Raw genomic sequence first — 43,915 nt, forward strand, 5'->3', positions numbered from 1 at the left:
CCGGGGCCGCCGCGGCGCGGGCCGCACGGCGCCGGCGCGCGGCGGTGACCGCGGACGTCACGACGAGCAGCAGGAGCAGCAGGGCGGCGGCGCCCACCGCGAGCTCCGCGGGGCTGTAGGCCAGGCCGAGCGGCCCGGCGCCGGCCGCACCGCCGTCCGCGCTCGCGGCCGCGACCAGGGCGTCGGCGGCCTCGGCGTCGGCGGGGTCGCGCGTGACGATCACCTCGACCTCCGGCTCCCGCCCGGACGACGCGCCGGTCAGCCTGAGCACGTGGGTGCCGAGCCGCAGGTCGGACGGCAGCTCGAGCAGGCCCGCCACCTCCCCGTGGTTGCCCGCGCCGAGGGGGCCGACGGCGAGCAGCCCGTCGTCGAGGGTCGCGACCACCTGCTCCCCCGGCTCGAAGCCCTGACCGGCGAAGCTGAGCACGCGGCCTGCGACGGCCGTCGCCCTGTCGACGCCCACGGTGGCCTTGCCGGGCAGCTCGGCGGTCGCGCCCTCACCCGGAGCGCCGGAGCCCGCCGTGTCGTCGCCCGCTCCCGCGTCGCCCGCGCCACCCGTGGCCCCCGGGGCGGCCTCGGCCGCGGCGCCGTCCCCGCCGCCGGAGCCGCCCGACGTCCCGTCGCCCGGGCCGCCGCCCGTCCCGGCGTCGTCGGTGCCGGTGCCCGCGGCCGCGCCGTCGAACGACACGGGCGTGAACGACTCGTTGGCGGCGTTCGCGACCCCGTGCGCCCCGATGGTGATGACGCCGCACCGCACCTGGGTGCAGTCCACGTCCACGGCGCTGCCGGAGCGGTCGACGGTGCTGAAGCGCGCCCCGGGCACGACGAGCCTCGCGGACCAGGTGCCGTCGGCCGCGATGGTGCCGCCGTTCGCCTCAGCCGCGGTGCTCGACCCGGGGAACGCCACGAACCGCTGGTAGCCCGCGTTGTCCGCGGCCTCCGAGTCGGGCACGTACCGCAACGTCTCGCCGGTCGCCCCGCCGGCGCTGGGCCGCCACGACCCGCCGGACGGGTCGGACACCCAGCCGAACAGCACGTAGACGCCGCCGAAGGCGTTCTTCACCGACTGGAACCCGCTGCCGCGCAGCGTCAGCGTCGTGGGGCCGTCGGCGGCCGCGCGCGCGGCGCCGTCCAGGCCCGCGACGGACACGCGCGCCGCGGCCTGCGCCGCCGGGGCGGTCGCGACGAGCGTGCCGACGCCGAGCGCCGTGCCGAGCAGCGCGGCGAGCAGCAGCGCGAGGGTCGTCGTGGTGCGGCCTGCGGGACGGGTCGGGTTCATGCGGGGTCCTCGGCGAGCGTGGGGAGCGTCGGGTCGTGCTCGGGCGCGGCGCCGTGCCGGGGCAGCACGAGCAGGGCCCCGGTCACGGGGTGGGGCAGCACGTCGACGGGGTGGTCGTAGACGTCGGTGAGCAGGGCCGTGGTGAGCACGTCGGCGGGTGCGCCGTGCGCGGCGACACGGCCGCCCGCGAGCACCAGCACGCGGTCGGCCCACGCGGCGGCGAGCGCCAGGTCGTGCAGCACGACGACGACCGCGCCGCCGGCCCGGGCGTGCTCGCGGGCCCGGCCGAGCACGCGCTCCTGGTACCGGACGTCGAGGGCGGCGGTGGGCTCGTCGAGCAGCAGCAGCCGCGGCTCCTGGGTGAGCACGCGGGCGTACGACGCGCGCGACTTCTCGCCCCCGGACAGCGTCGGGTAGCGGCGCGCCGCGAGGTGCGTGGCGTCGGCGTCGTCGAGGGCGTCCGCCACGACGAGGTCGTCGCGGTCCTCCGCGTCGGTGCCGCGCCAGGGTGCGCGGCCCATGCGCACGACGTCGACGACGCGGAACGGGAAGCTGACCTGGTTCTCCTGCAGCAGCACGCCGCGGTGGCGGGCGAGCTCCGCCGGGCGCACGGCCGCCACCGGGGCGCCGTCGAGCGTCACGGCGCCCTCGTCGGGCCGCCGGTCCCCGGCGAGCACGGACAGCAGCGTCGACTTGCCCGCGCCGTTCGGGCCGACGACGACGAGCACCTCGCCGACGGGCACGTCCACGTCGACGGCGTCGAGCAGCGTCGCCCCCTCGACGCGCACCGTGGCGGCGCGGACCTGGAGCAGCGCGCCGGTGCCGTGCCCCGTCATGCCCAGCCCCCCGCCTGGCGGCGAGTGCGCCGCACGAGCCAGAGGAAGAAGGGCCCGCCGACGAGCGCGGTGAGCATGCCGATCGGCAGGTCCGCGTAGGGCACGGCGGTGCGCGCGACGAGGTCCGCGGCGAGCAGCAGCACCGCGCCGCCCAGCGCGCTGGCGGGCACGAGGACGCGGTGCCCCGGGCCGACCGCCATGCGCACCAGGTGCGGCACGACCAGCCCGACGAACGAGATGATCCCGCAGAACGCGACGGCGGCGGCGGTGAGCAGCGCGACCACGACGACGGCGACGACGCGCAGCCGCTCGACGTCGACCCCGAGGTGCCGGGCCGAGCGCTCGCCGAGGGCGAGCAGGTCGAGCCGGCGCGCCATCGCGCCCGCGGCGACGAGCCCGACGACCACCAGCGGCGCGACGATCGCGACGTACGCCCAGCGGGTGCCGTTGAGGGACCCGAGCTGCCAGAAGATGATCTGCTCGCGCTCCTGGGTGTCGCCCAGGAAGGTGAACAGGGCCAGCACCGCCCCGCACACGGCGTTGATCGCCACACCCGTGAGGACCAGCGTCACGACCTCCGTGCGTCCGCCGGACCGGGCGAGCGCGTAGACCGCGAAGGTCGCGACGAGGCCGCCGAGGAACGCCGCGCCGGCCGTGGTCCACGGCCCGGCGACGCTCACGCCGAGCACGATGGTCGCCGACGCCGCGACGGCCGCGCCGGACGAGACGCCGACGACACCGGGCTCGGCGAGCGGGTTGCCGAACACGCCCTGCATGAGCGCGCCCGCGGCGGCGAGGGCCGCGCCCACCAGGATCGCCATGACCACGCGCGGGAAGCGGATGGTCCACAGGGCGGCGTACCCGTTCGGGTGCGACGGCTCCGGCCCGAGGTCGAGCCCCAGGCCCCGCGCGAGGCCGCCCAGCACCTCGGCCGGCGGGATGTGCAGGTGCCCCGAGCCCGCCGCGACGACGGCGAGCGCCAGCAGCGCCGCCGTCAGGCCGCCGAAGAGCCAGGCCACGCGGGCGGGGACCGCCGGGGGCAGCGGCGACGGGTCGGCGTCGGGGACGGCCGCGCGCGTGGCGCGCGGTGCGGTGGCGGTCACCCCTCGCTCCCGGAGGACGAGCTCCCGGACGGCAGGCTCCCGGGGGCGTACAGCGCGCGGGCGAGCGCGTCGAGCACGGCGGCCGTCTCCGGGCCGAAGGCGAGGATCTGCGAGTCGTCCATGGCGACGATGCGGCGGTTCTCCCCCGCGGGCGTCTGCGCGAGGGCGGGCAGACGCTCCAGCAGCCCGTCGACCCCGCCTGCGGACTCGAGGCCCTTGGACATCATGAGGAGCACGTCGGGCTGCGCGGCGACGATGCCCTCGTCGTTGACGGGCCGCATGCCCTCCCAGCCGATCTCGGACGCGACGTCGACGGCGCCGACCGACTCGACCAGCGAGTCCGCGCCGGAGCCCTCGCCGAACAGGTAGTAGACGCCGGCCTGGCCGCGCACGTAGAGGAAGGCGACGCGCAACCGGTCGGACTTCTCCTGCGGCGCGAGCTCCGCGACCTGCGCGACGACGTCGTCGACCTCGGCCTGGGTGCGCTCGGCCAGCTCGACCCCCTCGCCGGGGACCCCGAGCGCCTCCGCCACCGACCGCACGAGGTCGCCCGACGTCTCCACGCTGCGGTGCGGGTCGAGCACGACGACGGGGATGCCGGCGTCGCGCATCTGCATCAGCACGTCCCACGGCCCGAGGGTCGTGTCGGTGAGGATCACGGTGGGCGCCAGCTCCAGGACCGCCTCGCCGGTCAGCTCGTGGCCGTTGGCCGTGACGAGCGGGAGGTCGGCGATCTCGGGGAAGGTCGAGGAGGTGTCACGCCCCACGACCCGGTCGCCCAGGCCAAGCTCGAAGACGGTGCGCGACAGCGTGCCGTACAGGTCGAGCGCCAGGATCCGGCTCGTGTCGGTGACGGTGACCTCGGTCCCCTGGGCGTCGGTCACGGTCACCGGGAGCTGCGGCTGCGGGTCGTCCGCGACGGGGGCGACGGGCGTCTCGGCGGTGCGCGCGACGGTCTCCCCGGTCCACTCCCGAGGGTCGTCGAGCACGTCCAGCTCGGTCAGCGGCGTCGTGTCCACGGCAGCCGCGCCCTGCTCGACGACGCCGCCCGGGGCGAGCGCGGTGCAGCCGGTGAGGACCAGCGCGACCAGCGGCGCGACCAGCAGCGCGAGCGGGGCGGCGAGGGCACGGCGGGCGCGCCGGACCGGGCGGGAGGACATGCGGGTTCTCTCCTTGGTGGGACGGCCGCCGGGACGGGGCCGGGCCGGACGCGACCTCGCGCCGGAGTCCTGCTGAGGCATGCCTAACTTAGGCGAGGCTGACCTTAGTTGTCACGCCCGGGACAGACGTCGGCCCGGGTGATCCGCGTCACCCGGGCCGGGGCGGTCAGGGGCGGGTCAGGGGTGCGCGACGCCCAGCTCGACGAACATCGCACGGTTGAGCCGGAACGCCTCCTGCGCCTCGGAGACGGCGAGGTCCACCTCGGTGTCGTCGAGCTCGAGCCCGTCGAGGCGCTCGCGGTACAGGTCCTTGAACGGCTTGGCCTTGCGGATCTCGGGGAAGTCGTAGAACTCCAGGCCCGCGGCGCCCATGCCGTAGTGCCGCTGCATCATCCGCTGGATGACCTGGCCGCCCGAGAGGTCGCCGAGATAGCGCGTGTAGGCGTGCGCCGCGTAGCAGGCGACGTCGCCCCCGACCGCGTGCAGCCGCGCGACGTAGCGCTCGGTCGCGGGCAGCACGCGCACGACGTCGCGCCACCCGGCGCCGTACAGGTGCGCGAGGTCGCGCTCGATGGCGGGCACGCGGGTGAGCTCGTCGAAGACCAGGGCGCGGCCGCGCTCGTCCGCCCGCATCCGCTCGCTCGCCTGCTCCAGGGCCGTGTAGACGGCAAGCTGCTGCGCGGCGAGGTCGGCGTACGCGTCGACGTCGAGCCGCCCCGAGAGGAGCCGCTCGACGAACCCCTCGGACTCCGCCTGCGAGTGCTCGGCACGCGTCCCCTCGCGCAGCCGGGTCGAGAGCGGGGCGATCTCCGCGAGCACCGTCATGGGACCTCCAGGGTCGTGGTCGGCCGGCGTCCGGCACCTGAGGTCATGACGGGTTGTCACGACCTGGCGTCACCATAACAGTCGGAGTAAGGGTTGCCTACCCTGATCTTGCGCCGCGGGCGTGCGGGCTGTCGGTGCCACCCGGCAGGCTGGGCCGATGACGACGAGCGAGCTCCCCCCGGACGCCAAGGCCGTGCTGCACCGCTACCTGCGCGAGGCGCGTCAGGCGCTCGTGTGGAAGGTGGAGGGACTGTCGGAACGGGAGGCGCGGATGCCCCGCACCCCCACCGGCACCAACCTCCTCGGGCTGGTCAAGCACGCGGCCACGGTGGAGATCGGCTACTTCGGAGACGTCTTCGGCCGTCCGTGGCCGCGGCCCGAGGACGCGCCGTGGCTGGCCGCGGCCGACTCCCCCGACGCCGACGCGGAGGCCCTCCAGGCGGAGTTCTTCGCCACCGCCGACGAGCCCGCCGACCGGATCCTCGGCCTGTACCGGCAGGTGTGGGACTTCGCCGACGCCACCATCGACGCCCTGCCGCTGGACGCACCCGGGCGCGTCTGGTGGTGGCGCGAGGGGAACCGCGACGTCACGCTGCACCAGATCCTCGTGCACGTGTCCACGGAGCTGAGCCGGCACGCCGGGCACGCCGACATCCTGCGGGAGGAGGCCGACGGCGCCGTCGGGATGCGGGCCGACAACGACAACCTCGCCGACGGGTTCGACTACACCGCGTTCACCACCCGGCTGCGCGGCATCGCCGAGCGGTTCCCCGAGGAGGCACGATGACCGACCACGACGTCCCGACGATCCGACAGGTCGTGCTCGACACCACCGACGCGCGGCGGCTCGCGGAGTTCTACCGCGAGCTGTTCGGCCTCGCGTACCGGGCCGGCGACGAGGCGCCGCCGCCCGGCGCGCCCGACCCGCGCGGCGAGGACTGGCTCGTGCTGCGCCACCCCGGCGGCGTCCCCCTCGCGTTCCAGCAGGTGCCGTCGCTGCCGCCGAGCACGTGGCCCGACGACGGCGTGCCGCAGCAGCTGCACCTCGACGCGACCGTGCCCGACGTCGCCGCGCTGGACCGCCAGCACGAGCGCGCCCTCGCGCTCGGCGCGCGGCTGCTGCACGACCGGTCCGACGACCCGGAGGAGCCGCTGCGGGTCTACGCCGATCCCGCCGGCCACCCGTTCTGCCTGTTCGTGGGCTGACGGCACCTCGCCGCTGACGGGGGACAATGGGCCGGTGCAGTGCCCTCACTTCGACGCCGGCCGCTGCCACTCGTGCACCCTCCTCGCGACGCCGTACCCCACGCAGGTGGACGAGAAGGTGGCGCACGTGCGGGCGCTGCTCGCCGACGACCGCGTCGACTGGCTCCCCGCCGTCACGGGCCCGGAGTCCGGGTTCCGCAACAAGGCGAAGATGGTGGTCAGCGGCACGGTCGAGGAGCCGGTGCTCGGCATCCTCGGGTCGGCGGCGGGTCCGTTCGCCGGGCAGGGCATCGACCTCACCGACTGCGGCCTGTACCCGCCCGCGCTGCAGGAGTCGTTCCCCGTCCTGGCCGCGCTGATCACGCGGGCGCGGCTGCAGCCCTACGACGCGACGTCGCCGTCGCGCGGGGCACGCCGCCGCGAGACGCCGCGCGAGTCCGCGTGGCGGGGCGAGCTCAAGCACGTGCTCGTGACCCTCTCCCCGGACGGCGAGCTCATGGTGCGCCTCGTGCTGCGCAGCCAGGAGCCGGTCGCGCGCCTCCGCAAGCACCTGCCCTGGCTGCTCGAGGAGCTGCCCCAGGTCGCCGTGGTGAGCGTCAACGTGCAGCCCGCGCACGCCGCCGTCCTCGAGGGCGACCTGGAGGTCGTGCTCACCGAGCGGCAGGCGCTGCCGATGCGCGTCGGCGCCGACGGCATCACCCTGCACCTGCGCCCGCAGAGCTTCTTCCAGACCAACACCGCGGTCGCCACGGCCCTGTACGCGCAGGCCCGGGCGTGGGTGGACGAGGTGGCCCCCGCGTCCCTGTGGGACCTGTACTGCGGCGTCGGCGGCTTCGCGCTGCACTGCGCCGCCCCCGGGCGGGCCGTCACCGGCATCGAGATCTCCGCGGAGGCCGTCGCGAGCGCGGGCGCGACCCGCGACGGGCTCGCGGCGCTGCCCGCGGACGCCGTCGTCGCCGGGCGCGACGCCGCGTGGTGGGCCGACGCCGTGGCCGACGTCCGCTTCGCCGCCGGCGACGCCACCGAGTCCGTGCTCGGGTCCGTGCCCGGGTCCCCGCGCGACGGCGCCGCCCCCGAGCTGGTGGTCGTCAACCCGCCGCGGCGCGGCATCGGCGCCGACCTGTCCCGCCGGCTCGAGGAGTCCGCCGTCGGGCACGTGCTCTACTCCAGCTGCAACGCCGTGACCCTCGCCGAGGACCTCGCGCGCATGCCGTCGCTGCGGCCGACCCGCGCCCGCCTGCTCGACATGTTCCCGCAGACCAGCCACTACGAGGTGCTGGTGCTGCTCGAACGGACGACCCTCACCGCCTGAGCCCAGGGGTTTCCTGAACACGCGCTGAGGCCTACGCTCGCGCCAACCGCACCCCGCAGCGTCGCGTGGTGCGTCGTGGGCCCTACCCGGGCCCCGCCGAGTCACCCATCTGGAGGTCGACCGTGAGAGTTCGCAAGTTCCCCGCGGTCGTCGCGACCACAGCCCTCGCCGGGCTCGTCCTCGCGGCGTCCCTCACCCCCACCGCGACGGCGGCACCCGCCGTCGCCACCGGCCGGCACGGCACCCACGTGCCGGGCCCCGACCTGTCGAAGAAGGTCACCGGCGAGCGCGTCTTCCGTCACCTCGAGGCGTTCCAGGAGATCGCGGACGACAACGACGGCAACCGTGCCGCCGGCAGCCCCGGCTACGAGGCGTCCGCGCGGTACGTCGAGAAGACCCTGCGCAAGGCCGGGTACCAGCCGGAGCGGCAGTACTTCGAGTTCGACACCTTCGACGTGCTCGACCTGTCCGTCACCGTGCCCGGCGTCGACCTCACCCCGGTCGCGATGACGTACTCGACGTCCACGCCCGACGACGGCGTCACCGCGGCCGCGGTGCGTCCCGCGATCGCGGACGGCTGCCCCGCCAGCGACGACCCCGAGGCGCCCCACGACGACTCGTGGGCCGGCGTCGACGCGACGGGCAAGATCGCCGTCGTCCAGCGCGGGTCGTGCACCTTCGGTGCCAAGGCGCTCGCCGCCGGCGAGGCCGGCGCCGCCGGGCTCATCATCTACAACAACACCGACGGCGCCCTCAACGGGACGCTGGGCGAGACGAACGACGGCTACGCCCCCACGGTCGGTGTCACCCAGGCGGAGGGCGCGGCCATCGTCGCGGCCCTGGAGGCCGACCCCGCGCTGCAGGTCTCGTTCGACCTGCAGGCCGAGAGCGGCACCGACGAGACGTTCAACGTCATCGCCGAGACGAAGCGCGGCCGGCACGACAACGTCGTGATGCTGGGCGCCCACCTCGACGGCGTGCCGGAGGGCCCGGGCATCAACGACAACGGCACCGGCTCCGCGGCGATCCTGGAGACCGCCGTCCAGCTCAACAAGAAGAGCGCCAAGCTCAACAACGCCGTGCGGTTCGCGTGGTGGGGCGCCGAGGAGCTGGGGCTCGTGGGCTCCGCGCACTACGTGGACGACCTCGTGACGAACGACCCCGAGGCCCTCGACGACATCGCGACCTACCTCAACTTCGACATGGTCGGCTCGCCGAACTACACGATCGGCGTGTACGACGCGAACGAGTCGACGTTCCCCGCCCCCGTCACGGTGCCCGAGGGCTCCGTCGCGACCGAAGCCGTCTTCACGGACTACTTCGACGGCATCGACCAGGCGTGGGTGGACTCGGAGTTCTCCGGCCGCTCCGACTACGACGCGTTCATCAGCAACGGCATCCCGGCCTCCGGCCTGTTCACCGGCGCGGACGCGATCAAGACGGAGGAGGAGGCCGCCATCTTCGGCGGCGTCGCCGGCGAGGCCCTCGACCAGAACTACCACTCCGCGGGCGACGACCTGTCGAACGTGAACCTCGAGGCGCTGGACATCATGTCCCGCGCGATCGGGCACGCCGCGCAGCAGCTGGCGTGGAGCACCGAGGCCGTCAACGGCGTCGAGCCCGGTCGGCCGGGTCACGGGCACGGCAACGGCAACGGCCACGGGAACGGCCACGGCCACGGCCACGGCCACGGGAACGGCGGGGGTCACCACCGCGGGGCGCACGGCTTCGCCACGCGCTGACCTCGCTGAACAGCACTGAGCAGCGCTGACCAGCGCTGACCAGCGCTGACCAGCGCTGAACCACGGTCGAGCCTGTCGGGACCCCGGTCCCGGCAGGCTCGACCCCTGTGCCGGGCTCAGCCTGCGGAAGGGCTGGGGGACGGCGTCGCGCTGGGCGCCGCCGCGTCGTCGTCGGCGCCGTCGGAGATCCGCTCGAGCGACACCACGGGCTCGACGTCCTCCGGGGCCTCGACGTCGATCTCGATGGTGTACGACCGCGGCTCGCCCCATCGACGCTGAGGAACTCCGACCTCGTCCCCGCGGAGCACCATGACGTGATCGTCGTCGGCACGCACGTCGACGACGGTCGCCGACGACGGCGCGACGACGCGGTACCACCGTTGCCCGTGCCAGCTCGCCCTGACCGACCTGGTCACGGTGGTGACCACGAGCTCGGGGTCGGGCTCCTCCGGGATCGTCGGTTCCTCCGACGGCGACGACGTCGGGGTCGGGGTGGGCGACGGGCTGGGCGAGGGGGGCGGCGGGCTGGAGGAGCCGGGCGGCGTCGGGGACGACGTCGGCCCGGTCTCCGGGTCGCCGGGCTGCGGCGACGACGGCGTCGTACCGGGCTGCGTGGCCGGCGGCGGGGTAGTCGGAGCGGTGCCGGGCGCCGTCGGGTCCGACGTCGGGGCGTCGGTCGCGGGCGGCGCCGGGGCGTCCTCGGACGGCGTCGGCTCGGCCGGGGTGGTCGCGCTCGGCTCGGGCTCAGGAGGAGCGTCGGGTGACGCCGCGTCGCCGGGGGCGGGCGCCGGGGCCACCGCCGACGACGTCGGGCCGGGCGCGGGCGGCGCGGCGACGGGCCCCCCGCCCCCACCGCTCACGGCCACCGCGACGGCCGCGACCGCGACCCCCGCCACCGTGCCCGCACCGATCATCCCGGCCTTGCCGAGCTGGCCCAGCCGCAGCCAGAGCGTCCGGACCCACTCCCACGCCGCGAGCAGCGCGGCCCCGACCGGCCCGGACCACGCGATCGCGCCCAGGCCCGTCGTGCCGGCGCCGAGCGCGCCGACGACCACGGGCGCGGCGGCGCCGGCGGCCATGCCCCCGAGCAGCAGCGGGCCGGCGTCGCGCACGGCCCAGCCGGCCTCGCGCACGTCGATGAAGGCGCGCATGCAGCCCTGGCAGCCGAAGAGGTGCGCCTCGAGCACGGTGCGGCGCGGCGGCGACAGCCGGTGGAGCACGTAGGAGTGCAGCGACTGACGGGTGTCGAGGCAGCCGGGCGGGCACGAACGGGCGTGGGCGGCGGCGAACGCGGCGCCGAGCCGCTCCTCGGCCTGCCGCAGACGGCGCAGCACCGCGCGGGCGTGCATGCCCAGCTCGGTGGCGATCGCCGGGAGCTCGCGGCCCAGGACGTGCCGGTCCCACAGCAGCCGCTGGTCGTCGTGGGGCAGCGTCGCGAGCACCGTGCGGAGCACCGCCGGGTCGGCCGTGCCGGCGGCCCCCGGAGCGTCGTCGCGCCCGTGCGCGGCGGCCGCGGCACGCATCTTCCGGATCGCGTCGTCGACCGCGCCCCGGCGCGCGGGCGCGTCGCCGTCGTGGATCGCGGTCACGCGACGCCCCCGTCCTGCCGATGCTCGTCTGCGCCCGTCGTCACGGGCCGTTCACGGCGCGCGGCACGGGCACGCCGGGGGCCATGATCGCAGCGGCCCACGGGGCAAAGGCAAATCCCGGGGCCCGGGGCGGTGTGCCGCGACGGCACCCGTCGAGACGCCGGACGGCTCCCCGGCCCGGTCCCGGACCGGCGCGGCGGGCCGCTCGCGGGGCCTGTCCACGGGCTGCTCCGTGGGCTATGACGTGGGCTATTCCGTGGGCTCGGTCGGCGGCGTCTCGCCCGGGTCCGGGTCGGTCGGGTCCGGGTCGGTCGGGTCCGGGTCGGTCGGGTCCGTCGGTTCGTCGGTCGGTGTCGCGGTGGCGGTCGGCGTGGGCGTCGACGTGGTGGCGGGCGAAGGCGTCGGTGACGACGGCGCCGGGGGCCGCGTCGACGGCGACGACGGCGTCGTCGTCGAGCCGGACGACGAGCCTGACGACGAGGTCGACGACGAGGTCGACGACGAGGTCGGCTCGTCGTCGCGCCCGGGCGACGACGTGGGCGACGTCGACGGGTCGGACGTCTCGGCGTCGTCCGACGACTCGGTCGGCGAGGGCTCGCCCGACGGTGTCCCTGACGGGTCCTCGGACGGCGTCGGCCCCGCGCTCGGGCCCTCGTCCCCGCGCGGCGCCGACGAGGGCGAGGCCACGGGCGACGTGGCACCGGCAGGCACCGACCCGACGGTGGTCGCCTCCGGCGACGAGCCGGGGTCGGAGGCGGCCGGTGCCGCGTCGCCGCTGCCGAGCGCGATCGCGACGGCCGCCACGGCGACGCACGCGACGGTGCCCGCGACGATCAGCCAGCTCTGCCGGCGCGCAGGCCGCGGGGCGGAGGCGGACGGGGTGCCGGACGCGGTGTCGGACGCGGTGCCGGACGCGGTGCCGGACGCGGTGCCGGACGCGGTGCCGGACGGCACCTCGGAGGCCGTCGCGACCGCGGGCGGGCGCCAACCGCCCGCGAGCAGCCGAGGCCCGGCGTCCCGCAGCGCCCAGGCGGGCTCGCGCACGTCGACGAACGCGCGCAGGCAGGCGGCGCAGTCGAGGAGATGGTCCTCGACCCCCGTCTCCCGGCCGGCCGGGGAGCGCCCCTGGTCGAGGTCGAGCAGCGCCGGCCGCGTGCCGGCGCAGCCCGGCGGGCAGCCCTGCGCGTGCGCGGCGACGAGCGCCACGGCGAGGGCCTGCTCGGCCTGCGGCACGAGCCGGGCCGCCGCGCGAGGGTGGGTGCCGAGCGCGGCGGCGACGGCGGACGGCTCCTGCCGCTGCACGTGCGTGGCCCACAGCAGCCGCTGGTCGTCGGGCGGGAGCGTCAGGAGGGCGGTGCGCAGCACCTCGGGGTCCGCGGTCCCGGCCGCGCCGGGCGCTCCCCCACGACCCGCGGCCGCGGCGGCGACCCGCATCCGGCGGATCGCGTCGTCGACATAGCCCGCGCGCGCCGGCGCGTCGTCACCGCCCGTCTCGGTCACGGTGCCCCCGTCTCTGGGTCTCCAGCGGCGCGCCGACGGCACGCTCGCGGGGCTCATGATGGCAGCGCGCACCAGGGTTTCGGCAAGTCCCCGTCCAGCCACGTCTCAGGGGGCGGGACGGCGGACGACGAGAGGCCGGCCCCGGCCGTGGCCTCCCCCGGGGAGCGGGAGGTCACGGCCGGAGCCGGAGTCGGGTGGGCGACGGTCAGGACCGCGCGGTCGCGAGCGCCTCGACGTGCCCGCGCCCGGCGAGCCCCATGAGCCGGTCCAGCGCGCGGCGGGCGTCGGCGCGGTCGTCCTCCTGGGCGGCGAGCACCAGGGAGTACAGGTCCTTCGGGTCCTGCGGCTCGGCGACGAGGTCCAGGTGCTGGAGCAGGGCGGCGGGGACGTCGTCGCGCACGAACCGCAGCGCGGCCCAGTCCTCGACGGCGAACCCGACGGAGTCGAAGACCGTCACGGTGGTGTCGTCCGCGGTGCGCCGGTCTCCCGCGTGCCGCGCGAACGCCTCGCCCGGCCCCGCGGTGGCGGGGGCGCCACGGCGCCCGTCGCGCCGCCCGGCCACGACCTCCCACAGCTCGGTGACGACGAGGTCCGGCGTCTGCTGGATCTCGCCCTCGATACGGGTCTGCGGCTCGTACTCGACGAACACCTCGGCGTCCCGCAGGATCGCGGGGTCGAGCTCGGTCTTGCCGGGGCAGTCGCCGCCGATCGCGTTGACGTGCACGCCCGGGTGGGCGAGGCGCGTGACCATGTCGTGGGTGAGCACCGTCGCGTTCGTCTTGTCCGCCGTGCAGGTGGTGATGACGTCGGCGCCGGCGACGGCGTCCTCGCCGCTGGACGCCTCGTGCACCTCGAAGCCGAGGGCGCGCGCGTGCCGGGCGAGCTTGGCCTGCGCACCCGGGTCGGTGTCCCAGACGCGCAGGTGCGTGACGCCGAGCGCGGCCCGCATGCCGAGCGCCTGGAACTCCGACTGCGAGCCCGCGCCGATCAGCGCGAGCGTGCGCGAGCCGGCGCGCGCCAGGTAGCGGGCGGCGAGGGCCGACGTCGCCGCCGTCCGCAGCGCCGTGAGCAGCGTCATCTCGGCCAGGAACGTGGGATAGCCGTTGCGCACGTCGGCGAGGACGCCGAACGCCGTGACCGTCTGGAAGCCGCGCGCCGGGTTGCGGGGGTGGCCGTTGACGAACTTGAAGCCGTACGTGGCGTCGTCGGACGTCGGCATGAGCTCGATGACGCCGTCGCGCGAGTGCGACGCGATCCGCGGCCGCTTGTCGAGGTCGGGCCAGCGGGCGAAGTCGACCTCCAGGGCGTCCACGAGGCGCCCGATGACGGCCTCCGGGCCGCGGTGCGCCACCCAGCGCGCCATGGACGCGACGTCGAGGAACGGGACCGTCGTCATGCGTGGGCCTCCTTGCTGGTCGGGACGTCGGTCGTGCCGGTCGTGGGCGCGGGGCGGAGCTCGAGCGTGCAGCACTTCACGGAGCCGCCGCCCTTGAGCAGCTCGGACAGGTCGATGCCGACGGGCTCGAAGCCGCGCTCGCGCAGCCGGGCGTGCATCCCGGTGGCGCGGTCGCTGAGGAACACGTGCCGCCCGTCGGAGACGGCGTTGAGGCCGAGCACCGCGGCGTCCTCGGGGGTGGCGAGGATCGCGTCGGGGTAGCGCTCCGCGAGCACGGCCTGCGACGCGGGGCTGAAGGCCTCCGGCAGGTACGCGACGACCGGCGACGGGCCGCCGTCGAGCACCGTGAGCGCCGTGTCCAGGTGGTAGTAGCGCGGGTCCACGAGCTCGAGGGTCACGACCTCGATGCCGAGCAGCGCGGCGACCTCGGCGTGCGCGGCGCGGGAGGTGCGGAAGCCGGTGCCCGCCAGCATCACGTCGCCGGCGAGCAGCAGGTCGCCCTCGCCCTCGTTCTGCTCGGCCGCCTGACCGAGGCTGACGACGCCGTCGCCCGCGGCGGCGAACCACCGCTCGTAGGCGACGCCCTCGGGCCGCCGCTCCGGGTAGGTGAACCGCGCCGCCAGGGCGCGGCCGCCGAGCACGACGCCGCCGTTCGCGGCGTACACCATGTCGGGCAGGCCGGGCACCGGGTCGATCACCTCGACACGGTGGCCGTGGGCCTCGTAGGTGGCGCGCAGGCGCTCCCACTGAGCGAGGGCGCGGCCGGTGTCGACCGGCACTCCCAGGTCCATCCACGGGTTGATCTCGTAGACCACGTCGAAGTAGGTGGGCGGGCACATGAGGAAGCGGCGCGGGGTGGCCGTGCGCTCCGGCGTGCGCTCGAGCCTCGCGGGCTGGGGAACCGTGGCCGACGTCGTCGTCGGCGTGGTGAGAGCCGTCATGACCGGGACGCTAGGGCCGCCGACGTTGCGCCGGACCCGCGATCCGTTGCGCGTCCCGGGACCCGAACCGACGGATCGTGCGCGACGGTGGAAGAAATCGGGCATGGTGGCGGCATGGAGACGCGCGTGGAGACGGTATGGACGTCCTGAACCGCAGGATCGTCGGGCACCTGCTGCGCGACGGCCGCGCGACCTACGCCGACATCGGCGCCGACGTGGGGCTGTCCGCGCCGGCGGTGAAGCGGCGGGTGGACGTCATGCTCGCGCGCGGCGAGATCACCGGGTTCACGGTGCGGGTCGCGCCGGAGGAGCTCGGCTGGGGCGTCGAGGCGTACGTGGAGCTGTTCTGCCGGGGCAACGTCTCCCCCGCCACCCTGCGCCGCGACCTGGCGACCATCCCCGAGATCGTGCGGGTCGACACCGTGACCGGCGAGGCCGACGCGATGGTGCAGATCATGGCCGGGAACATGGCCGACGTGGAGCGCACCGTGGAGGCCATCCGCGCCAGCGCCCGCGTGGACAAGACGCGCACGTCCCTGGTCATGACGCGCGTCATCGACCGGCCCGCGCGCTCCTCCTCGGCGGAGGGGGCGTGACGTGCGCGCCCGTCGCGCCGTCGCGCTCGCCGCGGGCCTCGCCGTCGGCCTCGCCGTCGTGGCGACGGCCTGCACCTCCCCGGGTGACGACGTCGCGCCGCTGCCGAGCGGCGTCGCGCAGGGCCTGAGCGCCGAGCTGCGGCAGGACCGCACGCAGTACGCCGACCACCGGGCCAAGGTGCACGTCGTCAACGGTTCCGAAAGCACGGTGACGCTGCTCGGCGGCTCCCTCGACGCGCCCGGCTACGGCCCGAGCAGCGCGGACGGTGCGGTCCGTGCGCGCACCCTCGCGCCCGGCGCCGGCCGCGACCTGCGGCTGCGGCTCGGAGAGGTCGACTGCGACGCCGAGCCGCCTGCGGCCCTGTCGGGCGCGGACGCGCAGACGACGCCGGTCGCGACGGCGACCGTCCGCGTTGCGGCGGGCGGGTCGTCGCCCGGCGTGGACGGCGCGGGCGCGGGGACCGCCGTCGAGGTGGAGGTCACCGACCCGCTGGCCCGCCTCGCCGCCGTGCACGCGGAGGTGTGCGCCGAGCGCCTCGTCGCCACGGGCGTCACCCTGCGCGTCACCGACGTGCGCACGGCGACCGTGCCGACGCCCGACGGCGACGCGCCCGGCGGCCGCATCACCCTCGCCGTCGAGCCCGTGGCGGGCGGCCCCGAGGTGCGGCTGGTGGAGATCTCCGGCACCACGCTGCTCTCCCCCGCCGCGGGCACCGCCTGGACGGGCGACGACCTGGTCGGCCAGGCGGACGGCCAGGTCGTGCTCGACGTCGTGCCCGCGCGCTGCGACCCGCACGTCGTGGCCGAGGACAAGCGCGGCACGTTCCTGCCCGTGCACGCCGAGGTCGACGGCGCGCCGCAGCCGGTGATCTACGTGCCGATGACCGACCAGCAGCGCGCCGCCACCTACGACCTGGTGCACGACGCCTGCGGCTGGGGCTGACCGCGGCGTCGCGCACCCCGAGCGGGTGAAATCCGCGCACGGGCTCCCCTTATTGAGGGTGCATCAGTAAGGTCCCTCCAGACCCGTCGACGACGACGGGCCGCGGCCACGAGCCGTGCGGACGCCTGCGTCGCCGACGACGCGGACCGGAGTGAGGCCCCGATGAACCCGACCACCCCCGTGCCACGACGATCACGCGGACCGGCCGTCTCGGCCGCCGCGGCCGTCACCGCCCTCGCGATCGCAGCACTCCTCGCGCTCGTGGTGCTCGTCCTGCTGAACGGCAAGGTCGCCGACGGCGCCACCCGCCTGGACGCGGGTGCCGTCCAGGTGCACGACGGAGCCGGCCGGTTGTCCGACGGCAGCACGCAGCTCGCCGACGGCGCCGGCGAGCTGTCCGACGGGGCCGGCGAGCTGTCCGACGGCACCGCCCGACTCGTCGACGGCACCGGCGACCTCACGGCGGGCACCACGCGCCTCGCCGACGGCACCGCCGAGCTGCGCGAGGGCCTCGTGACCAAGCTGCAGCCCGGCACCGTCGAGGCGTTCGCCGGGATCCAGAAGCTGCACGACGGCACCGTGCTGCTCACGGCCGGTGGCTCCGAGCTCAGCGACGGCGCGGCGAAGGTCGCCGCGGGCAGCGTCCGGGCCTCCGACGGCGCGTCCGAGCTCTCCGGCAAGCTCCCCCAGCTGGTCGATGGCGCAGCCCAGGTCGCCGCCGGAAACGCCAAGGCGGCGGACGGCGCGTCCGAGCTCTCCGGCAAGCTCCCCCAACTCGTCGACGGCGCAGCCCAGGTCGCCGCCGGAAACGCCAAGGCGGCGGACGGCGCGTCCGAGCTCTCCGGCAAGCTCCCCCAGCTGGTCGACGGCGCAGCCCAGGTCGCCGCCGGAAACGCCAAGGCGGCGGACGGCGCGAACGCTCTCGCAGGCGGGTCGGAACTGATCGCCGCGGGAAGCACGAGGCTTGCCACCGGCTCGAGCGCCCTCGCCTCGGGCGCCTCCAACCTCTCGTCCGGTGTCGGCCAGCTGTCCGCGGGAATCGACAAGCTCGTGACGTCGGGCGGCGAGCTCGGCACGGGGGCCAAGAGCGTGGCGAGCGGCGCCTCCCAGGTTTTCGAGGGCACGACCGCCCTCGTCGGGCCCACGGGGGCACTGAAGGACGGGGCTCGGCAGGCCGCAGACGGCGCCTCATCACTCGCCGGAGGGTCCGAGGCCCTGGCCCAGGGAGTCGCCAAGGCCGCCGACGCGAGTCGTTCGCTCGCCACGGGGCTCAAGTCCGTCGACGCGGGTGCCGGACAGGTCGCTGGCGGCAGCTCGGACCTTGCGAGCGCGCTCGCCGACCTCGCCGCCTCGACCGAGGACCCCGAGCTCACCGCGAAGTTGACGGCCCTGACGGAGAAAGCCAAGGGCCTGTCGGCCGGCGCCGCCCAGGTCGCAGGTGGTGTCCGCGGCGCGCGCGACGGTGCGGCGCAGCTCGCCGGTGGGTTCGACGGAGAAAAGGGCCTCGTCGCAGGGTCGACGGCCGTGCAGACCGGCGCAGCCTCCGTGGCGAACGGCACGGAGTCGATCGCGTCCGGCGCTGGACAGCTCGCCGACGCCGCCGTCCGTCTCAACGCCGGCGCGAAGCAGGTGGACGCAGGGGCTGCGCGGGTCCGGGACGGGATCGGCGATCTCCTTGCAGGCGGTTCGGAGCTCCAGGCAGGCGCCGCCTCGGCTCGTGAGGGCGCGACGGCGCTCGCCCAGGGATCGTCGGATCTCGACTCAGGCGCGACGACGTTGGCGGGCAAGACCGCCGAGCTGAGCGACGGTGCAGCTGAGCTCGCCGGCAAGCTCCCCACGCTCGCCGACGGAGCCGCCGAGGTCGCCGCCGGCACGGTCAGCGCCGACAACGGCGCAGCCGCGCTCGCCAGCGGGCTCCCCACGCTCGCCGACGGAGCCGCCGAGGTCGCTGCCGGCACCGTCCGCGCGAATGACGGTGCGGCCGAGCTGGCCGGCAAGCTGCCGGATCTGGTGGACGGCTCGGCACGGGTCTCCTCCGGAGCAGCTCGCCTGACGACCAAGCTCGGCGACGCGCAGAGCGGGGCGGGCGAGCTCGAGACGGGTCTCGGCAAGCTGGCGGACGGCGCGGACGACGCGGCGGTCGGCATCCGCAAGATCGACACCGGCGCGCAGGACCTCGACAAGGGTGCGGGGACGCTGGCGGACGGCTCGGCCGACCTCGCGGACGGGGCGGGGCGCCTCGCCACGGGCGCGACGCAACTCTCGGAGGGCAGCACCGAACTCGCGGACGGGGCGGCCACACTCGCCGCGGGGACGACCGAGCTCGCGGACGGCACCGGCACGATGAGGTCCGAGATGGAGTCCAGCCCCGCCGGGGGCGCCGCGCTCGGCGGCGGGATCCTGCTCGCCCTCGGCCTGCTGGCGGCCGTGGCCGCCACGGCGCTGCACGTCCGGCGTCGCTCCTGACGTCCGCACGCCGGCGCAAGGACGGCCCGGCCCGACGCTCAGGGGAGCGTCGGGCCGGGCCGTCGTCGCGTCAGCGCTGGTCGGTCACCATGCGCCGAAGATGACCTCCCACAGGCTCTTCACCCGGATGGTGGTGGTCGTCGTGGCCGCCTCGGTGGCGTCGTCGCCGGAGTAGCGCAGCTCCACCTCGACGGTGCCGGGCTTGAACGGTCCGACCCACAGGCGGGCGTCGCCCTTCTTGTTCAGCGTGTCGACGTCGACCTTCTTGCCCTGGATCGTGGCCGTCACCTTGCCGGTGGGCGTGCCGTCCGGCGTCTCGACCGACACGTCGAGGCGCGCGGGCTGGAGCCACGCGACGACCGTCTTCGGCGCGTCGACCGTGAGGGTCGGGGTGGCCTTCGCGGGCTCCGTCACCTCGATCGGCACCGTCACCTCGGTGCCGGTCGCGGCGCCCCTGAGGGTGAGGGCGGTGGCACCGGCCGGGGCGTCCGCCGGGAGCTGGACGGCGACGGAGGCGGTGCCGATCGTGTCGTCCGGCGTCGTGCCGGCCGCGGTGGTGACGGCGGCGGTGCCGAGCTCGGTGTCGCCGAGGGACACCGTGAGCTCGGGGTCGGTCACGTCGCCGGGGGCGGACATCGACCAGGACGAGACGTCGAAGGCGACGGTCGCGCCGGGCTCGTACGCCTCGGGGGCGTCGGCCGGGAACGAGACGCCGACGGCGCGCTGGCTCGGGTCCACGGCCAGGGGCTCGTCGGCGGCGTGCGTCGCCATGTAGTCGACGAACGCGGCGAGGTCGGCCTTGCCGGTGTCGCGGGCGTTCGCGCCGTCCGCAAAAGCGCGGAAGTTGTCGCCGCCCGACGCGAGGAACGAGTTCACGGTGACCGAGTACGACGTGGCGGGGTCGACCGCCTCGCCGTCCAGCCAGATGCCGGTGACGCGGTCGCCCTCCTCACGGTTCGCGTCGAACGTGTAGGTGAAGCCCTCCGAGACGCCGAGCCGCAGGAACGGCCGCGACGGCACGTTGCCGTCGGCGTCGCGCTGCCACTGCTGCTCGAGGACGGTCTTGAGCTGCTCGCCCGTGAGGTCCATGTTGACGAGCGTGTTGGCGAACGGCTGCACCGCGGCTGCCTGCTTGTAGGTGAGCGTGCGCGGGAAGGCGTCCGTGCCGGAGCCCACCATATCGGCGCGGAGGCCGCCCGGGTTCATGAACGCGATCTGCGCCTCGCCCGACTCGGGGGCCTCGGTGGCCCAGCGCTGCACCTCGGCGACCAGGTTGCCGAGCGTGGACTCGCCGCCGCGGTTCTCCGCACCCGAGGACAGCTTGGCGCGGTTGAACGCCCCGCCGATCTCGCCCAGCGGCTCCGCGCCGAGCACGTCGGCCTCCTTGACCGCGTCGGCGACGATCGTCGCGACGTCGGGGTCCGCCGGGTAGGCGCCGGCGAGCGGCAGGATCCCGGTCTCCACGCCGACCGGCTCGCCGGTCGCCGCGTCCACCGAGTACGTGAGCTGGTTGAGGTTGTAGCCGTACTGGCCCGCGGAGACGACCGGGCGCTCCGTCACGGCCTCGCCGGACCACGCGTCGACCGGGAACTTGCAGTCGTACGCGAGGTGCGTGTGCCCGGAGACGATGGCGTCCACTTCGGGGCTCACGTCGTTGACGATGCTCGCGAACGCGTTGTCCGCCGTCGGCATCGCGGCGCAGTCCGTGGACTCCGCGCCCTCGTGCACCAGCATGACGACGAGGTCGGCGCCCTCGGCCTTGAGCGCGTCGGCCTCCTCGTTCACCGAGTCGACGATGCCCCGCACGTCGAGGTCCGTGATGCCGGCCGGGCTGACGAGGGCGGGCAGCTCCTCCGTGACGGCGCCGACGAAGCCGACCTGCACGTCGCCGAAGTCCTTGATCCACGTGGCCGGGACGGCGTCGTCGCCGGTCGCCTTCACCTTGAGGTTCGCGGCCACGTACTGCCACTCGGCGCCGCCGTACGGGTTGGTCTCGGCGTCGTAGGGCGCCATCACCCGGTCCACCAGGTCGTCGTAGCCCTGGTCGAGCTCGTGGTTGCCGACCGCCGACACGTCGAGGCCCGCGGCGTTGAGGGCGTCGATCGTGGGCTTGTCGTGCTGGATGAAGGACTCGAACGTCGAGGCGCCGATGAGGTCGCCCGCCGCCGCGAAGACGGTGTTCGGGTTCTCGGCGCGCAGCTGCTGCACCGCGCCCGCCAGCACCGCGGCGCCGGCCTCGGTGCCGTTCGCCTGGATGCGGCCGTGGAAGTCGTTGGTGGCGAGGATCTGGACGTCGACGATCGGGTCGGCGCTGGCGGACACGGCGCCGGTGGTGGCGATCCCCGCGAAGGCGAGGGACACGCACGCGACGCCGGCGGTCCGCCGGCGGAGGGTGGGCCGAGCAGAGGTCATGGGACGCTCCCGGTGACAGTGACTGTGGTGGGCGTCACCGTAGCGGGGCCGTGCGACAGCGGCATGACGACCGCGAGAACCGGGGAAGAACGGCACCTTCCGCGCGGCTCGGGGACTACGTCGGCGGGTGCGGGACTACCTCGCCGAGATCGTCTCGGGCTCGGGCTCCGGTGCCGCGGACAGGCGGACGGCCGGGTCGCTCAGGTGCCCCGTGCGGCGCAGCCACCACTCGGCGAGCAGCGTCGTCAGGGGCGGGACGGCGGCCGCGAGCGCCACCAGCGTGCGGAACCAGCCCCAGCGGAGCTTCACCGCCGCGACCAGCGCGATCACCACGTACGCCACGAAGGCCGCCCCGTGCAGCCGGCCGAACAGCCAGACGCCCGCCTCCGTCGTCTCCGTGACGTACTTGAGGAACATGCCGACCAGCAGGCCCGCCCAGGTGAACGCCTCGATCACGGCGATCACCGCGTACACACGGCCGGTGCGGGACAGGGGCTGGCGGGCGGGCGACAGGGGCGCGGCAGGCATGAGGGACCTCTCGGGACGCGGGCGGTCGGGCCAGTCTGCACGACGTCGGCGCACCGCCGTCGCGGGGAGATGACAGGCCGTCGGGTCAGGCGAGCGGACCCAGGGCGGCGCGCCGGTCGGTGCCGGTCAGCGCGGCCGCGAGCGCGGGCTCGTCGAGCGCGTCGACCAGCCGCTTCTCCTCGTACCGGAAGTGCGTCTCCATGACGGCGTCGATGCCGTCGAGGTGCCGGTCGAGGGTGGCCGCGTCCGCGCCGGCGTCGACCGCGTGGGACAGCGCCCCGAGCAGGTGGTCGAGGACGCGGTGGTCCTGCTGCAGCTCGGCGACGACGCCCGCGAGGTCCGGGCGCAGCTGGAGGAGCGCGGTGAAGACGCTGCCGTCCTCGCCGCGGTGGTGACCCTCCAGCGCCTGGCAGAACCCGTGGCAGTAGAGGCCGATCAGGCGGCGGGGGTCGGCTCCGCCGGTCGGGGTGGGCGCGGCGCCGTCGGCGGTGTCGACGGCCTCCCGCGCGACCTCCAGGGCGTCGCGGAGGCGGGCGTGGACGGCGAGCAGCTCCTGCCCCCACGCCACGAGGCGGGCGGTGGGATCGGAAGGATCGGTGGGTGGGGTGGTGGTCTCTCGGTGCGGGTCGGTCACGATGCGCCGAGCCTAGTCGGAGCGGGCCGCCGAGGACGCGCCGCGCGGCGGTCGAGGCCCTGGTCACGGCACCGTCGCCCGCCGTCCACCTGGCGTCCGCCGGGCGGCCACGTGCGGCCGATGGGATGGTCGGGCAACGACCGATCCCGACCCCTGGAGACGACATGGACCACCGCAGCTCCGCCGCCCCGGCCGGCATCACCCGTCGCGGCGCGCTCACCGCCGCCGGCGCGCTCGGCGCGCTCGGCGTCGCCGGCGCCCTGGCCGCGCCGGGCGCCGCCGCCACGACCGCCGCACGACCGGCCAGGGGCGCGCTGATCGGCCCGGCCAAGGGGTCGACGCTGCACGCGATGAGCTTCAACATCCGCCTGGACCGCGAGGACGCCACCCAGCCGGGCGAGCCCGACCACTGGCCGGACCGTGCCCCGCTCGTCACCGCGTTCCTCGCCCTCGAGCAACCCACGATCCTCGGGGTGCAGGAGGCGGAGTTCCAGCAGCTCGTCGCCGTCGAGCAGGGGCTGGGCAAGCACTACCGCACCGTGGGCTACGGCCGGTCCGGCGGCGCGGACGGCGAGTACTCGGCGATCTTCTACGACGCGCGCCGGCTCACGCTGCTGTGGTGGGACCAGTTCTGGCTGTCGGACACGCCGGACGTCATCGGCTCCACCACGTGGGGCAACTCGGTGACCCGCATCGTCACCTGGGCCAGGTTCCGCGACGAGCGCACCGGCTCCGAGCTCGTGCACGTGAACTCGCACTTCGACCACCAGTCCGAGAATGCCCGCGTGCGCAGCGCCGAGGTGGTGCGCGACCTCGTCGCGGAGCTCGGGCTGCCCGTCGTCTTCACCGCCGACTGCAACGCGCCCGCCGGGCGGTCCGCGCCCTACGACGTGCTCGTCACCGACGGCGGCCTGCTCGACACGTGGGTGGCCGCCGACCGCCGGCTCACCCCCGACGTCGGCACGTTCCCCAACTACGGCGAGCCGGTCCCGGGCAACGACCGCATCGACTGGGTGCTCGCCACCGGCGGCACCGAGGTGCTCGCCGCGACCATCAACACGTGGACGCAGGACGGCCGCTGGCCCAGCGACCACACCCCGGTGCAGGCGCTGCTGCGGCTGCCGTGACGCCGTGGAGCGATGAGTCCGGCCGCGCCGCGCCGTCCCTCCTGCATGACGCGACCTTCCGATGCCTCGCCCGTCGGGCCCGCGGACGGCGACGCCCTCGGTCCGGAACGCTTCACCGACGGCACGGCGCGGCTGTGCTTCCAGGCCGTCGGCGACCCGGCCGACCCGACCGTCCTGCTGGTCGGCGGCGTCGGGTCGTCGATGGACTGGTGGCCCGCCGACCTCGTCGTGGCGCTCGCCGACGGCGGGCGGCACGTCGTCCGGTACGACCACCGGGACACGGGCCGCTCCACCACCTGCCCGCCCGGGGCGCCGGACTACACCGGCCGCGACGTCACGGAGGACGCGCTGCGCGTGCTCGACGCCGTGGGCGCCGACCGGGCGCACCTCGTGGGCCTGTCGATGGGCGGCGCCATCGTGCAGGAGCTGGCGCTCGAGCACCCCGACCGCGTCGCGTCGGCCACGCTGATGTCCACGACGCGGGCGTTCGCCGGGCCCGACGACGCCGCCCTGCCGCCGTCCGACCCCGCGCTGCACGGCCTGTGGGACGGCCCCTCCCCCGACCCGGCGGACACGGCCGCGCAGGTCGCCGCCGTCGTCGCCGAGGACCGCGCGCTCACCGGGCGGGGCGACTTCGACGAGGCCCGCACCCGCGCCCTCGCGGCCCGCGCGGTCGAGCGGTCCACCGACCCGACCGCAGGGACCAACCACTTCGCCGCGGAGCCCGGGGCCCCGTTCGAGGGCACCCTCGCCGACCTGACGGTGCCGACGCTGGTCGTGCACGGCAGCGAGGACCCGCTGTTCCCCGGCCACGGCGCGGCGCTGGCCGCGGAGATCCCCGGCGCACGGCTGCTGGTGCTCGACGGCGTCGGCCACCAGGTCGCGCCGCCGTCGTCGTGGGACGTGCTCCTCCCGGCGCTCCTCGCCCACACCTCGGCCCCCGCCTGAGGGCCGACCGGCGAGCGCCTGCCCGGGGATGAGGGCCAGGATGGCGGCATGTCCTCCCTCATCCTCACCACCTGGGGCCACGCCGGCGTCCGCCTGGAGCGCGACGACCACGTCCTCGTCATCGACCCCGGCACGTTCACCGACCCGCGCATCCTCGACGGCGCCGACGCCGTGCTCGTCACGCACGAGCACCCGGACCACGTCGACGTCCCCCGCGTGGCGGCCGCGCTGGCGACCGCGCCGACCCCCGAAGGCGGCCCGGAGCTGTGGGCCCCGGCGCCGGTCGTCGAGCTGCTGACCGGGGCGGGCGCCCCCGCCGCGCGGCTGCACGCGGTGGACGGCGGCGCGTCGTTCGACGCGGCCGGGTTCGCCGTGCAGGCCCTCGGCCACGTGCACGCGGCCATCCACCCGGATCTGCCGCCGCCGGCCAACGTGGCCTACCTCGTCGACGGCGCCGTGCTGCACCCCGGCGACTCGTTCACGCCCGCCCCCGGCGGGGTGCGGGTCGACGTGCTGGCGCTGCCCGTCGCGGCGCCGTGGCTCAAGCTCGCGGAGGCGGTCGACTACGTGCGCCAGGTGTCGCCGCGCGTCGCCGTGCCGATCCACGACGCGATCCTCAACGACGCCGGCCTGGCGCTGGTCGACCGCGTCGCGGGCGGGCTCGGCGGCGACACGTACCGGCGGCTCGCCCCCGGCGAGCCGCTGGAGGTCCGCACGGCGTGACCTCCGCGTCCGCCGTCAGCGGCTGAGGGGCACGACGTCGGCGAGCGGCGCCTGCAGCTCCGCCGACCCGCCCGCGGGCCGGAACCCCAGGGCCACGTTGATCGCCAGCATCGGGGCGTTCGTCTCGTTGTTCCACGTGGAGATGCGGCGCGCGGCGGGGCGCAGGCGCGTGTGCTCGCGCAGGTTCACCGCCTTGAGGAGCATCCCGAGGCGGTGGCCGCGGTGCCCGGGCAGCACCACCGTGCTGTCCTGCTCGCTGAGCTCGGGGCGGTCGTCGTCCCCGACGAGCAGCGTCATCCCCGCCAGCGTGCCGGTGGCGACGTGCTCGACGACGGTGACGAGGCCGGTCCGGCCGCTCTCGGCCCGCTTCGTCTCCTCCAGGCGGATGCGCGCGCCGTCCCACCGTTCGGCCTCGAGCGCGAGACCGCCGTTCGGCTCGTCCTCGGACAGGCTGTGCTCCAGCGCCGCGAGCTGGTCCACCCACCGCTCCGGCGCCGGGTCCTGCCAGGTGTGCAGGCGGTAGGCGTCCCCGGCCCGGTCGGCGGCTTCGGCGGCGAACCGGTCCACGACGTCGCCCGGCAGCGGGACGTCGAGGACGGAGCGGCGCGCCACGATCTCCAGGCCCAGGCCTGCCCGGCGGGCGAACCGCATGCCCGGCAGGTCGGCGGAGACGTGCCCCGGTCCCTCCCGGGGCGCGAGCGCGTCCGGGGCGTCGGCGGGCGGCTCGACGGCGAGCTCGACCTCCGCGAACAGGGTGGTGCGGCACTCGGTGAGCGCGACGCGGCGCAAGCGGTCCGCGATCGCCGACCCGATCCCCCGTCCGCGGTGGGAGGGCAGCACCGCGATGCGCACGACGGCGAGGTGGCGGTTGTCGGAGACGGGCAGGACGAGCTCGCCGTGCCCCACGACGCGCGGCACGCCAGGCGTCGCCTCGCCGTCCACGGCCACGAGCCGGTGGCACCGCGCGTGCTCCTGGTGGCGGTCGCCGACCAGCAGGTCGACGGCCCTGGGCGCGAGGTCGTCGTGCCCCAGGTCGGCCAGCCCCACGGCCCGCTCGAGCGCCGCGACGCCGTGGTACGCCCAGGCGTCGGCGACGTCGAGGCCGTCGGCGCGGGGCGGTTCGACCAGGCGCCACGCCGGTGCGGGCGCGGGGGTGCTCATGCCTCCACGGTGCGCCGCGGCGGGGGTCCGCGTCACGTGCTTTTCGGGGGCCGACGTCGCGGTTCGCCCGCCCCGGCGCGTAGGGTGCCTGACCGTGACGACCGAGACCCCGCTGCCGGTGACCACGGGCCGACTGGTCCTGCGCGCGCACCGCGCGGAGGACCTCGAGCCCCTGCTCGCCTACTACGCCGACCCCGAGGTGGCGCGCTACCTGCTCGAGGAGCCGTGGACGCCGGACGTCGGCGAGGCGCAGCTCGCGAAGCGGCTCGCCCGCACGAGCATCGACGAGCCCGGCTCCGCCCTCGCGCTCGTCGTCGAGCACGACGGCCAGGTCGTCGGCGACGTCGCCCTGTGGACGACGGGCGACACCGTCTCCCGCGGCGAGATCGGCTGGGTCTTCCACCCCGACCACACCGGCCAGGGCTACGCGACCGAGGCCGTGCGCGCCGTCCTCGACCTGGCGTTCGGCTTCTACCGCATGCACCGCGTCGTCGCGCAGCTCGACGCCCGCAACGAGCCCTCCGCCCGGCTGTGCGAGCGCGTCGGGATGCGGCGCGAGGGGCACCTGCGGCAGGACTGGTGGTCCAAGGGCGAGTGGACGGACACGCTCGTCTACGGCGTCCTCAAGGGTGACCGCACGGCCTGACGCCGCCTCCGGGCGGCGACGCCCGACAACCTTTGTCGCGCCGTCGGCGTCTATGTCCCGTGAACACACGAGACAGGCAGCACCCATGACGGCCGACGGCGCCGTGCCGCTCGTCGCCGAGACGAGGGCCGAACCCTTCCGGGTCGTGGCGGCGGGCGAGAGCCCGGCGGACCGCTTCACGGCGTTCGCCGCGGCCAGCACCCCCGCGCTCTCCCGGATCGCGTACCTCCTGTGCGGGGACGAGCACCGCGCGGGCGACCTGGTCCAGCTCGCGCTGGAACGGACCTACCGGGCCTGGGGGCGGATCGAGGACGGCGACCCCTTCGCGTACGCGCGCCGCGTGATCGCCACGGCCCGCATCGACGGGTGGCGACGCACCCGCCACGACGTGCTCTCCGACCCCGCCGACCTGCGCCCCGCGCCCGTGCCGGACGCGACCCGGACGGTGGTCGACCGCGACCGCCTCGTCCGCGCGCTGCGGCAGCTCCCCGAGGCGCAGCGGCGCGTCGTCGTCCTGCGCCACCTGCTCGACCGCTCGGAGGCGCAGACCGCGGACGAGCTGGGGATCTCGACCGGCTCGGTGAAGTCGAGCGGGTCCCGCGGCCTGGCGAGGCTGCGCGAGCTGCTGGCGGCCGACGGCACCCACGACAACACACCGGCACCGACGAGGAAGGGGACGGTCCGATGACCCTCCAGGACGATTTCGTGACCGAGCTCCGGCACGCGGCCGACCGGGTCGAGCCGGTCGCCGCGCTCGACGGTGCGGCGATGGGCCGCCGCGCCGTCCGCCGGGTGCGGGCCCGGCGCGCCGCGCTGACCGGCGTCGGTGCGCTCGCCGCCGTGGGCGCCGTCGCGGGCGTGTGGCAGGGCACGTCGCCGGACGACGTCGTGAGCCCGGCGTCCCAGGACGTGCCGGCGGGCTGGACGCCCGTCGCCGTCGGCGGCGTGCGGCTCGCCGTGCCGCCCGGGCTCGAGCCGAGCGTCGACGGCGTCTGGGAGCAGGGCCCGGCCGACGAGGGCGGGGACTTCGTGCAGGTGGAGCAGTCCGCGGGCATGCCGCTCGTGCCGCCGGGCTCGGGGCTCACGCCGACGGACGTCAGGGTCCCGGGCGCGGAGTCGGCCCGGTACGTCACCGAGGACCACGGCGACGACCCGTCGTCCGACCAGGACTTCGTCGGGCGGCTCCAGGTGACCCTGGAGTCGGGCGACGTGGTGCAGGTGAGCCTGGTCTGGGTGGACGGCGCCGAGGCCGAGGAGGTGTTCGCCGACCTGGTGGGCTCGGTGTCGGTGGACGAGGACCCCGGCTCCCTGCCGGCCCCGGAGGGGGCGGCCGGCGCCCTGCAGCCCCTCGAGGGGTACGCCGCCGGCGTCCCGGAGGGCTGGGAGGGCGCGGAGTTCGTCGGCCTGGAGTACGCGGTGCCGCCCGGCTGGGCCGCCGACCGGGAGGTCGCCGACGCGTACCCGGTCGGCGCGACCGTCCGGTCCGCCAGCGCCGACGGGACGGCCGGCCTCACGATCCGCCAGGCCACCGGAGCCGCGGGGTGGCCCGGCTCGATCGCGCCGTCGCCGCTCGACCCGGCGTCCACGTTCCCGCTCGACGGCGCGGACGTGGTCCAGGTCGGGTCGCGGGCCGAGGACGGCACGGACCGCACCACCGCGTACCTGCGGCACGAGGGCGGTCGCGGGTACGTCGTGACCGTCGACGCGCCCGCGACCCCGGACGGGCGCGAGCTGGCCCGCCGGCTGCTGGGCACGCTCGGGTTCGCCGCCGGGGCCCAGGCGCCCGGGCCGGACGACCTGCCGCAGCTCCCGACGACGGCCGTCCCCGACGGCTGGCACACGGTGGAGCGGGGCGACGTCCGCCTCGACCTGCCCCGCGGATGGGCCCCCGTCGAGACCCCCGACGGCGCCGGCTGGGGCTCCGAGGGCGGCGCGGAGACCCTCACCGTCGGCACGCGCGCGCCGGCGGCCGTCGAGGAGGAGCCGTCGTACGGGTTCCGGCACGACGTGCCGGGAGCGGACGGCGGCGCCGTGATCCAGCAGGGCGACGACGTCACGACGGACGGGACGCCCCGCTTCCTGGGGACGGTGGAGCTGCGCACCGACGACGACACGGTGGTGCTGTCGTACAGCGGCCCCCGCGGCGCGGACTCGCGGGAGCGGTTCGCCAGCATCGTGCGGTCGCTCCGGGTCGCCGGGAGCTGAGCCTCACCCCTCGGCGGGTCGTCGCGCCTCGCGCGTCGGCCCGCCGTCGGCGTGCCGGTGCACCACCTTCCAGCCGGCGGCCTCCCGGCGGTAGACCTGGGTCACCCGCAGCACGTAGTCGCGCGGGCGGCCGTCGACCGACGTCGACGTGACCTCCCGGTGCACCGTGTAGGCCAGGTCGCCGCCGACGTCGGCGGCGACGAGGTCGACCTCGGCGGACGCCACGTCCGAGAACGACGCGGCAAGCCGCGCGAACACCTCCCGTACCTCCTCGGGGCCGTCGGCCTCCATCCAGGCGCCGAAGAGGGTCACCGGCGGGCGGCGGGACCAGGTGCGGTCGCGGGGGCGGGCGTCGCCGTCGTGCAGCGCCGACTCCGCCGCCCGCCACGTCGTGCGGAACCAGTCGAGGAAGTCCTCGCGGTCGCCCGTGCCCGCCGTCATGGCCGCATTGAACCTCGGTCCGCCCGCGCTCGGTAGGGCCGGGCGGGGCACGATGGGGCGATGACGTCCGACATCGTGGTCCGCCCGGCGAACGAGGCGTCGTGGGACGACCTGCAGACCGTGCTCGGCCCGCGCGGCGAGGGCGCGCGCTGCCAGTGCCGGTGGTACCAGACGCCCGGCTCGCGGTGGCTGGAGACGACGCGCGAGGAGCGCGCCGAGGAGCTGCGCCGGGACACCCGCTGCGGGGAGCCCGGCGCCGCCACGACGAGCGGCCTCGTCGCCTGGCTGGACGGCGAGCCGGCCGGCTGGTGCGCCGTCGAGCCCCGCACCGCGTACGCCCGGCTGCGCACCGCGCGCGTGCCGTGGTCCGGCCGCGACGAGGACGAGGACGACGACGGCGTGTGGGCCGTGGTCTGCTTCGTCACCCGGGCCGGGTACCGCCGCCGCGGGATCAGCGCGGCGCTCACGACCGCTGCGGTGGAGCATGCGCGCTCCCGCGGGGCGCGCGCCGTGGAGGGCTATCCCATGGTGGTCGAGCCGGGTCGCGCGGACGACACGGGCACGCTGTTCGTGGGGGTGGCGTCGGTGTTCGAGGCCGCCGGGTTCCGCGAGGTCAGCCGCCCGACGCCGCGGCGCGCGGTGATGCGCGTCGACCTCTGAGCCCGGCACCGCTCAGCGTCGCTCGACGTGCTCCGCGAGGAACTCGCCCCACGTCTGCTTGCCGACCGCACGGTCGGGCGCGAGGTTGCCGCCCGCCGCGTACGCCCGCGACGCCGCGCCCGGCACGCGGACCGGCATCGTGGGGCGCCGCGACCCGACAGCGTCGAGGTAGTCCCGCACCATCCCGCGGAACGTGAGCACCTCCGGCCCGGCGACGTCGGGCACGCGGCCCTGCGGGTCGCCGAGCGCCAGCTCCACCAGGCGCGCCGCGACCTCGTCGGCCGCGATCGGCTGCGCCCGCCAGCCGGACGGCGTGGGCACCACCGGCAGCTTCGCGAGCGCCCGGGCCGCGATGAGCACCAGCTCGTGGAACTGGGTGGCGCGCAGGTTGGACCACGGGATCCCGGACTCCTCCAGCACCCCCTCCTGGGCCAGCTTGCTCTCCATGTAGCCGAGCGCGCGGCGGTCGAAGCCGGACCTCACCGGCACCTTCTCCGCGCCCACCACCGACACGTTGACCAGGTGGGGTTCCGTCCCGGCGTCCCGGACCGCCCGGACCAGGGCCCGCGCCATCGGCTCGTTGTGAAGCTGGTCGCCGGCGAGGTGCACGACCACCTCGGCGTCGCCCACCGCCTGCGCCAGCCCCTCTCCCGTCGTCCAGTCCGCGACAACGTACCGCACGCCGTCGCCCTCCGGGTGCGGGCTGCGGCTGACCACCCGCACGTCCGCGCCCGTCCGCACCAGCCGCGGCACCACCAGCCTGCCGAGGTGCCCCGTGCCACCGGTGACCAGGATGCGTGCCATGCCGTCCTCCTCCGTCGCCGCGCCCCGACGGCGCGTCCTGCACCCCCGACGAGGCGACGGACGAGGACGTGACGGCCGCACCCGACCGCGCTGCTATGTTCCGCGGGTGATCGACGACCTGACCGCCGACCGTCTCGAGGACTGCGCGCGGCTCTTCGTCCGCACGTTCTCCGCACCCCCGTGGCACGAGGAGTGGACGGAGGCGGACGCCGCGCAACGACTCGGCGACCTGCTGGCGACGCCGCGCTCCGCGGGCGTGTGCGCGGTCGCGGACGACGGGGCCGTCATCGGGTTCGTCCTCGGGCACCGTGAACGGGTCGGCCGCGAGGACCACCTGCTGGTCAAGGAGATGTGCGTCGCGCCCGACCGTCAGCGCGAGGGCTGGGGTTCCCGGCTGCTGGCCGCCCTGGAGGCCCGCCTGCCCGAGGTCGAGCACTGGTACCTCCTGACGATGCGGGACGGCGCCGCGGCCGCGTTCTACGAGGCGCACGGGTTCCGTCCCGCGTCGCGGGTCGGTGTCTACGTCCGGCCCTGAGGCGACGGACGAGGACGTGACCGCGACTCAGGCGGCCGGGTCCCGCAGGCGCGGCAGGGTGGCGACGAGGGTGTCGCGGATGTAGGTCAGCTCCGGCGTCGGCTCCCACTCGGCGTCGCTCTCGGCGTCGGTCTCGGCACCGTCGCCGGCCTCCTCCCACCCGCCCGCGGCGTCGTCCTGCGGGGTGCTGTAGACCCACCACAGGTTGTTCCAGGGGTCGACGAAGCGGGAGAAGACCTCGCCGAAGAACGCGGTGGGCTCCGTCACGACGTCCGCGCCACCGGCTCGCGCCCGCTGGAGCACCGTGTCCACGTCGTCGACGTAGACCTGCAGCAGGGACGGGGTGAACGGCCAGCCGGGCTTGCGCTCGCCGAACATGACGGTGGTTCCGCCGATCTGGAGCTCGGCGTGCAGCAGCAGCCCGTCGTGGTCGACGGTCCGCGCGTCGGGGTGCTCGACCCCGTCGAACACGTCGACGAGGAAGAGGATGAGGTTCTCGACGTCGCGGCTGATGATGAACGGGTTGATGGTCGAGAATCCTGGAGGGACGGCCATGGTGGCTCCTTTCGTCCCCGCCATCACACCGCGCCGGCCGGGGCCCGGTCTTGAACGAGAACGTCACCCGGAGGGTCGGCGGCGGGCGGCGGCCGCGAGCACCGCCGCCGGGGTCCGCCCGCGGATGAGGCGCAGGCTGCGGGTCAGGTGCGCCTGGTCGGCGAACCCGGCCCGCGCCGCCGCCTCCGCCGGCGCGACGCCGCCCTGCAGGAGGGCGTACGCCCGCTCGGCCCGTCTGACCTGCTCCACCTGCCCCGCCGTCAGCCCGACGGTGCGCCGGTAGCGGCGCTGCCAGGTGCGCGGCGACGCGCCGTCCCGCTGCCCGTCGAGCGCCGCGCGCACGCCGTCGTCCACGCCCAGCGGGCCGAGCCGCACCATCTCGTCCACCCAGTCCTCGAGCTCGTCGAAGGCCGGCAGCGTCGTCCACCGCTCCCCGAGCCGGACCTGCCCGGAGCGCACCGGCAGGTCGATGGTGGCCCCCAGCACCGGCTGCTTGTCGAGGCCCGCGACCACCACGAACGGCGCCAGCTCCACGCCCCAGTAGCTCTCCCCCACGACGCTCGTCGTGCTGCGGGCGCTCAGGCTCGGCCCGTCGAGCTCGCCGCCGAGGCTCCCGTCGGCGCGGCGGATGAAGGAGATGCCCCAGTACTCCGAGCCCGCGACGAGGTACTCCCCCTGCTCCTCCACGGTCGCGCGCCACACCGTGCGCACCGCAGGGGTCGAACCCGGCCGTTCGAGCCACATGACGTCACGGTATCGCCGGTCCCCCGCCCGGGGCCGCGGGGTCGAGCGGGAAGCGACGCCGCAGCAGGATCCGCTGGACCAGGGTCCACGCCACCGTCACCAGGAGGTACAGCCCCGCGGCGAGCGGGACGACGCAGGCGACGGCGGCGGTGACGAACTGCAGCGCGCCGAGCGCGCGCTGCATCCCCAGCGCCCCCACCGGCGCCGGGGTCGCCGAGGGCACGGCGAGCGGGCCGCCGGGCAGCGCGGCGCGCCGCGTCAGCTCGCCCACGAGCGCGACGGCGAGCACGAGCGCGCCGAGGACGACGACCGCGGCGACGCCCGGCGCTCCACCCGAGAGCACTCCGACGAGGCTGCTGCCGAGCGGCACCCCGAACAGCGTGTGGCCCAGCAGGGCGTTGGCCCCGCCGGCGATCTCCGCGTGGACGAACACCGCGTAGATCACCCCGACCACCGGGGCCTGCAGCAGCAGCCGCAGGCAACCGGCCAGGGGCGTGGTGCCCTCGTCGGCGTAGAGCTGCATCGTGGCGCGCTGGAGCGCCTCGGGGTCCTTGCGGTGCCGGCGTCGGAGCTCGGCGACGCGGGGCGCCAGGCGCACCCGCGTGCGCTCGGCACGCGCCTGCGAGACCCCGACGGGGACGAGGGCCGCCCGCACGACGAGCGTCACGGCGACGACGGCGGCCGCCGCGGCTCCGGCGCCGAGGGCAGGTTCGAGCAGGTGGGACAGGCCCATCAGGGCGTGGTACGCGCCACCGAGCACGGCGGCGACAGGGGGCAGGGCGAAGAGATCCATGGGGGTGCGTCCTCGGTCGAACGGAAAGGGTTCGCGTTCGCCGAGCACCCCGCGGGCGCGCGGGGTCGCCGCGCGTGGCGCGCGACGTCGAGCCGTCCCGGCGAGGACGGTCAGGGGATGGCCCGGGGGGAGCTCAGCCGGCGAGGACGCCGGGAGCCCGGGGCCGCGGGCGGCCGGGGGCGTGGGGATCGCTCTGGGTGACCAGCGGCGGCAGCTCGCCGTCGCGCCGCACCACCGGCGCGGTCACGGGCAGCAGACGCGGTCCGACCGCCGTCGCGCGAGCCACGAAGCTCAGCGCCATCGCGGCCAGGCCGGCGGCACCGACCAGGAGGAGCAGGGTCGTCAGCGTCGGCGTGCCGAGCAGGACCGCGAGGGACGACGACACGTCGCGCGCCAGCACGAGCAGGGCGTCACCCACGTCGTCTCCCCTCGTGGTCCTGGTCCTGAGGCCGTCCCGTCACGATAGCGCGCGCCCTCAGGTCTCGTCGGCGAGGCGGCCGAACGTCGCGAGCGGCCCCGCGAGCACGCCGCCGTCCACGGGCAGGGTGACGCCCGTGACCCACGCGGCGTCGTCGGACGCGAGGAACGCGACGGCGGCGGCCACGTCCTCCGGCTCGCCCACGCGGCCGAGCGGGTACATCGGCGCGAGGCGGTCGGGGCCGCCCTGGTCGTCCCAGACGCGGGTGCGGACGGTGGCGGGCGCGACGACGTTCACGCGCACCCCGTCGGGCCCGAGCCGCACGGCGAGGTTCTTCGCCAGCACCCCCAGCCCCGCCTTCGCGGCCGAGTAGGCGTCGCCGCCGAACGCCGCGAGGCCGTTGACCGACCCGACCAGCACGACGGCGCCGCCCGGCCGGGTCAGGTGCGGCGCGGCGGCGCGCACGACGCGCGCCGGCCCGGCGAGATTGAGGTCGACCGTGGCCGCCCAGTCGGCGTCGGTGCCGCCGTCGAGCTGGTCCGGGTGCGGCAGCGCCCCGCCCGCCACGTTGACCAGCGCGTCGAGGCGGCCCCACCGCGCGACGGCGGCGGCCACGGCCGCGTCGACGGACGCCGGGTCCGTGAGGTCGCAGGGCACGACGAGCGTGCGCCCGCGCGCGTCGGGCCCGAGGGCCACCGCCGTCTCCTCGGCCGCGGCCGTGTCGACGTCGGCCAGCACCACCGTCGCCCTCTCGGCGGACAGGCGGCGGACGACGGCGGCGCCGATGCCGTGCGCGGCCCCCGTCACGAGCGCGACGCGCCCCGCGAAGCGGTCCATCCTCGTCCCTCCCGCCGTCCCGGCTCAGGCGCCGACGTAGTCCGCGAGGTGCTCGCCGGTCACGGTGGAGCGGGCGGCCACGAGGTCGGCGGGCGTGCCCTCGAAGACGACCGTGCCGCCGTCGTGCCCGGCGCCGGGGCCGAGGTCGATGATCCGGTCGGCGTGCGCCATGACGGCCTGGTGGTGCTCGATGACGATGACGGTCTTGCCGGCGTCGACGAGCCGGTCGAGGAGGCCGAGCAGGTTCGCCACGTCGGCCAGGTGCAGGCCGGTGGTGGGCTCGTCGAGGATGTACGTGCCGCCCTTCTCGCCCATGTGCATGGCGAGCTTGAGCCGCTGCCGCTCGCCGCCGGACAGCGTGTTGAGGGGCTGGCCGAGCTTCACGTACCCGAGCCCGACGTCCTCCAGGTGGGCCAGGATCTTGTGCGCGGCGGGGATCTTCGCCTCCCCCTCGCGGAAGAAGGCGTGCGCCTGCGCGACGGACAGGTCGAGCACGTCGGCGATGTTCTTGCCGCCGAGGGTGTACTCCAGCACCGACGCCATGAACCGCTTGCCGCCGCAGTCCTCGCAGGGCGTCTCGACGGTCTCCATGAAGCCGAGCTCGGTGTAGATGCGGCCGTTGCCCTTGCAGGTGGGGCACGCGCCCTCGGAGTTCGCGCTGAACAGCGCCGGCTTCACGCCGTTCGCCTTGGCGAACGCCTTGCGGATCGGCTCCAGCAGCCCGGTGTACGTGGCGGGGTTGGAGCGCCGCGAACCCTTGATCGCGCCCTGGTCGACGACGACCACGCCCTCGCGACCGGCGAGGTTGCCGTGGATCAGCGAGCTCTTGCCGGAGCCCGCGACGCCCGTGACCACCGTCAGGACGCCGGTCGGGACGTCGACGTCGACGTCGCGCAGGTTGTTCTGCGACGCGCCGCGGATCTCCAGCGCGCCCGACGGCTCCCGGACCGACTCCTTGACGCTGACCCGGTCGTCCAGGTGCCGGCCCGTGAGGGTGCCGCTCGCGCGCAGGCCTTCGAGCGTGCCCTCGAAGCAGATGGTGCCGCCGTCCGTGCCGGCGCCCGGGCCGAGGTCGATCACGTGGTCGGCGATCGCGATCGCCTCCGGCTTGTGCTCGACGACGAGCACCGTGTTGCCCTTGTCGCGCAGCTCCAGGAGCAGGCCGTTCATCCGCTCGATGTCGTGCGGGTGCAGGCCGACGGTCGGCTCGTCGAAGACGTAGGTGACGTCCGTGAGCGCGGATCCGAGGTGCCGGATCATCTTGGTGCGCTGCGCCTCGCCGCCGGACAGGGTGCCCGCGGGCCGCTCGAGCGACAGGTAGCCCAGCCCGATCTCGACGAACTTGTCGAACAGGTGCAGCAGGGCGCCGACCAGGGGCGCGACGCCCGGGTCGTCGATCCCCCGCGCCCACTCGGCCGCGTCGGTGATCTGCATACGGCACACGTCGGCGATGCCGGCGCCGTTGACCTTCGCCGACCGGGCGGACTCGTTGAGGCGGGTGCCGTCGCAGGAGGGGCAGGGCACGAAGACCGCGGCCCGCTCGACGAACGCCCGGAGGTGCGGCTGCAGCGACTCGGGCGCCTTGCTGAACAGCGACTCGCGCAGCTTGGGGATGAGGCCCTGGTAGGTCATGTTCATCCCGAGCGCCTTGACCTTGCCCTTCTCCCGGTAGAGGAAGTCGTGCCGCTCGGCCTCCGTGTAGTCGCGCACCGGCTTGTCGCCGTCGACGAAGCCCGACTCCGAGAAGCCCTTCACCATCCAGCCGTCGGCCTTGTAGCCGGGCACGAGGATCGCGCCGTCGCGCAGGGACAGCGACTCGTCGACGATGACGGACAGGTCCAGGTCGGAGACGGTGCCGCGGCCCTCGCACTCTGGGCACATGCCGCCCAGGTACACCTGGTTGCGCACGACCTTCTTCTCGACCTCGCCCCCGGCCTTGCCCGTGCTGAACACGCCGCTCGCCGTCGAGGTCGGGATGTTGAAGGAGAACGCCGTCGGCGGGCCCACGTACGGCTCGCCGACGCGGCTGAACAGGTTGCGCAGCATGGCGTTCGCGTCGGTGACCGTGCCGACCGTGGACCGCACGTTGGCGCCCATCCGCTCCTGGTCCACCAGGATCGCGGTGGTGATGCCCTCCAGGACGTCGACGTCCGGGCGCGGCAGCGACGGCATGAAGCCCTGCACGAACGTCGAGTAGGTCTCGTCGATGAGCCGCCGCGACTCGGCGGCGATGGTCGCGAACACCAGCGAGCTCTTGCCCGAGCCCGACACCCCCGTGAACACGGAGAGGCGGCGCTTGGGGATCTCGACGTCCACGGCGCGCAGGTTGTTCTCGCGGGCGCCCTGCACGCGGATGACGTCGTGCGCGTCGGCGGCGTACGAGGACGTCGTGGCGGGGGACTCTGCGCGGGACTCGGTGGCGGTCACCGGGGGCTCCTTCGGTCGTGGCGGCTCGGGTGCGCCGTGGATGTGCTCGTGCTGTCCTCGGGTGGGGTCACACGCGGGTGAGCGGCAGGTGCGGCGGGGCGGGCAGCTCGACGCCGATCGCGTCCCCGGGGCGGACCGTGCCGCCGCGCGACACGATCCCCATCACCCCGGCGAGCCGCTCGACCCCGCCGTCGGCCCCGCGGTGCAGCACCTGCTTGAGCAGGCCGGGCTGGAAGTCGTCGATCTGCCGGCAGGGGTTGCGCAGCCCGGTGACGGTCACGACGGCTGCCCCGATCGTCAGCCGGGTGCCCACGGGCAGTGCCAGCAGGTCGATCCCGCGGGTGGTGACGTTCTCCCCCAGGTCCCCGGGGGCCACGGCGTGGCCGGCGGCGGCGAGCCGGTCGAAGAGCTCACCGTGGATGAGGTGCACCTGACGCAGGTTCGGCTGCGACGGGTCGGCGGCGACCCGGCTGCGGTGCTGCACGGTGACCCCGGCGTGGGCGTCGCCCTCCACCCCGACGCCCTCGACCAGCACGACCCGGTCGACGGTCGGCTTGCTGAAGCCGTGGTCGCGGCTCGCGTGCACGGCGTCGACCCGACCCGCCGCGGGGCGGGTCGACGTCGTGGCGGCGGTCGCGGGGTCCGTGACGGTCACCGGGAGATCTCCTTCGGTCGGTGGGTCGTGCGGCGCGGCTCAGGCGTGCAGCTCGGCAAGAGCCTTGTCGATGCGGCGGGCGCGTGTCGAGGCCTGCTTGGCCCCGTCGACGTCGAGCACGAGGCGGCGCCGGCGGCCCGGCGGAAGGGCATCGTACGCCGTACGGGCAACAGGGTCGGCGTCGAGCGCCCGGGCGAGGTCGTCGGGCTCGACGACGACGCGCGGCGCGGTGTCGAGCGCCAGCTCGACCTCCACGTCGGCGCCGACCTCGAGGCCCGCGGCCTCCCGGTTCGCCCGGCTCAGGCCGAGCAGGTGCCGGCCCCGCATGATCGCGACCCGGCTGCGCCACGTGTGACCGTTCACCGTGATCGTCACCGGTGGCCGGGCGCCGCCGCCGAGGGCCTCGACGACCTCCGGCGGCACCTCCAGACCCTGCATCTTCTGGGCGGGCTCGACGACGGCACGGAACCTCATGGCCACTCCTTCGCTGCCGTCGGCCCGGGTGGTGGTCGTCCGGGTGAGGCGGGGGATCCCGGGGACGCACACGTCAGGCGCCGGCCGGGACGAGGCGGACGACCGGGTACTGCCGGTCGCTCTTGCTCTGGTGCTTGTCGATGGTCGGCGCGGCCGCCGCGATCGCCGGCCACGCCCGGGCGCGCTCGACGTCGTCGAGGACGTGCGCGGTCACCGGGGTGGTCCCGGTGCCGTGCAGCTCGACGGCGACCCGCTCCGGGTGCGCGACGAGGTTCGCGAACCAGCCGGGGTGCCGGCTGCCTCCGCCCGACGCGACGACCAGCCGGCCGCCCGCGCCGTCGTCGAACCAGGCCAGCGGGTTCTCGCGGGCCTCGCCGGTGCGGCGGCCGACGGTGTGCAGGACCAGCAGCTCCATGCCCATCATCTGCCCGCCCTTGCGGCGGATCTTCTTGGCGGTGCTGGCGTTGGCCTGCCGCTGGATCCACAGGGACAGCGGTCCAGGGGTGCCCTTCGGGCGCTTCGTCGTCTGCTGGGTCACGGCGCTCACCCGACCTGGTCGATGCGGACCATGTTGCCCGCGGGGTCGCGGAACGCGCAGTCGCGCACGCCCCACGGCTGCTCGGTGGGCTCGGAGACCACCTCGGCGTCGGCGGCCTGGAGCTTGGCGAAGACGCCGTCGAGGTCCTTGGTGCCGAGGATGATCGACTGGTAGCTGCCCTTGGCCATGAGCTCGCGGATGGTGCGCTGCTCGTCCTCGGTGATGCCGGGGTCGGCGGCGGGCGGGTTGAGGACGAGGCGGGTCTCGGGCTGAGCCGGCGAGACGAACGTCAGCCAGCGCATCTCGCCCTGCCCGACGTCCTGGACCAGCTCGAAGCCGAGCAGGTCGCGGTAGAAGCCCAGGGAGGCCTCCGGGTCGGTGTGCGGAAGGAAGGTCGTGTGGATGGTGATGTCGATGTCGCTCATGGAATTCACGCTAGGTGGAGGTCCACGGCCGGCGCTTCTCGATTCCTGACCGGTCGGGTCGCCTGCTTCGTGACGCACGACGGCAGCTCCCCCGCCGCCGACGACCGGGCCCGCCGCGCGTACTCGCTGGGGGCCATCCCCACCAGCTCCGTGAACCGCGTGCTGAACGTGCCGAGCGACGACGACCCCACCTCGAAGCACACCTCGGTGACGCTCAGGTCGCCCCGGCGCAGCAGCGTCATCGCCCGCTCGATGCGCCGCGTCATGAGGTAGCTGTAGGGCGACTCCCCGAACGCGGCCTTGAACTGCCGGCTCAGGTGCCCGGCCGACATGTGCACGCCCCGGGCCAGCGCCTCGACGTCCAGCGGCTGCGCGAACTCCCGGTCCATCCGGTCGCGCACACGACGCAGCAGCGCGAGGTCGCGCAGGCGGTCCGCGTCGCTGCTGGTCACGGTGCGATGCTTCCACGACCCACCCACGCCCGCCCGGCGTCCGCCGCGGGCGTCAGCCCGCCACCCGGGCGTGCACGTGCATGTCGTGCCAGCCGTCGAGGTGCCGCACGGACTGCCGCAGCACGCCCTCGGCCTCGAACCCCGCCTTCTCGGCCACACGGCACGACGGCGCGTTGTCCATCGAGTGCACCAGCTCGAGCCGGTGGAAGCCCGCCTCGAACGCCCACGCGGCGGCGACGTCGAGCGCGGCGGGCGCGACCCCGCGTCCGCGCGCCGCCGGGGCCGTCCAGTACGCGACGACGCCCACGCCGTGCGGGTCGAACGTCTTGACGACCATGCGGCCCAGGACGACGGCGTCGGCGGCGGCGTCCGCCACCGCCCAGCTCGACTCACGCCCGTCGGCCCAGCCGGCGCGCCAGCCGTCGAGCACCTCGCGCGCCTCGTCGTCCGACCCCAGGACGCGGACGTGCCACCGCTGGATCGCGTCGTCGGCGTACACGGCGCGCACCGCCGGGGCGTCCTCGGGCCGCCACGGCCGCAGCCGGGCGCCCACGGCGGGTACCTCCAGCGCCGGCTGCTCGGGGGCGGAGAACGGCGCGAACGTCACGGGCAGGAGGGTGGGCATGCGGCGATCCTGGCACCGTCGTCGACCGGTGCGCCAGCCCGTTCGCGCTGCTCAGCGACGCGAACCCAGGGCGCCCAGGCCGCGCACGACGACGTCCGCGACGGTGGCGGCGTACCGTCCGTCCGGGTCCAGCTCGGGGTCGAAGACCGTGACGGACGCGCCCACCGCCCACGGGGCGAGCGGCCGCAGCAGCTCGACGAGCTGGTCCGGGTCGAGCCCGCCGGGGTCCGGGCTGTCGACGGCGGGCATCCACGCCGGGTCGAGCACGTCCACGTCGAGCTGGAGCCAGAACCCGTCCCGCATCCCGTCGACCGCCAGCACCCGGTCCGCGACCGCCGCCCCGCCCGCGTCGACCACCTCCGCGGCCGGGACGACGCCGGCCAGCAGCCCGCGCGCCTCGGCGGCGTGCTCGTCGTCGCCCCGGCACCCCACGTGCACCGCACGGGCCGGGTCGACGTACGGCCCGAGCCCGTCGACGTCCGCGACCTCCGGCACGTGCAGCCCGACCGCGGCCGCGAGGTCCTCCCCCGCCAGGCTGCCCCAGGCGTCGCTGTTGCCCGGGTGCCGGAAGTCGGTGTGGCCGTCCACGTGGACCAGCCCGCCGCCCCGTGCCGGCCCGGCCGAGCGCAGCGCGAGGCCGGCGCCGACGAGCAGGCTGCAGTCGCCGCCGAGCACCAGCGGCGCCCGCCCGCCGTCGACCAGCTCCACGACCCGCCGCGCGAGACGCCGCGCGTGGTCGACGACCGCCGCCTGGTTGCGGATCGTGCCGGGCGGGCGGCGGCCGTCGTCGTCCACGTACGGGGCCGGCTCGACGACGCCCGCGTCGACGGCCCCCGCCGCCTCCAGGCGCCGGTGCAGGCCCGCCGCGCGCAGCGCCTCCGGCGCGCGCCAGGTGCCCGGCGCCCTGCCCGGGGCCGGCGGGCGCAGGCCGAGGTTCGTCGGGGCCGACAGCAGCGCGATCACGCGGCCAGCGTGGCACGTCACCCGTGCTCGTGCCCCGCGGCCGCGCCCCGCGGCCCGTACCCGTCGCCCACCACCGGACCGGAGGCGTCGTGCCCGCCGTCGTGCCCGCCGTCGCGACCCGACAGCGCCGCCGACGGCCCGGGACGGGCGTCGGACCCCGGCTCGACGACGAGGAGCTGGCCCATCATCCCCTCGTCCTCGTGCAGCAGCATGTGGCAGTGGTACATGTACGGCAGCACGTCGTCCGTGTAGTCCTCGAACCGCATCAGCAGCCGGTAGGTGCGGCGCGGCTCCAGGTAGACGGTGTCCTTCGGGCCCGCGAGCTCGGGCGGCGGCGCCTGGCCGTCGACCGTGAGGACGCGGAACTGCACGTCGTGCACGTGGAAGCTGTGCGGCATGGGGATGGTGTTGCGCACCTCCCACACCTCGGTGCTGCCGACGGTCGCGACCTCGTCGATGCGCCCGGCGTCCATGCGCTCGCCGTTGATGGTGCGCTCGTCGAGGTCGAACGTGCGGGTCACGGTCGCGTCCTCCTCGTGCAGCGCGTCCTCGGCGGCGTGCTCCGACGGCCCCCACGACGGCACCGGCGAGGGCGCGAGCTCGTCCGCGGCACGCAGCTCCAGCACGTCGAACGCGTCGTTGCCGCCCATCGCGAACGGCGCGGCGACGCTGCCCAGGTCCGTCTCCGCGGAGCGCAGCCGCGTCGTCTCGCCCGGCGACATCGCGACCACCACCTCCGCCCGCTCGCCCGGGGCGAGCCGCACCCGGTCGAGGCGCACCGGGGCGTCGAGGAGCCCGCCGTCCGTCGCGACGAGGTCCATCCCCCGGTCCGCGAACCCGAGGGAGTACGTGCGGGCGGTCGACCCGTTGAGCAGCCGCAGCCGCACCCGCTCGGTCGTGACCTGCTGGTACGCCCCCGCGACGCCGTTCGTCACGACCGTGCCGCCGAGCGTGCCCGGCTCGCCGCCGTCGTCCTCCAGCACGAGCCGCCCGGCGTCGTCGAGCACCTTGTCCTGCACGACGACGGGGACGTCGTCGACGCCGTACTCCTGCGGCAGGTCGGCGGCCCGCGACGCGTCGTCGTCGAGCAGGAACAGCCCGGCCAGGCCGCGGTACACGTGCTCCTCCGTCTCGCCGTGCGGGTGCGGGTGGTACCAGAGCGTCGCGGCGGGCTGGTCGATCCGCCAGGTGGGCCGCCACGTGGCGCCCGGCTCCACGGGCTGGTGCGGGCCGCCGTCCATCGCGGCGGGCAGGTGCATGCCGTGCCAGTGCACGGAGGTCGTGACGTCGAGGTCGTTGGTCACCTCGACGGCCACCTTCTCGCCCCGCTCCGCCCGGAGCGTGGGGCCGAGGTACGGCCCGTCGAAGCCCCAGGTCGGGGTCCGGGTGCCGGGCAGCAGCTCGGTCGTGCCCTCCTGCGCGGTGAGGCGGAACGTCCGCACGCCGTCCACCACGTCGGACTCCGCGAGCGGCGGGACCGGCAGCGCGCGGTCGAACGCCGGCTCGTCCACCGGCGTCACGGAGCCGGGGATCGCGCCGCACCCCGAGGCCACCAGGGGGACGACGGCGGCGAGCGCCGCCGCGCGCAGCACCGCGCGGCGCGTCGGTCGTCGTGCCGGCGTCGTCATCGGGCGCCGCCGCGGGCCTTCTGGACGCCGAGCGCGACGACGCCCGCGAGCGCGCCCCAGCCGGCGTCCATCGCGAGGGCGGGGAGCGCCGTCCAGGCCGGGGCGCCCTCGTCGCCGAACCCGACCGACATGCCGCCGAACAGGGTCGAGACGAGCAGGGCGACGACGCCGAAGGCGAGGCCCGTCAGGGTCAGGGTCGCGACCGGCCGGGGCACGCGGCCGAACCCGACCACCCCGATCCACACGACGGCGGTGAGCGCGACGATGCCGAGCGCGCGCGGCGCGCCCGTGCCGCCGAGGCCCGTGAGCCCGGTGAGCGGCCAGAGCAGCGCCATCGACGCGAGCCCGGCGACGAGCGGCCAGGAGATGCCGTCGCGGACGCGCGCCGGCGGCGTCAGGGGTTGTGGACGGGACTGGGGAGAAGGCTGGTTCGAGCTCATGCCCCGACCCTCGCCGCCGGGCCGGGGTCACCACATCGGCCCGCGGGCGTCTCCCGCTGTCGCTCCCGGGCGACACCGACCCTGACCCGACCCGGACCGCCCTCCGCCGAACAGGCGGTTGACACCGTTATCGGACGGGATTCCACCACCCAAAAGGTTTAAAACCCCATTGAGCGCACCCACCCCGGGGGGGCGGAGGAAGGGGGGGGGGACAAGACGCGAA

45 protein-coding genes (1 of these 45 cut by a window edge) are annotated in these 43,915 nt (G+C 75.8%); 15 read left to right on the forward strand and 30 right to left on the reverse strand.

Annotated features, from left to right (window positions below):
* From ACFQ8E_RS03220 to ACFQ8E_RS03240, 5 genes are all read right to left on the reverse strand, one after another.
* Window positions 1-1,279 carry the 5' portion of a hypothetical protein gene (locus ACFQ8E_RS03220; protein ID WP_430549135.1) on the reverse strand. 47 nt of this gene lie to the left of the window's left edge, so only the first 1,279 of its 1,326 coding nucleotides appear in the window; it begins with the start codon at window positions 1,277-1,279; the stop codon falls past the left edge of the window.
* The gene (locus tag ACFQ8E_RS03225) at window positions 1,276-2,115 is read right to left on the reverse strand and encodes a heme ABC transporter ATP-binding protein (protein ID WP_430549136.1); all 840 of its coding nucleotides are present in this window, start codon (window positions 2,113-2,115) and stop codon (window positions 1,276-1,278) included. Before ACFQ8E_RS03225 ends, ACFQ8E_RS03220 begins: the two co-directional genes overlap by 4 nt.
* A complete protein-coding gene (locus ACFQ8E_RS03230) occupies window positions 2,112-3,218 on the reverse strand; it encodes a FecCD family ABC transporter permease (protein WP_430549137.1) in 1,107 nt (368 codons plus the stop codon). Before ACFQ8E_RS03230 ends, ACFQ8E_RS03225 begins: the two co-directional genes overlap by 4 nt.
* Window positions 3,215-4,378, reverse strand: a complete 1,164-nt coding sequence (locus ACFQ8E_RS03235; RefSeq protein ID WP_430549138.1) for a hemin ABC transporter substrate-binding protein — start codon at window positions 4,376-4,378, stop codon at window positions 3,215-3,217. The genes ACFQ8E_RS03230 and ACFQ8E_RS03235 overlap by 4 nt, the downstream gene beginning before the upstream one ends.
* A 177-nt stretch (window positions 4,379-4,555) precedes the next feature.
* A complete protein-coding gene (locus ACFQ8E_RS03240) occupies window positions 4,556-5,203 on the reverse strand; it encodes a heme oxygenase (biliverdin-producing) (RefSeq protein WP_430549139.1) in 648 nt (215 codons plus the stop codon).
* 157 nt (window positions 5,204-5,360) lie between these two features.
* Here ACFQ8E_RS03240 and ACFQ8E_RS03245 point away from each other — a divergent pair, with 157 nt between their 5' ends.
* The 4 genes from ACFQ8E_RS03245 to ACFQ8E_RS03260 all read left to right on the forward strand — a co-directional run bounded on the left by ACFQ8E_RS03245 (window position 5,361) and on the right by ACFQ8E_RS03260 (window position 9,463).
* Window positions 5,361-5,990, forward strand: a complete 630-nt coding sequence (locus tag ACFQ8E_RS03245) for a DinB family protein (protein WP_430549140.1) — start codon at window positions 5,361-5,363, stop codon at window positions 5,988-5,990.
* Complete coding sequence (locus ACFQ8E_RS03250) at window positions 5,987-6,409, forward strand: VOC family protein (RefSeq protein WP_430549141.1); 423 nt, start codon at window positions 5,987-5,989, stop codon at window positions 6,407-6,409. The genes ACFQ8E_RS03245 and ACFQ8E_RS03250 overlap by 4 nt, the downstream gene beginning before the upstream one ends.
* Before the next feature lie 34 nt (window positions 6,410-6,443).
* Entirely contained in the window at window positions 6,444-7,721 is a 1,278-nt protein-coding gene (gene rlmC / locus ACFQ8E_RS03255) for a 23S rRNA (uracil(747)-C(5))-methyltransferase RlmC (protein ID WP_430549142.1), read from the forward strand.
* Between the two features lie 122 nt (window positions 7,722-7,843).
* A complete protein-coding gene (locus ACFQ8E_RS03260; RefSeq protein WP_430549143.1) occupies window positions 7,844-9,463 on the forward strand; it encodes a M20/M25/M40 family metallo-hydrolase in 1,620 nt (539 codons plus the stop codon).
* A 116-nt stretch (window positions 9,464-9,579) separates the two neighbouring features.
* Here the strand turns inward: ACFQ8E_RS03260 and ACFQ8E_RS03265 are convergent, their stop codons facing one another.
* From ACFQ8E_RS03265 to ddaH, 4 genes are all read right to left on the reverse strand, one after another.
* Window positions 9,580-11,052, reverse strand: coding sequence for a zf-HC2 domain-containing protein (locus ACFQ8E_RS03265; RefSeq protein ID WP_430549144.1), 1,473 nt, complete (start codon window positions 11,050-11,052; stop codon window positions 9,580-9,582).
* 249 nt (window positions 11,053-11,301) lie between these two features.
* A complete protein-coding gene (locus ACFQ8E_RS03270) occupies window positions 11,302-12,552 on the reverse strand; it encodes a hypothetical protein (RefSeq protein ID WP_430549145.1) in 1,251 nt (416 codons plus the stop codon).
* A gap of 205 nt (window positions 12,553-12,757) precedes the next feature.
* Complete coding sequence (locus tag ACFQ8E_RS03275) at window positions 12,758-13,948, reverse strand: ornithine cyclodeaminase (protein WP_430549146.1); 1,191 nt, start codon at window positions 13,946-13,948, stop codon at window positions 12,758-12,760.
* Complete coding sequence (ddaH, locus tag ACFQ8E_RS03280) at window positions 13,945-14,889, reverse strand: dimethylargininase (protein ID WP_430549147.1); 945 nt, start codon at window positions 14,887-14,889, stop codon at window positions 13,945-13,947. The genes ACFQ8E_RS03275 and ddaH overlap by 4 nt, the downstream gene beginning before the upstream one ends.
* Window positions 14,890-15,026: 137 nt before the next feature.
* Between ddaH and ACFQ8E_RS03285 the strand changes: the two genes are divergently transcribed.
* The 3 genes from ACFQ8E_RS03285 to ACFQ8E_RS03295 all read left to right on the forward strand — a co-directional run bounded on the left by ACFQ8E_RS03285 (window position 15,027) and on the right by ACFQ8E_RS03295 (window position 18,894).
* Window positions 15,027-15,485, forward strand: a complete 459-nt coding sequence (locus ACFQ8E_RS03285) for an Lrp/AsnC family transcriptional regulator (protein WP_430549148.1) — start codon at window positions 15,027-15,029, stop codon at window positions 15,483-15,485.
* A gap of 1 nt (window position 15,486) precedes the next feature.
* Complete coding sequence (locus tag ACFQ8E_RS03290; RefSeq protein WP_430549149.1) at window positions 15,487-16,428, forward strand: hypothetical protein; 942 nt, start codon at window positions 15,487-15,489, stop codon at window positions 16,426-16,428.
* Window positions 16,429-16,590: 162 nt separating this feature from the next.
* On the forward strand, window positions 16,591-18,894 hold the full coding sequence (locus ACFQ8E_RS03295) for a hypothetical protein (protein WP_430549150.1): 2,304 nt from the start codon (window positions 16,591-16,593) through the stop codon (window positions 18,892-18,894).
* 84 nt (window positions 18,895-18,978) lie between these two features.
* On the opposite strand, the gene ACFQ8E_RS03300 is transcribed toward ACFQ8E_RS03295, so the two are convergent.
* From ACFQ8E_RS03300 to ACFQ8E_RS03310, 3 genes are all read right to left on the reverse strand, one after another.
* Window positions 18,979-21,306 (reverse strand): bifunctional metallophosphatase/5'-nucleotidase, encoded by a 2,328-nt coding sequence (locus ACFQ8E_RS03300; protein ID WP_430549151.1) that lies wholly within the window; start codon window positions 21,304-21,306, stop codon window positions 18,979-18,981.
* A gap of 135 nt (window positions 21,307-21,441) precedes the next feature.
* Window positions 21,442-21,834: a DUF3817 domain-containing protein gene (locus tag ACFQ8E_RS03305; RefSeq protein WP_430549152.1), complete on the reverse strand. Its 393-nt coding sequence runs from the start codon at window positions 21,832-21,834 to the stop codon at window positions 21,442-21,444.
* A gap of 85 nt (window positions 21,835-21,919) precedes the next feature.
* Window positions 21,920-22,468 carry a hemerythrin domain-containing protein gene (locus tag ACFQ8E_RS03310; protein WP_430549153.1) on the reverse strand — a complete coding sequence of 183 codons (549 nt, stop codon included), beginning with the start codon at window positions 22,466-22,468 and terminating at the stop codon, window positions 21,920-21,922.
* 164 nt (window positions 22,469-22,632) lie between these two features.
* On the opposite strand from ACFQ8E_RS03310, the gene ACFQ8E_RS03315 reads away from it, so the two are divergent.
* The 3 genes from ACFQ8E_RS03315 to ACFQ8E_RS03325 are packed head-to-tail and all read left to right on the forward strand — an operon-like array spanning window position 22,633 to window position 25,266.
* Window positions 22,633-23,595, forward strand: a complete 963-nt coding sequence (locus ACFQ8E_RS03315) for an endonuclease/exonuclease/phosphatase family protein (protein WP_430549154.1) — start codon at window positions 22,633-22,635, stop codon at window positions 23,593-23,595.
* A 45-nt stretch (window positions 23,596-23,640) separates the two neighbouring features.
* On the forward strand, window positions 23,641-24,543 hold the full coding sequence (locus ACFQ8E_RS03320) for an alpha/beta fold hydrolase (protein WP_430549155.1): 903 nt from the start codon (window positions 23,641-23,643) through the stop codon (window positions 24,541-24,543).
* A gap of 48 nt (window positions 24,544-24,591) precedes the next feature.
* Window positions 24,592-25,266: an MBL fold metallo-hydrolase gene (locus tag ACFQ8E_RS03325; RefSeq protein WP_430549156.1), complete on the forward strand. Its 675-nt coding sequence runs from the start codon at window positions 24,592-24,594 to the stop codon at window positions 25,264-25,266.
* Between the two features lie 15 nt (window positions 25,267-25,281).
* Here ACFQ8E_RS03325 and ACFQ8E_RS03330 read toward each other — a convergent pair whose 3' ends face one another.
* Window positions 25,282-26,427 carry a GNAT family N-acetyltransferase gene (locus tag ACFQ8E_RS03330; protein WP_430549157.1) on the reverse strand — a complete coding sequence of 382 codons (1,146 nt, stop codon included), beginning with the start codon at window positions 26,425-26,427 and terminating at the stop codon, window positions 25,282-25,284.
* Window positions 26,428-26,521: 94 nt separating this feature from the next.
* Between ACFQ8E_RS03330 and ACFQ8E_RS03335 the strand changes: the two genes are divergently transcribed.
* From ACFQ8E_RS03335 to ACFQ8E_RS03345, 3 genes are all read left to right on the forward strand, one after another.
* Window positions 26,522-27,073, forward strand: coding sequence for a GNAT family N-acetyltransferase (locus ACFQ8E_RS03335; RefSeq protein ID WP_430549158.1), 552 nt, complete (start codon window positions 26,522-26,524; stop codon window positions 27,071-27,073).
* An 85-nt stretch (window positions 27,074-27,158) separates the two neighbouring features.
* Window positions 27,159-27,761: a SigE family RNA polymerase sigma factor gene (locus ACFQ8E_RS03340; protein WP_430549159.1), complete on the forward strand. Its 603-nt coding sequence runs from the start codon at window positions 27,159-27,161 to the stop codon at window positions 27,759-27,761.
* Window positions 27,758-29,278, forward strand: a complete 1,521-nt coding sequence (locus ACFQ8E_RS03345) for a hypothetical protein (protein ID WP_430549160.1) — start codon at window positions 27,758-27,760, stop codon at window positions 29,276-29,278. The genes ACFQ8E_RS03340 and ACFQ8E_RS03345 overlap by 4 nt, the downstream gene beginning before the upstream one ends.
* A 3-nt stretch (window positions 29,279-29,281) precedes the next feature.
* Here ACFQ8E_RS03345 and ACFQ8E_RS03350 read toward each other — a convergent pair whose 3' ends face one another.
* Entirely contained in the window at window positions 29,282-29,719 is a 438-nt protein-coding gene (locus tag ACFQ8E_RS03350; RefSeq protein ID WP_430549161.1) for a YybH family protein, read from the reverse strand.
* 60 nt (window positions 29,720-29,779) lie between these two features.
* Here ACFQ8E_RS03350 and ACFQ8E_RS03355 point away from each other — a divergent pair, with 60 nt between their 5' ends.
* A complete protein-coding gene (locus tag ACFQ8E_RS03355) occupies window positions 29,780-30,379 on the forward strand; it encodes a GNAT family N-acetyltransferase (protein ID WP_430549162.1) in 600 nt (199 codons plus the stop codon).
* Window positions 30,380-30,391: 12 nt separating this feature from the next.
* Here the strand turns inward: ACFQ8E_RS03355 and ACFQ8E_RS03360 are convergent, their stop codons facing one another.
* A complete protein-coding gene (locus tag ACFQ8E_RS03360; protein WP_430549163.1) occupies window positions 30,392-31,183 on the reverse strand; it encodes an SDR family oxidoreductase in 792 nt (263 codons plus the stop codon).
* Window positions 31,184-31,289: 106 nt separating this feature from the next.
* Here ACFQ8E_RS03360 and ACFQ8E_RS03365 point away from each other — a divergent pair, with 106 nt between their 5' ends.
* Window positions 31,290-31,718: a GNAT family N-acetyltransferase gene (locus tag ACFQ8E_RS03365; protein WP_430549164.1), complete on the forward strand. Its 429-nt coding sequence runs from the start codon at window positions 31,290-31,292 to the stop codon at window positions 31,716-31,718.
* A gap of 27 nt (window positions 31,719-31,745) precedes the next feature.
* Here the strand turns inward: ACFQ8E_RS03365 and ACFQ8E_RS03370 are convergent, their stop codons facing one another.
* The 15 genes from ACFQ8E_RS03370 to ACFQ8E_RS03440 form a co-directional block, all read right to left on the reverse strand.
* A complete protein-coding gene (locus tag ACFQ8E_RS03370; RefSeq protein WP_430549165.1) occupies window positions 31,746-32,273 on the reverse strand; it encodes a VOC family protein in 528 nt (175 codons plus the stop codon).
* Between the two features lie 63 nt (window positions 32,274-32,336).
* On the reverse strand, window positions 32,337-33,017 hold the full coding sequence (locus ACFQ8E_RS03375) for a helix-turn-helix domain-containing protein (RefSeq protein WP_430549166.1): 681 nt from the start codon (window positions 33,015-33,017) through the stop codon (window positions 32,337-32,339).
* Between the two features lie 4 nt (window positions 33,018-33,021).
* A complete protein-coding gene (locus ACFQ8E_RS03380; protein WP_430549167.1) occupies window positions 33,022-33,810 on the reverse strand; it encodes a YidC/Oxa1 family membrane protein insertase in 789 nt (262 codons plus the stop codon).
* Between the two features lie 133 nt (window positions 33,811-33,943).
* Window positions 33,944-34,228, reverse strand: coding sequence for a DUF6412 domain-containing protein (locus tag ACFQ8E_RS03385; protein ID WP_430549168.1), 285 nt, complete (start codon window positions 34,226-34,228; stop codon window positions 33,944-33,946).
* A gap of 57 nt (window positions 34,229-34,285) precedes the next feature.
* Window positions 34,286-35,065 (reverse strand): SDR family NAD(P)-dependent oxidoreductase, encoded by a 780-nt coding sequence (locus ACFQ8E_RS03390; protein WP_430549169.1) that lies wholly within the window; start codon window positions 35,063-35,065, stop codon window positions 34,286-34,288.
* A gap of 24 nt (window positions 35,066-35,089) precedes the next feature.
* On the reverse strand, window positions 35,090-37,492 hold the full coding sequence (locus ACFQ8E_RS03395) for an ATP-binding cassette domain-containing protein (protein ID WP_430549170.1): 2,403 nt from the start codon (window positions 37,490-37,492) through the stop codon (window positions 35,090-35,092).
* Window positions 37,493-37,559: 67 nt separating this feature from the next.
* Window positions 37,560-38,147, reverse strand: coding sequence for an MOSC domain-containing protein (locus ACFQ8E_RS03400; protein ID WP_430549171.1), 588 nt, complete (start codon window positions 38,145-38,147; stop codon window positions 37,560-37,562).
* Between the two features lie 39 nt (window positions 38,148-38,186).
* Entirely contained in the window at window positions 38,187-38,621 is a 435-nt protein-coding gene (locus tag ACFQ8E_RS03405) for a YdeI/OmpD-associated family protein (protein WP_430549172.1), read from the reverse strand.
* 73 nt (window positions 38,622-38,694) lie between these two features.
* A complete protein-coding gene (locus ACFQ8E_RS03410; RefSeq protein WP_430549173.1) occupies window positions 38,695-39,159 on the reverse strand; it encodes a nitroreductase family deazaflavin-dependent oxidoreductase in 465 nt (154 codons plus the stop codon).
* Window positions 39,160-39,164: 5 nt separating this feature from the next.
* Window positions 39,165-39,575 carry a VOC family protein gene (locus tag ACFQ8E_RS03415; protein ID WP_429763216.1) on the reverse strand — a complete coding sequence of 137 codons (411 nt, stop codon included), beginning with the start codon at window positions 39,573-39,575 and terminating at the stop codon, window positions 39,165-39,167.
* 14 nt (window positions 39,576-39,589) lie between these two features.
* Window positions 39,590-40,036: a helix-turn-helix transcriptional regulator gene (locus ACFQ8E_RS03420; protein WP_430549174.1), complete on the reverse strand. Its 447-nt coding sequence runs from the start codon at window positions 40,034-40,036 to the stop codon at window positions 39,590-39,592.
* Between the two features lie 52 nt (window positions 40,037-40,088).
* The gene (locus ACFQ8E_RS03425) at window positions 40,089-40,661 is read right to left on the reverse strand and encodes a GNAT family N-acetyltransferase (RefSeq protein WP_430549175.1); all 573 of its coding nucleotides are present in this window, start codon (window positions 40,659-40,661) and stop codon (window positions 40,089-40,091) included.
* A gap of 51 nt (window positions 40,662-40,712) precedes the next feature.
* Window positions 40,713-41,624 carry an arginase family protein gene (locus ACFQ8E_RS03430; protein WP_430549176.1) on the reverse strand — a complete coding sequence of 304 codons (912 nt, stop codon included), beginning with the start codon at window positions 41,622-41,624 and terminating at the stop codon, window positions 40,713-40,715.
* A 17-nt stretch (window positions 41,625-41,641) separates the two neighbouring features.
* Complete coding sequence (locus ACFQ8E_RS03435; protein ID WP_430549177.1) at window positions 41,642-43,252, reverse strand: multicopper oxidase family protein; 1,611 nt, start codon at window positions 43,250-43,252, stop codon at window positions 41,642-41,644.
* Entirely contained in the window at window positions 43,249-43,692 is a 444-nt protein-coding gene (locus ACFQ8E_RS03440; protein ID WP_430549178.1) for a hypothetical protein, read from the reverse strand. The genes ACFQ8E_RS03435 and ACFQ8E_RS03440 overlap by 4 nt, the downstream gene beginning before the upstream one ends.
* Window positions 43,693-43,915 lie beyond the last annotated feature (223 nt).

The sequence above is a fragment of the Isoptericola sp. NPDC056573 genome (genome assembly GCF_042793335.1).
Lineage (GTDB): Bacteria > Actinomycetota > Actinomycetes > Actinomycetales > Cellulomonadaceae > Isoptericola.

Excerpts from the sequence above, each read along its gene's own strand:
- ACFQ8E_RS03345 (WP_430549160.1), top strand. The coding sequence starts at position 27,758 with ATGACCCTCCAGGACGATTTCGTGACCGAGCTCCGGCACGCGGCCGAC.
- ACFQ8E_RS03390 (WP_430549169.1), bottom strand. The coding sequence starts at position 35,065 with ATGGACCGCTTCGCGGGGCGCGTCGCGCTCGTGACGGGGGCCGCGCAC.
- ACFQ8E_RS03425 (WP_430549175.1), bottom strand. The coding sequence starts at position 40,661 with ATGCCCACCCTCCTGCCCGTGACGTTCGCGCCGTTCTCCGCCCCCGAG.
- ACFQ8E_RS03355 (WP_430549162.1), top strand. The coding sequence starts at position 29,780 with ATGACGTCCGACATCGTGGTCCGCCCGGCGAACGAGGCGTCGTGGGAC.
- ACFQ8E_RS03375 (WP_430549166.1), bottom strand. The coding sequence starts at position 33,017 with ATGTGGCTCGAACGGCCGGGTTCGACCCCTGCGGTGCGCACGGTGTGG.
- ACFQ8E_RS03380 (WP_430549167.1), bottom strand. The coding sequence starts at position 33,810 with ATGGATCTCTTCGCCCTGCCCCCTGTCGCCGCCGTGCTCGGTGGCGCG.
- ACFQ8E_RS03360 (WP_430549163.1), bottom strand. The coding sequence starts at position 31,183 with ATGGCACGCATCCTGGTCACCGGTGGCACGGGGCACCTCGGCAGGCTG.
- ACFQ8E_RS03370 (WP_430549165.1), bottom strand. The coding sequence starts at position 32,273 with ATGGCCGTCCCTCCAGGATTCTCGACCATCAACCCGTTCATCATCAGC.
- ACFQ8E_RS03440 (WP_430549178.1), bottom strand. The coding sequence starts at position 43,692 with ATGAGCTCGAACCAGCCTTCTCCCCAGTCCCGTCCACAACCCCTGACG.
- ACFQ8E_RS03340 (WP_430549159.1), top strand. The coding sequence starts at position 27,159 with ATGACGGCCGACGGCGCCGTGCCGCTCGTCGCCGAGACGAGGGCCGAA.
- ACFQ8E_RS03240 (WP_430549139.1), bottom strand. The coding sequence starts at position 5,203 with ATGACGGTGCTCGCGGAGATCGCCCCGCTCTCGACCCGGCTGCGCGAG.
- ACFQ8E_RS03235 (WP_430549138.1), bottom strand. The coding sequence starts at position 4,378 with ATGTCCTCCCGCCCGGTCCGGCGCGCCCGCCGTGCCCTCGCCGCCCCG.
- ACFQ8E_RS03295 (WP_430549150.1), top strand. The coding sequence starts at position 16,591 with ATGAACCCGACCACCCCCGTGCCACGACGATCACGCGGACCGGCCGTC.
- ACFQ8E_RS03435 (WP_430549177.1), bottom strand. The coding sequence starts at position 43,252 with ATGACGACGCCGGCACGACGACCGACGCGCCGCGCGGTGCTGCGCGCG.
- ACFQ8E_RS03325 (WP_430549156.1), top strand. The coding sequence starts at position 24,592 with ATGTCCTCCCTCATCCTCACCACCTGGGGCCACGCCGGCGTCCGCCTG.
- ACFQ8E_RS03315 (WP_430549154.1), top strand. The coding sequence starts at position 22,633 with ATGGACCACCGCAGCTCCGCCGCCCCGGCCGGCATCACCCGTCGCGGC.
- ACFQ8E_RS03225 (WP_430549136.1), bottom strand. The coding sequence starts at position 2,115 with ATGACGGGGCACGGCACCGGCGCGCTGCTCCAGGTCCGCGCCGCCACG.
- ACFQ8E_RS03275 (WP_430549146.1), bottom strand. The coding sequence starts at position 13,948 with ATGACGACGGTCCCGTTCCTCGACGTCGCGTCCATGGCGCGCTGGGTG.
- ACFQ8E_RS03285 (WP_430549148.1), top strand. The coding sequence starts at position 15,027 with ATGGACGTCCTGAACCGCAGGATCGTCGGGCACCTGCTGCGCGACGGC.
- ACFQ8E_RS03330 (WP_430549157.1), bottom strand. The coding sequence starts at position 26,427 with ATGAGCACCCCCGCGCCCGCACCGGCGTGGCGCCTGGTCGAACCGCCC.
- ACFQ8E_RS03320 (WP_430549155.1), top strand. The coding sequence starts at position 23,641 with ATGACGCGACCTTCCGATGCCTCGCCCGTCGGGCCCGCGGACGGCGAC.
- ACFQ8E_RS03245 (WP_430549140.1), top strand. The coding sequence starts at position 5,361 with ATGACGACGAGCGAGCTCCCCCCGGACGCCAAGGCCGTGCTGCACCGC.
- ACFQ8E_RS03300 (WP_430549151.1), bottom strand. The coding sequence starts at position 21,306 with ATGACCTCTGCTCGGCCCACCCTCCGCCGGCGGACCGCCGGCGTCGCG.
- ACFQ8E_RS03405 (WP_430549172.1), bottom strand. The coding sequence starts at position 38,621 with ATGAGGTTCCGTGCCGTCGTCGAGCCCGCCCAGAAGATGCAGGGTCTG.
- ACFQ8E_RS03350 (WP_430549161.1), bottom strand. The coding sequence starts at position 29,719 with ATGACGGCGGGCACGGGCGACCGCGAGGACTTCCTCGACTGGTTCCGC.
- ddaH (WP_430549147.1), bottom strand. The coding sequence starts at position 14,889 with ATGACGGCTCTCACCACGCCGACGACGACGTCGGCCACGGTTCCCCAG.
- ACFQ8E_RS03250 (WP_430549141.1), top strand. The coding sequence starts at position 5,987 with ATGACCGACCACGACGTCCCGACGATCCGACAGGTCGTGCTCGACACC.
- ACFQ8E_RS03305 (WP_430549152.1), bottom strand. The coding sequence starts at position 21,834 with ATGCCTGCCGCGCCCCTGTCGCCCGCCCGCCAGCCCCTGTCCCGCACC.